The sequence below is a fragment of the Stenotrophomonas sp. YJH_SMC_37 genome, from assembly GCF_059370035.1.
Genome location: NZ_JCAFTG010000015.1, coordinates 1 through 54,596, shown reverse-complemented (window position 1 = coordinate 54,596; position 54,596 = coordinate 1). Strand labels below are relative to the sequence as shown.

Sequence of the window (54,596 nt, the reverse complement as noted above, 5' to 3'; positions counted from 1 at the left end):
AGGCCACGGCCTGGCAGCGTTTCCTGCCGGGCGGTCCACTGGCGCTGCTGCCGGTGGCCGAGCGCCGCAGCTCCATCGTCTGGACCCTGCCCGAGGATGAAGCGGCTCGCGTGCTGGCGTTGGACGAGGACAGCTTCAACCGCGAACTGACCCGCGCCTTCGCTGCACGCCTGGGCGAACTGCGTCTGGCCTCGCCGCGTGCGGCGTTCCCGCTGCGCCGCCAGCTGGCCCGTCACTATGTGGCCGGCCGCGTGCTGGCGCTGGGCGATGCCGCACATGTGGTGCACCCGCTGGCCGGGCAGGGCGTGAACCTGGGGTTGCGCGATGTCGCTGCCCTGCAGCAGTGGCTGGCGCCGTCGGCCGAGCGCCGCGGCCAGCCGCGGCTGTCGCCGCAGCGCCTGCAACGCTGGGCACGCGAACGGCGCAGCGACAACCACATCGCCGCCTACAGCTTCGATGCGATCAACCGCCTGTTTTCCAACGACGAAATGCACCTGACCCTGGCCCGCGGCCGCGCGCTGGGCTGCGTCGGCAAATGGCCGCCGCTGGTGCAGGCATTCTGGAAGCGCGCCGCCGGGGTCTGAAGCAAAAAGGGGACGGAGGGGATTAAGTCGTTTGTGCAGATACGACTTAATCCCCTCCGTCCCCTTTTTCAATCCACCAGCCAGCCGGCCAGGTCGGTGCGGTCCAGCTTGCCGCGGTGCCTGCGGTCCAGCGAATTGAATTCGTCGGCCAGCGCCGGGTTGGCCTGTGCTTCCTCGCGGCTGATGAAACCATCGCCGTTCACATCCAGCGCAGCGAAGTGGATGCGGTACTGGCCGACCACGCTGCTTGGTTCCAGCGAGCGCACGGTCACCTGTGCCTCGCCGGCCTGCTGCGGAATCTCGACGCTGCCGCTGACCCGGCCCGCATCCAGCGGTTGCCGGCGGATCGCGCCGCCGGTGGGGCCCAGCGGCTGGCTCTGCGCAGGAGTGTGCGGCAATTGCTGGGCCACCGCTGGTGCGGCGGCCAGCAGGGTGATCAACATGGCGAGCGAGTGGTATCGCATGGTTCCCTTCCTCGGTAGCGCCGGGCCCATGCCCGGCGGGCATGTTCCTCAGCGCAGCGGCGAGGCCAATACCGTGATCTCCTCACGGTCGTGATAGAGCTGCTTGGCGCGTACCACCAGCGGCTTGCCGGCCTGGTCCTGGAACAGGTCCAGGCACAGGCGGGTTTCGTCCCAGCGCTTCTTCATCGGCAGCTTCAGATTGAAGATGGCGTGCCTGCACCAGCCTTCGCGGAACCAGGTGGCCATGCGTTCGGCCACGCGGCGCGGCTGCTCGACCATGTCGCAGACCATCCAGTCCAGCGGCTGTTCGGGGTGCCAGTGGAAACCATCGGCGCGCAGGTGCTCGACCAGACCGGTGTCCAGCACGTGCTGGCGCAGCGGGCCGTTGTCGATGCTCAGCACGTGCATGTGCTGGCGGGTCAGTACCCAGGTCCAGCCGCCGGGGGCGGCGCCCAGGTCGGCCGCACGCATGCCGGGCTTGGCCAGTGCTTCGCGTTCTTCCGGCGTCAGCAGGGTCAGCAGTGCTTCGTCCAGCTTCAGTGCCGAACGCGAAGGCGCCTCGGGCAGCAGCTTCAGGCGCGGGATGCCCAGTGCCCACGGCGCGCTGTCGGCCGGGTCGGCCACGCAGACGAAGGCATGGGTGCCGTCGACGAACACCACGTGCAGGCGCGGCAGGCGGTTGTTTGGCTTATCAGTGAGCTTGCCGGCCTTGCGCAGCGCCGGGCGCAGTGCATTGCCGAAGGCTCGCGCCAGCCCGGACAGTGGCTTGCCAGCGTCCGAATCGGGGTGCTCCACCCACAGGTCGCCGAAGCGCGGCGCATCGGCCAGCACCTCCAGCATCGGGGTGATGCGATCGCTCGGGTCCAGCTGCGGCAGCTCGGCCAGCACGACCAGCTTCTGCCGCGCGAAGATCAGTTCTCGCCAGCGCAGGCGTGGCGCCAGTGCTGCAGCGTCGTCGCACATGAAAAGCACATAGCCGTCATTGCGCTGGGTGCGCGCATAGCCAGCGAAACCGGCTTCACCGGCGCGGAACTGCAGCTCGCCGGCCAGCTCGGGTTCAAAGCCCTGCCGGCACAGGCACAGCAGGCCGATGCCGGTCTCAGTAACGGGCGCCATCGCTTTCCCCATAGGTTCGCAGCACGCTGCGCGCGGCGTCGCGGTCCAAGCCCTGCACCACTTCGATGCCACGCTTGTTGAGCTCGCCGACCCAGTCGGCCGGCAGCGGGCCTTCATCGAACGGGGTCAGTTCCTCGACGTCGGCCGCACTGGCACCGATCAGCAGGCGGTCGATGCCGGCCCACACGGTAGCGCCATAGCACTGGCAGCATGGCTGCGAACTGGTGGCCAGGGTGACCGGCGACAGCACCGCGTTCAGGCGCGGGGTCTGCAGGCGCTGCTGGGCCAGCATGTAGGCCATGTTCTCGGCGTGCGCCAGCGAAGTCGCGTGCGGCATCACCCGGTTCACGCCAGCGGCGATGACCTTGTCGTCCGGGCCGAACACCACCGCACCGAACGGGCCGCCACTGGCGTGCTCGACGTTCAGCCGCGACAGCTCGATCGCCAGCGCGACCTTGGCCTCGTCGCCCGGATATCGACGATCCAGGTCGATCTGGTCGTGGATCCAGGCGGGAAGGGTCAGGTGGACTTGCGCGTACAGCATCGCGGGGGTGCCTCGTGTGGGATGGAAAAAAGTGCGGTTGCTTGGGGAACCGGCGCGCAGTGTAGCCGCACCGGCCTGTATCGGGTGTGGGCGTGGGTCAGCCTGGCGAGCCGGTGCGGACCACCACGTACTGCTTGCGGAATTCCAGCCCTGCCTGCGGCCAGCTGGCCGCGTAGGCGCGCAGCAGGGGCAGGGCGGCGGCGAAGTCGTGGCCGTTGACCCGGCAATCAGCCTCGCACAGGCCATCGGCATCGCGCGAGGCGAACAGGCGGATGGCCAGGAAAGAACGCGTCTTCAGCAGCGCATCGAATGCATCGATGCTGCGCGTGAACAGGCAGCAGGGGCAGGAGCCATGATCGTCTTCGCTGCGGGGGCCGGTGTCCATCTCATGCTCGCGGTAATGCGCCAGTGGACCGAGCACCACGGTGCGTTCGAGTTCCTGGCCGTCAGCGCCGGCCGGATAGGCCAGGCCCATCATCGGCAGGCCCTGCGCGTCTTGGGCGCCGATCGCGGTCTGCAGGGTCACCAGGTCCACCCGGGCCCAGGCCTGGAAGCCGGACAACAGCGATGCCTGCTCATCGGCACCATTTGCGTGCTGGTACTCGAACAGGCCATCGGCGAACAACTGCGGATGCTGGCTTTCAATGACGGTGGAGGTCTGCCAACCACCGTTGTCGCGCGCGTGTGCGGCCATTGCATGCGGGGTCAGGCGCAGGCCGCTGTCCAGCAGCAGCGCGTTGCCGTCGATGCGGCTGGCGACGCTGGCGTCCTGCAGGGCCTGCTGCAGCAGTGGGAGGAGGGCGGTGGACGTCGTGGTCATGTCAGGCCTGTGGATGGATCGGGTGGAGCATCCAGGCCGGGCCCGGTGCTAGCGGTCGAGCGCGTCAATTTCGGCGCGATAGCGCTGCGCGTCGGACTGCTGCTGCGGGTCGTTGCCGTGGTCGCGCAGCCAGCTTTCCAGTTCGCGGCGATAGTCCGCGCGGAACTCGGCATTGCCCGGGCTGAAGTGCAGCTTGCGCGCCGCTACCTCCACGCGCTCGCGCGCACTGGCACGGGCCTGGGCGATGCCATGCGGGGATTCGTTGGTGAGGATGACGAAGTTGCGTGGGAAGCCCGGCGTGTACTTGACCACGAACGGCTGGTCGCGCGCCGGGATGCGGATGGCGTTTTCCAGCGGCCACAACGAAGCGGTGTTGGTGTAGAACACCACGTCCACGTCGCGGCCCTCGGCGGTATGCAGCACCCCTTCGTAGCGCCAGATGTACTGTTCGTTGAGCGTGGAACTGGTTCGCTCGGCCTTGACGATCACCGCTTCACCACGCTCGCCCACCACGTTGAGGAAGGTGGCGTTGAGGAAGTGGCCGAGGAACATGTTGAGCATCGCCAGCGGGAACACCACGATGGCGTAGCCCGGAAAGCGCCGCCACCACGAGACCAGTCCGGCCAGCACCATCGCTGCAAAGAACGTCAGCAGCGGATGCTGCGAGATGAACCAGAACAGGACGGAGAGGGCGGTGATCATTGTCGATGGCGTGCGGGCGCCATGCTGGCGCCCGCGCAGGTCCTCAGGCCGACCAGGTATCGCGCAGGGTCACGCTGCGGTTGAACACCGGCTTGGCTTCGGTGTGGTCGCGGCGGTCGGCGACGAAGTAGCCGGTACGTTCGAACTGGAACGACTGCTCCGGTGCGGCGCTGGCCGCGGCCGGCTCGACATAGCCGGTGACGGTGCGGCGCGATTCCGGATTGAGGTAATCGCGGTAGGTCTTGCCTTCCGAGTCATCATCCGGGTTCGGCACCGAGAACAGGCGGTCGTACAGGCGGATCTCGGCCGGCACGCCATGCACGGCGCTGACCCAGTGGATGGTGCCCTTGACCTTGCGGTTGGCGCCTTCCATGCCCGGACGCGATTCCGGATCCAGCCAGCCGCGCAGCTCGGTGATGGTGCCATCGGCATCCTTGATCACTTCGTCGCAGCGGATGATGCCGGCGCCGCGCAGGCGCACTTCGCCACCCGGCACCAGGCGCTTCCAGCCCTTCGGCGGCACTTCGGCGAAGTCCTCGCGGTCGATCCACACCTCGCGTGCAAACGGCACTTCGCGGCTGCCGAAGCTCTCGTCCTTGGGATGGTTGCTGAAGGTCAGCAGCTCTTCGTGGCCTTCCGGCAGGTTGGTCAGCACCAGCTTGACCGGATCGACCACCGCCATGCGGCGTGGGGCGGCGCTGTCGAGGTCCTCGCGCAGTGCGCCTTCCAGCACGCTGAAGTCGATCAGCGAATTCTGCTTGCTGATGCCTACGCGCTCGGCAAACAGGCGCATTGCAGACGGGGTATAACCACGGCGGCGCAGGCCCTGCAAGGTCGGCATGCGCGGGTCGTCCCAGCCGTCCACCAGCTGTTCGGTGACCAGCGCCATCAGCTTGCGCTTGCTCATCACCGTGTAGTTGATGTTCAGGCGCGAGAACTCGATCTGGCGCGGCTTGGCAGCTTCGCGCGGCAGGCCGGCATCGACCAGCGGCTGGGTCAGCGCATCGTCATGGGCGAAATCGACGTTGTCCACGCACCAGTCGTACAGCGGGCGGTGGTCTTCGAACTCCAGCGTGCACAGCGAGTGGGTGATGCCCTCGATCGAATCACCCAGCGCGTGGGCGAAGTCGTACATCGGGTAGATCGGCCACGCGCTGCCGGTGTTCTGGTGCTCGACGTGCTTGATGCGGTACAGCGCCGGATCGCGCAGGTTGATGTTGCCGCTGGCCATGTCGATCTTCGCGCGCAGGGTGCGTGCGCCATCCGGGAATTCACCGGCGCGCATGCGGCGGAACAGGTCGAGGTTCTCCTCGACGCTGCGGTCGCGCCACGGCGACGGGCGGCCCGGCTCGGTGAGAGTGCCGCGGTAGGCGCGCACTTCCTCGGCCGACAGGTCGCAGACATAGGCCTTGCCCTGTTCGATCAGCTTCTCGGCGGCCAGGTAATAGGCCTGGAAGTAGTCCGAAGCATGGCGCAGCTCGTTCCACTCGAAGCCCAGCCAGCGCACGTCGTCCTGGATCGCGGCCACGTACTCCGGATCTTCCTTGGCCGGGTTGGTGTCGTCGAAGCGCAGGTTGCAGACGCCGCTGAATTCGCCGGCGATGCCGAAGTTCAGGCAGATCGACTTGGCATGGCCGATGTGCAGGTAGCCGTTCGGTTCCGGCGGGAAGCGGGTCTTGATCGCCTGGTGCTTTCCGCTGGCCAGGTCCTCGCGCACGATCTGGCGGATGAAATCGCGCTTTTCGTGGCTGTCGGCGGGGGTCTCGGGGCTGGCGGGGGTGTGCTCGGACATGAGTCTGGGGCGAAAAAGGGCAGAAAGACCAACAGTCTAGCGCGTACCGGGCGGGGTTGCCCGGTCCGGATCGGTAGCGCCGGGCCACGCCCGGCGAGCGTGGCGGCAACCCGCCGGGCATTGCCCGGCGCTACCGGGACGGGGCGGGCGTATGCTGGAACCTTGTCCCATGGAGCCGCCGCATGCACATCGTGTACAAGGCCGACAACCTGTTCGACGCCCACCTGGTCAAGCACGCGCTGGAAGACGCCGGCATTCCCGCTTTTGTATTTGGCGAGTCATTGCTGGGCGGCATGGGCGAGCTGCCGCTGTTTGGTGTGCTGCGGGTCGGTATACCCGATGCGGCACGCCCGCAGGCCGAGGACATCGTGGCCGCGCTGGACTTGGGCCACGCGCCGGACGCCCCCATTTCAGATGCAGACGACATAGCCGGCCTTCCGGCGTAGGAGCGCATCATGTTGGGAATTGGCCAGGGCATCCTCGGCATCGGGGCCTTCAAGCAGCGCCTGCCGCGCCCGGAAGAGGCGCTGCCGGGACGCGAGCAGCCGTTGCCGCTGCACAGCAACCAGCACTTCGTGAACAGCCATCCGCTGAAGGACCGTTTCGCCGGCCTGCAGCAGATCCGCTTCGCGCTGGGCTGTTTCTGGGGCGCCGAGCGCAAGTTCTGGACCGAACCGGGCGTGTACAGCACCTCGGTGGGCTATGCCGGCGGCATCACCCCGAACCCGACCTATGAAGAGGTCTGCTCGGGCCTGACCGGCCACACCGAAGTGGTGCAGGTGGTGTTCGACCCGGCGGTGGTGAGCCTGGAACGGCTGCTGCAGCTGTTCTGGGAAAGCCATGACCCGACGCAGGGCATGCGCCAGGGAAACGACACCGGCACCCAGTACCGTTCGGCGATCCATGCCACCGACGAGGGCCAGTACAAGGCCGCGCTGGCCAGTCGCGAGGCCTACCAGGCGCAGCTGGATGCGGCCGGCTACGGCCCGATCACCACCGAGATCGTGTACCCGGCACCGGCGTACTACTACGCCGAGGACTACCACCAGCAGTACCTGGCGAAGAATCCGAACGGCTATTGCGGCATCGGCGGCACCGGCGTGAGCTGCCCGATCGGATTGGATGTGGAGGCGCCGCGCTGACGCGCGGTGGTCCGCCTGCGGCGGGCAGAAGCCAAAGCCAAAGCCAAAGCGGCTCTGGTTTGCTGTGAGTTTGGCGGGACGGGTGCAGATGGCGGGACACGCCGTAAACCCGTCCTTGGGGGCTCGGCCACGGCATCCATGCCGTGGACGGTCCCGCCATCTGCGCCCGTCCCACCTTCGACAGTTTCCCGGTGACGGTGGGCGAGAGCATTGGTTACTGACGAACTGATGGAAAACAAAAAGGACGCGGCGTTCGCCGCGTCCTTTTTGTTTGGTTCTGCATTGCCCTTGTAGAGCCGAGCCATGCTCGGCTCCGAGCAAGCGAAGCGCGCGACCCGCTGTTGCTCTTCTTTCTTTCTTCCGTGGCGGGCGGCCGCAGGAAACTGTCGAAGGCAGGGTGGGTAGGCCGTGCAGGGGCGTGAGCCGCATGGATGCGGCGACAGAGCTTACAGGGACGTACTTGCAGCGTCCCCTGCACGGCCTACCCACCCTGCCAACCACATGACCCGCTCTTCGCGACCAAGCCCCCCGCCACGAGGGGCTCAGCCGTTGGCCGGAATCCTCACAGTGCGGCGCGGATCCGCTCGCGCAGTGCTTCCAGATCCTTGGCAAACGCCTCGATGCCGGTCGCCAGCTTCTCGGTGGCCATCGGATCGGCCGCCAGATCCGCCGCGAACTTCGCCGCGTCGATCGGCGTCACCGCCGTGCCATCGGCTGCACCGGCTACCAGCTTGCGCGGCAGCTCGCCGTGGTCGGCGTCCAGCTTCTCCAGCAGGTCCGGCGAGATCGTCAGGCGGTCGCAGCCGGCCAGTGCTTCGATCTGCGCGGTCGAACGGAACGAGGCGCCCATCACCACCGTCGGCGAACCGCGACGCTTGAATTCGGCGTACACGCCGCGCACGAACTTCACGCCCGGGTCTTCGTCGATGGTGGCCGGGGTCTGGCCGTTGGCCACGTACCAGTCGAGGATGCGGCCGACGAACGGCGAGATCAGGAACGCGCCGGCTTCGCTGCAGGCCAGCGCCTGGGTCGGGTTGAAGATCAGCGTCAGGTTGCAGTCGATGCCTTCGGCCTGCAGGATGCGCGCGGCTTCCACGCCTTCCCAGGTCGCGGCGATCTTGATCAGGATCTTCTCGCGCGGCACGCCGGCGTCGGCGTACATCTGGATGAACTGGCGGGCCTTGGCCACGGTGGCCGCGGTGTCGTGAGCCAGGTCGGCATCCACCTCGGTGGATACCCGGCCCGGCACCAGCGTGCTCAGCAGCGCGCCGACGCCGATGGTCAGGCGGTCGGCCACCGCGTGCACCACGGCTTCGCGGTCGCCACCCTGCTGGCGGCCCCAGGCCAGTTCGCGTTCGATCAGCTCGGCGTAGACCGGCAGGTCCAGCGCCTTCTTCACCAGGGTCGGGTTGGTGGTGCAGTCCACCGGCTGCAGGCGCTTGATCGCCTCGTAGTCACCGGTATCGGCGACGACCACGGACAGTTCACGCAGCTGGGACAGTTTGGACGGGGTACTCATTGCGGCTCCTGGTGCAAGGGAATCGAATCGCGCGCGGTGCGCAGCGGTAATCAGGGGCGGTCGTTATGGACCGCGGTCACGCGCAGGCGCAGCTTCCGGCCACCGGGCGCGTTCCAGTCGATGCTCTGGCCGACCGAAAGGCCGAGCAGGGCACTGCCGACCGGGGCCAGCACGGAGACCTTGCCTTCATCGACGTTGGCTTCGCGGGGGAAGACCAGGGTCAGGACGTGCTTTTCGCCCGACACTTCATCTTCGCATTCCACGCGCGAATGCATCATGACGATGCCTTCGGGAATCTGGTCCGGTGCCATCACGGTGGCCCGGTTGAGTTCTTCAGCAAGCGCGAGCGCGGCAGGCGTCTGGCTCAGCGCGGGGGATTCGAGCATGGCGTCCAGGCGGTCCATGTCGAAAGTAGAAACGGTGATCGACGGCGGCAGGCCGCTGGCGGTACTCATGGTGAAGCTCCTTGGTTGAAAGCCATGCAAAAGGCGGCACCTGCTGGCGCCGCCTGTCTGTATTGTGGGGACAAATGCGGCCGGAATCGACTCCTGCCGATTCCGGGCCGATGCTGCAGGGGTTCAGCCGTTCAGCGCCGGGCCGGGCAGGGATGCCGCATCGGACGTGGCGTTCAGCGCATCCAAGGTGAACAGCGCCTGCGGCAGGCGCTTGAACTGGTCGGCCAGCTCCATCAGGAAGTCGTTCATGGCCGAGCTGCGACGCCAGATCATGGCGATGCGGCGGCTGGGACGGCCCTCGCCGGTGAAATCGAGCAGGCGGATGTTGTTCGAGCGCGGCACCGGCGGCTGCACCGACAGACTTGGCAGCAGGGTGATGCCGACGTCGGCGGCGACCATCTGCCGCAGGGTTTCCAGGCTGGTGGCGCGGAATTCGGACTTCTCATTGGCGCCGAACAGGCGGCACACTTCCAGCGCCTGGTCGCGCAGGCAATGCCCGTCTTCCAGCAGCAGCAGCTTCTGCGTCGCCAGTTCCTGCACGTCCAGATGTTCGCGACGGGCCAACGGGTGGCGCCCGGAGACGGCCAGCAGGAACGGCTCCTCGAACAGGAACTCGGCATGCAGCTGGTCGTCCACCACCGGCAGCGCCAGCAACGCAGCATCCAGCTTGCCTTCGCGCAGGCGGTCCAGCAGCACGTCGCTCTTTTCCTCGACCAGCAGCAGTTCCAGCTCCGGGAAGCGCTCGCGGATGCGCGGGATCACATGCGGCAGCAGGTACGGGCCGAGGGTCGGGAAGATGCCCAGGCGCACCGTGCCGGCTTCCGGATCGCGGCTGCGTCGCGCCGCTTCCTTCAGCTGTTCCACTTCGGACACGATCACCCGCGCCCGTGCCGCCGCTTCCTGACCGGCCGGGGTCAGCATCACCTTGCGCGGTGCGCGTTCCACCAGCGGCAGGCCCAGCTCTTCTTCCAGCTTGCGGATCTGCGTCGACAGCGTGGGCTGGCTGACGAAGCAGGCGGCGGCAGCCCGGCCGAAATGCTTGTGGTCGGCCAGGGCTACCAGGTACTTCAGATCACGTAGGTTCATCCTTACACCCCAGGGGTAACGGACCGGCTGACGGCGTGGTTACCCGACAGGCAGACAATGTTCCCGGTGATCTGGGAACGGTGGATCAGGCCGCTTCAGCAACGGCACCGCTGCTGTTGCTCACCGACGAGCGGATCAGGTGGTCGAACGCGCTCAGTGCGGCGGTGGAACCGGCGCCCATGGCGATGATGATCTGCTTGTAGGGCACCGTCGTGCAATCGCCAGCAGCGAACACACCCGGCAGGTTGGTCTGGCCGCGGTCATCGATGACGATCTCGCCACGCGGCGAAAGCGCCACCACATCCTTCAGCCACTCGGTGTTGGGCAGCAGGCCGATCTGCACGAAGATGCCTTCCAGCTCGACGCGGTGGGCATCGCCGCCGATGCGGTCCTTGTACACCAGGCCGGTGACTTTGCTGCCGTCGCCCAGCACTTCGGTGGTCTGTGCGCTGGTCAGCACCGTCACGTTGGCCAGGCTGCGCAGCTTCTTCTGCAGCACTTCGTCGGCACGCAGGCTGGAATCGAACTCCAGAAGGGTTACATGCGACACGATGCCGGCCAGATCGATGGCCGCTTCCACGCCGGAATTGCCGCCGCCGATCACCGCCACGCGCTTGCCCTTGAACAGTGGGCCATCGCAGTGCGGGCAGTAAGCCACGCCCTTGTTGCGGTACTGGTCTTCGCCCGGCACGTTCATCTGCCGCCAGCGTGCGCCGGTGGACAGGATCACCGAACGGGACTTGAGCACCGCACCGTTCTCCAGCTGCACCTGCACCAGGCCGTCTTCGCCGGCCGGCACCAGCGCGCTGGCACGCTGCAGGTTCATGATGTCCACGTCGTACTCGCGCACGTGCTGTTCCAGCGCCGTGGCCAGCTTCGGGCCCTCGGTCTCCTTCACCGAAATGAAGTTCTCGATGGCCATGGTGTCCAGCACCTGTCCACCAAAGCGCTCGGCGGCGATGCCGGTGCGGATGCCCTTGCGCGCGGCGTAGATCGCCGCTGCCGCACCGGCCGGGCCACCGCCCACCACCAGCACGTCGAACGCGTCCTTGGCGGCAATCTTCTCGGCATCGCGCTTGCCGGCATTGGTGTCCAGCTTGGCCACGATCTGCTCCAGGGTCATGCGGCCCTGGTCGAACACTTCACCGTTGAGATACACGGTCGGCACCGACATGATCTCACGCTTCTCGACTTCGTCCTGGAACAGGGCGCCATCGATGGCCACGTGCTGGATGCGCGGGTTGAGCACTGCGGCCAGGTTCAGCGCCTGGACCACGTCCGGGCAATTCTGGCAGGACAGCGAGAAGTAGGTTTCGAACCGGTAGTCGCCTTCCAGGTTCTGCACCTGCTCGATCAGCTCGGCGGTGGCCTTGGACGGATGACCGCCCACCTGGAGCAGCGCCAGCACCAGCGAGGTGAACTCGTGGCCCATCGGCAGGCCGGCGAAGGTCAGGTGGATGTCCTGGCCCGGGGTGCCCAGGTCGAAGGACGGCACGCGGCCCTGCCCATCGCGCAGCACCTGCAGCGAGATCTTGTCCGACAGGCTCTCCAGGGTCTGCAGCAGGTCCAGCATTTCCTGCGACTTGGCGCCATCGTCGGCGTGCGCGGTGATCTGGATCGGGCGGGTCACGCGTTCCAGATAGGTCTTCAGCTGCGACTGCAGGTTGGCGTCCAACATCGGGTCATCTCCTGGCTTCAGGCAAACAGGGGGCGTGGCACCGCTATAGAAGGCAGCGGACCAGCTGGGGGTAGGGGTGAACCCAAGACAGCGACCGTGGAAGGGGCTGGCTGGCCAAGGCGGGCGAGCGTTGGCTGTCTTGGGTTCACCCCCACGCCGGCGGGGGGACCGGCACGGGGATGAAGGGCGCGCCGTGGCGTGGGGACACGGCAGGCCGGTAGGGCTTAGATCTTGCCGACCAGGTCCAGCGACGGGGTCAGGGTCTTCTCGCCTTCCTTCCACTTGGCCGGGCACACCTGGTTCGGGTTGGCGGCGGTGAACTGGGCAGCCTTCAGCTTGCGCAGGGTTTCGGAAACGTCACGGGCGATCTCGTTGGAGTGGATCTCCAGGGTCTTGATCACGCCTTCCGGATTGATGATGAAGGTGCCGCGCAGGGCCAGGCCTTCTTCCGGAATGTGCACGCCGAAGGCGTTGGTCAGCTGGTGGGTCGGGTCGCCGACCAGCGGGAACTGGGCCTTGCCGACGGCCGGCGAGGTCTCATGCCACACCTTGTGCGAGAAGTGGGTATCGGTGGTGACGATGTAAACCTCGGCACCGGCCTTCTTGAACTCGGCGTAATGGTCAGCTGCGTCTTCGATCTCGGTCGGGCAGTTGAAGGTGAAGGCGGCCGGCATGAAGATCAGGACGGACCACTGGCCCTTCAGGCTGGCGTCGGAAACCTTGATGAACTCGCCGTTGTGGTAGGCGTTGGCTTCGAACGGCTGGATCTGGGTATTGATGAGGGACATCATTTTTCCTCTTGGTGAAGGGGAGTGGGTGAATCGACAGGAGCTAGGTTACCCATTCGCTCGCGATAAGAACAATCCATTGATTGCATCCATTCGATAGATGGAGTCTATCGAAGAACCCTTAGCAGGCACTGAACCTGGCCATCGCCATCCTGCAATTGCCTGTGTGACAAGGGAAATCTCGGCAGACCGCTGCTTGGGGCCGATAGTCCGTCCTTATCCCGCCCTGCGGAACCTGAACCGATTCTGGTTTTGTAGAGCCGAGCCTGTGCTCGGCTGCTCCAGAAGCAGCCGAGCACAGGCTCGGCTCTACAATTGCAGCATGTCCTTTCAAGCCCAACCCACCCTGCGTCAGGTCGTAGCCGACGCCAGTGCTCGCTTGGGCAGCATCGACGCCCGCCACGAGGCGGAACTGCTGCTGCTGCATGTACTGGACCGCCCGCGCAGCTGGCTGTTCGCGCACGCCACCGATCCGCTGGCCGCCAATGACCAGGCCGCCTTCGAGGCGTTGCTGGCCCGCCGCGTGGCCGGTGAGCCGGTGGCCTACCTGACCGGCCGTCGCGGATTCTGGACGCTGGACCTGGAGGTCGACCCGGCCACGCTGATCCCGCGTCCGGAAACCGAGCTGCTGGTCGAGCTGGCGCTGGAGCGCCTGCCGCCAGACCAGTCGCTGCAGCTGGCTGACCTGGGCACCGGCAGTGGTGCGATTGCACTGGCACTGGCCAGCGAACGGCCGCAGGCGCAGGTGCTGGCCACCGACGCCAGCCCGGGCGCGCTGGCCGTGGCCGCGCGCAATGCCGCCCGCCATGATCTGCGCAACGTCCGCTTCGCCGAAGGCGGGCACGACTGGTATGCGCCGCTGCAGGGCGCGCGTTTTGATCTGATTGCCAGCAACCCGCCGTACATCGCCAGCGACGATCCGCATCTGGAGCAGGGTGACCTGCGCTTCGAGCCGGCCACCGCACTGGCCTCGGGTCCGGATGGCCTGGATGACATCCGCCGTATCGTCGACGGTGGCCAGGCCCACCTGCGGCCCGAGGGCTGGCTGTTGATCGAGCACGGTTGGGACCAGGGCGCGGCGATCCGTGCGCTGTTCGACGCGGCGGGATTTGTCGAGGTGCAGACCGCACAGGACCTGGAGCAGCGCGACCGCATCACCCTGGGCCGGCGTCCGGCCTAGAATGGAGGTTCTCCTGCCCCGGCAGGGCATCACCCTGGAGCTGCAAGCATGCGTACGCTGTACCCCGCCATCACCCCCTACGACGTCGGCACCCTGAAGGTCGACGACCGCCACACGCTGTACTTCGAACAGTGCGGCAACCCGGACGGCAAGCCGGTGGTGATGCTGCACGGTGGCCCGGGCGGCGGCTGCAGCGACAAGATGCGCCAGTTCCACGACCCGTCCAAGTACCGGATCATCCTGTTCGACCAGCGCGGTGCCGGCCGTTCCACCCCGCACGCCGACCTGGTGGACAACACCACCTGGGACCTTGTTGCTGATATCGAGAAGCTGCGCGAACACCTGAAGGTCGATCGCTGGCAGGTGTTCGGTGGCAGCTGGGGTTCGACCCTGGCGCTGGCCTATGCCGAAACCCATCCGCAGCGCGTGACCGAACTGGTCCTGCGCGGCATCTTCATGCTGCGTCGCTGGGAACTGGAGTGGTTCTACCAGGAAGGCGCCAACCGCCTGTTCCCGGATGCGTGGGAGCATTACCTCAAGCCGATTCCGCCGGTGGAGCGCCATGACCTGATCTCGGCCTTCCACCGCCGCCTGACCAGCGACGACGAAACCACCCGCCTGGAAGCGGCCAAGGCCTGGGCGGTGTGGGAAGGCGCGACCAGCTTCCTGCATGTCGATGATGACTTCATCAACAGCCACGAAGACCCGCATTTCGCGCTGGCGTTTGCCCGCATCGAGAACCACTACTTCGTCAACGGTGGTTTCTTCGAGGTGGAAGACCAGCTGCTGCGCGACGCGCACCGCATCGCCGACATCCCGGGCGTGATCGTGCACGGCCGCTACGACGTGGTCTGCCCGCTGGCCAACGCCTGGGACCTGACCAAGGTGTGGCCGAAGGCGAAGCTGGAAATCACCCCGGCCTCGGGCCATTCGGCGTTCGAGGCCGAGAACGTGGATGCGCTGGTGCGCGCCACCGATAGCTTCGCCTGATCGGTAGTGCCGGCCGCTGGCCGGCAATGCTTCACCATCAGCGCCGGGCATCGCCCGGCGCTACCGGCCTCATCCACGCATGGCGTGGATTTACCAGTCCCCGGCCAGCAACGCGTCGGCCAGCACCTGCAGCTTCGGCGAGTGCTGGCGCGACGGCGGGTAGATCAGCGACAGCGCACGGCTGCGGCCCTCGAACGGCTGCAGCACGCGTTGCAACCGGCCGTCGGCCAGCGCGTCGGCCACCGCGAAATCCATCACCTGCACGATGCCGATGCCGGCGATCGCCGCTTCCACCAGCGGATCGCCGCTGTCGAACACCATCCGCGTCGGTGGCGTGAAGTCGTGAAGCTGGCCGTCCTGCAGGAACTGCCAGTCCACCAGCCGGCCACTGCGCAGGTTGCGCACCGCCAGGCACGCGTGGCCCTGCAACGCCGCCACATCGTCCGGTGCGCCACAGCGGGCCAGGTAGCCGGGGCTGGCCACCGTCACCCAGCGCAGCGGCCGCAGTGGCCGCGCGACGATGCGCTGGTCGGCGATGACGCCGGTGCGCAGCGCGGCATCGAAACCTTCCTCGACCAGATCGACCAGGCGGTCGTTGAGCACGGCTTCCACCTGCAGTTGCGGGTGCTGCTGCAGCATCGGCCCCAGCAGCGGTACCAGCACCTTGCGCCCGAACATCGAGGGCGCACTGATCTTCAGGGTGCCCGAGGGCGTGCACGGACGGTCGGCCAACTGGCGTTCGGCGTCTTCGAGACCGCACAGCAGGGGCGCGACCTGATCGACGAACTGGCGACCATCCGGGGTCAGTGCCACGTTGCGGGTGTTTCGCTGCAGCAGCTTCACCCCCAGCGTGGCCTCCAGCCGACTGATCGCGCGCGACAGGCCTGACTGGCTCAGGCCCAGCTGCCCGGCGGCGACGGTGAAACTGCGTGCTTCAGCCACCTGCACCAGCATGCGCACGGCATTGAGGTCCATCGAGGTTCCATTCATGCTGAAAATCATGACAGATATGGCTGGAAAGGGGTTTATTGATAGCTCTGCATCAATGAGACTGCGCTCCCCCACAGCACCGGACCGTCGATGCCTCCCCTCAAGTACCCGCGCTGGGCGCTGGCCCTGCTGGCCACCGCCCAGCTGATCATCGCCCTGGATGCCACCATCATCTTCGTCGCCCTGCACGACATGGGTCGCGCGCTGCAGATCAACGCACAGCAGCTGCAATGGGTGGTCAGTGCCTACACCGTGGCCTTTGGCGGCAGCCTGCTGCTGGGGGGCCGTGCCGCCGACCTGATCGGCCGTCGCCGCTTCTACCGGCTGGGCATGCTGCTGTTCGCACTGGCGTCGCTGCTCGGCGCGCTGGCGCCGAACGCCACCCTGCTGATCATCGCGCGTGCGGCGCAGGGCATCGGCGCGGCACTGCTGTTCCCGGCCACGCTGGCGCTGATCAACACGTTGTATGCGGAAGGTCCGGTGCGCAACCGCGCACTTGCGATCTGGAGCATGGCCAGCGCGGTGGGCCTGGCGCTGGGCACGCTGCTCGGTGGCGTGCTGACCCAGGCGTTCGGCTGGCCGGCAGTGCTGGCAGTGATCGTGCCACTGGCCACCACCTGCGCGGTCGCTGCGGGCGCGTGGTTGCCGGCCGATGGCCCGCGTCTGCAGGGCCGTTCCTTCGATCTGGCCGGTTGCCTCACCGTCACTGCCGGCGGCAGTCTGCTGGTCACTACCCTCGTGCAAGGGCCGGAGTGGGGCTGGACTGCGCCGGCCACGCTGGGCTGCCTGCTGCTGTCGGTGCTGCTGCTGGTGGCGTTCGTGCAGATCGAACAGCGCAGCCGCGATCCGCTGATGCAGTTCGCGTTGCTGCGGCTGCCCGGACTGCGCGCGGCACTGGGCCTGACCTTCGCCTTCATGAGCAGCTATGGAGTGCAGTACTACTTCATGGCGCTGTACTTCCAGGACGGCTACGGCTGGAGCCCGCTGCAGGCCGGCCTGGCTTTCCTGCCGGCGACGGCGGTGTGCACGGTCGGCATCCAGCTGGCGGAGTGGGCGCTGAAGCGCTGGAGTGCACGCAAGGTGCTGGTGCTCGGCCAGCTGGCCGGTGCCGTTGGCATCGCCTGGGCCGCAGCAACACTCCCGCACGCCTCGAACTTCTGGCCGCTGCTGCCCGGCGTGGTAGTGCTGAGCATCGGCCAGGGCATGACCTGGACCTCGATGTGGATCGTGGCCGGGCAGGGCGTGCCGTCCGCACAGCAGGGTGTTGCATCTGGCATGGCGGCGACCGCGCAGCAGATCGGTGGTGCGCTGGGCCTGGCGGTGCTGGTGATGGTGGCCAATGCCCATGCGGGTGCAGCCGGTTCGCCGAGTGCACTGGCCGGGCTGGTGCGCGCCGAATACGGTGCCGCCTTGTTTTCACTGTTCGGCGTGGTGATCGCGCTGGGCCTGCGCCCGGCGCCGGCCGAATCGGCCGCCACCGTCTGCCCGGCCAACGAGGCATGATTGAAGGCGCTGCCGTGGGTGGATGTGCCGCGCCTGGGCAGTGCCGGCCGCTGGCCGGCAAACACATTGATCCAACTACCCTGAGGTTTCCGGCCAGCGGCCGGCACTACCGATCCGGAATGGATCCACGCGCATTCAACCCAGCGCCAGCAACTGCGGCTGCAACGCGCTGAAGATCCGCGCCAGCCGCTCTGCCCACGCCTGCTGCCCGGCGGCATCGGCAATCAGGTCCTGGCGGATCTCCAGCTCCACGTGCACCAGGCCGCGCCCTTCGCCATGCACCGGTACCGCGTAGTCGCTGGTACTGCTGACCGAATACGGTTCGTTGTCACCCACCACCAGGTCGCCTTCATCGCGCAGTGCCTGCAGCAGGGCATGCGCAAAGCGCGTGTCCTGGTGGTACAGCACGCCGGCGTGCCACGGTCGCTGCGCGCCGCTCATCACAGGGGTGAAGCTGTGCATCATCACCAGCAGGGTGGGGAGGCCGGCAACGCGCCGCGCGTCCAGTTCCGCATCGATGCGGGCGTGGTACGGTGCGTGGATCGCATCGATGCGCTGCTGCCGCTGCGCCGCCGACAGCGCGGCATTGCCGGGCACCACGGTGTGGTCGCTCACCTCCGGAATCAGCGTGGGCGAGGCCAGTGGGCGGTTGCAGTCGATCAGCAGCCGCGAATAGGTCTGTTCGATCGCCCAGGCATCCAGCCGTTCGGCCAGTGCACGAGTGGTGCCGGCAATGCCGATGTCCCAGCCGATATGGCGGTCCAGTTCGGCCTGCGGCAAGCCCAGGCCTGCGAGCGCACGCGGCACCTGCTGGCCGGCGTGGTCGGCCAGCAGCAGGTACGGCGACGCGCCCTGCGGCCGGTGGAGGGTGTAGATCGCCGGGTCGTCGGCGCCGAGCAGCGCCGGCAGCGCATGCAGGTCGGCGTCAGCCACGCGGGCGTCCGTCCAGGTGATGCTCGATCATCCACAGCCCGGCCCAGAGCTTGGCGTCCAGCTCGTAGCCTTCGCCCATCTTCTGCACCAGCCAGGCCGCTGCCTCACTGCGCGGAATCTCGTGGACGATGATGTCCTCGCTGTCGTCGCCACCCCCTTCGCCGATCCGGCGCAGGCCGGTGGCGCGCACGAAGGCGATCTTCTCGCTGCTGGCGCCGGAAGAGGTCGGGCCGATCAGCAGCACTTCGGCGTGATCGGCGGTCCAGCCGGTTTCTTCCTCGAGCTCGCGCACGGCCGAGACTTCAATCGATTCGCCGGCGTGGATGTCGCCGACCAGGCCGGCCGGCATCTCGATGGTGGGGGCCTGCAGCGGTACACGGAACTGTTCGACGAACAGCACCTTGTCCTCCGGGGTGACGGCGATGATGATCGCCGCCAGGCCGCCGGCGTGGGTGCGTTCGCTGTATTCCCAGGTACCGCGCACGACCATGCGCTGGTACTTGCCTTCATAGACGACACGCGGGGCTTCGGTATTGCGCTGGCTCATGCGGGCTCGCTGTGGGTGGGAAGAGGGTCGGCCACGCCAGCGGCATCGAACAGCCGGCGGCGGGTCATCGGGCCGAATCGAAGGGTCTGGCACAGGCCACCGAGCAGTTCCGGGTCGGCCGCCTGGCGCAGCAGGCCGGGTTGGCTGCCTTCCAGCGGCGCGTCCAGCGCGATGGTGGTCAGCTGGCGCCAGAGCCGGGCATGCTCGCGCTGCTCGCGCAGGCGCACCGCCATCTGGGCCGCGCCGCGCAGGCGCAGGAACGGCACTTCGTCCAGGCGTTCGTACAGTGCATCCATGCTGCCGAAATGGGCCAGCAGCACGGCGGCGGACTTGCTGCCCACGCCACTGATACCGGGAATGTTGTCCACCGCATCGCCGCACAGCGCCAGGTAGTCGGCAATCTGGTGCGCGTGCACGCCGTGCCGCGCCTTCACCCCGGCCACGTTCCAGCGCTGGTTGCGCGCATAGTCCCACTGCTCGTCATGGTCGGCCAGCAGCTGCGACAGGTCCTTGTCGGCGGAGATGATCACGCCGCGATGGCTGCTGCGGTGAACGTGCAGGGCGCTGCCGATCAGGTCGTCGGCCTCGTATTCGTGGTGCGCCAGCACCGCCAGGCCCAACGCCGCGCATAACGCCTTGCAGTGCACGAACTGCCGCTTGAGTGCTTCCGGTGCCGGATCACGGTTGGCCTTGTAGGCCGGGTACAGGCGGTGGCGGAAGCCGCTGTCGAGCGCTTCATCGAAGGCGATGGCGATGTGCTGCGGGCGCTCGCGCTCGAGCAGGTCCAGCAGGAAGCGGGCGAAACCGTGCACGGCATTGGTCGGCCAGCCCTGCGCGTCCTGGAACTGGTCCGGCAGCGAGTGCCAGGCGCGGAACACGTAGATGCTGGCATCGACCAGGTACAGCGAAGGCGGCGGTGCCGGCAGGCTCATGCCGGCGGCGTCCAGTCGCGCAGCAGCGCGGCCGGGTCCGGACGCTCGCGCTCGGGCACGGCGGCCTTCGGCGTACCGATATGGATGAAACCGGCGACGCTCTCGCCCTCGGCCAGGCCCAGGTAGGCGTGCACGGCGGGGTCGAAGGCCATCCAGGCGGTCAGCCACTGCGCGCCGAAGCCCAGCGCCTGTGCGGCCTGCAGCAGGGCGAAGCAGACGCAGCCGGCGGTCATCAGCTGCTCCTGTTCGGGGACCTTCGGGTCCGGGCGCGGGCTGGCCACCACCACGATCACCAGCGGGGCATGACTGAAACGCTGGCGGTCCTTCTCGAATACCGCCTCGCCGGCATGCGGGTCGCGCTGGCGGCTGCGCTCGGCCAGGAAGTTGCCCAGAGTGTGACGTGCATCGCCGGCGATCTTCAGGAAGCGGAACGGTACCCGCTTGCCGTGGTCGGGCACGCGTACGGCCGAGGCCAGCATGCGCTGCAGGGTTGCCGGGTGCGGGCCGGGCTCGCCCAATTGCCGCGAGGGCACCGAGCGGCGGGCATCCAGGGCAAGCAGGGCAGTGGGGTCGGGCATGGAGTCTGAACCGGTCATCACGGGCATTTGATTATAGTCGGGGTGGTCGAAGACGCCGTCTGGGTCGCGTCCAGCCCCTGAATGCCAAACTGTGATGAACATCATGCCACTGGCGGGAAAGGGACGGCCGCCTGCTCTCGCCTCGTGGGCCTTGCACGGCTTACGATATCCATCTTGCCGGGCCGCCGGTCATGAGGTTTGAAGTGAGGACTGTTTCACTGTCCGTGACGGGCTGGCCGGCCTACCATCGACGTACCGGTACATGGGGTGTGCCGGCCGCCGCGATGTCCATGCTGACTGTCGTACCAGAGAAGGTGGGGAGCCTTCCCGAATGATGAGCGCGCCCACACCGATGGGATCGCCGGGTCGTGACCCGGTCCAGTTGCAGCGTGCCCGGGACATGGTCCTGCCCGCGCTGTGCCAGGTTTTCGGGGCCGCACTGGCGCGTTTCGACGACGCACTGTTCGACCGCGCCGGCAATGCCGGTTCGTCGCAGCTGCTGTTCCTGGATGCGATGCGTGAACTGCGCCGCCGCCGCGAGGACATCGCCGGTGCCTTCGCCGGCCATCTGCAGCGGGCTTGGGACGCGCTCGCCAGCGGCGAGCCGCTGTCGGCCGAGGCGACCCTGTCCGGTCCTGCCGAAGATGGCCTGAGCCTGCTGGCCGAACATGTACTGGAATCGCGGCTGGCGGTGCGCAATTTCGCCACCGTGCTGCTGCGCGACTTCAAGCCGGTGCTGGCGCGGCTCGACCGGCGCCTGGGCCGCCTGATCGGCGGCGCCGAGCTGGATGCCGACCACAACCCGGTCAGCCCCGAACACCTGGGCGTGGCCATCCACGAGGCCTTTGCCGGCTGCGAGCTGGCGCCGGAAGTGCACCTGGTGCTGATCAAGCTGTGCGAGCGCGACCTGCGCGCGCCGGTGGGCCGCATCTACGAGAAGCTGGACGAGCAGCTGGCCGCCGCTGGCGTGATGTCGCAGGTGGGGGCCCCGCGGCGTCCATTGTCGGCCGCGCCCGACCCGCGCATGGCGGCGGGGGCGGATGATCTGGTCGAGCCGCGCCACGCGGCGGGCTTGGAATCCGAGTTCAGCGATGATGAGCAGGCCGCGCCGGCCTGGGCGCAGCGCTTCGCCGCGCGCTGGTCCGAGCGCCGTGGCCACATGCAGCAGCATCTCGGGGGCGACGATGCCGGCAACGGCGAGGCGTATGCCGGCCAGCAGGGCATGCTGCTGGAGGCTCTGCATGAGCTGCTGCAGCAGACCCGTCACGTTCGCGAGGATGCCACCTCGGCCGCGCAGGTCGCGGTCGGCCAGCATCGCCCGTTGAGCCAGCGCGAGATGATGTCGGTGCTGTCACTGCTGCAGGCCACGCCCAGCGCCACCCTGCGCGCGGCCATCGGCGAGGACGGCGAATCCCTGGCGCAGCGCTTGAAGAGTGAAGTACTGTCCAGCGCGACCCGGCTGGGCGTCGATCCGGGCCAGACCCGGCTGGACCCGCAGGACGAGGATGCGATCGACCTGGTGGGCATGCTGTTCGACGTGATGCTGGACGAGCGCGAACTGGAAGGCCGCTCGCGCGAGCTGATCGGCCGCCTGGTGGTGCCCTTCGTCAAGGTGGCGATGCTCGACCGTCGGATGTTCGTGCAGAAGACCCATCCGGCGCGCAAGCTGCTCAACTCGCTGGCGGAGGCCTGCGAGGGCAACACCGGCGAGAGCCAGGCCGAGCGCATGCTGATGGCCAAGGTCGAGGAGATCATCGAACGGCTGGTGGCCGAGTTCAACGAGAACCTGGCGATCTTCCTGACCCTGGAAGAGGAATTCCGCGAGTTCCTCGTGCAGCACCGCCGCCGCGTGGAAATCGCCGAGCGGCGCGCCGCCGAAACGCAGCGTGGCCAGGAAAAGCTGGAAATGGCCCGCAGCCGGGCAGGTGCCGAACTGGACCGTCGCATCGGCGATGCCTCCCTGCCGCCGGCCATCGCCGAGTTCCTGCGCCAGCCGTGGCAGCACCACCTGACCCTGGCCCTGCTGCGCGAGGGCGAGGAGGGCGCGTCGGTGGCCGAGGCACTGAGCCTGGCCGACGGCCTGCTGGAGGAAGTGGCCGAGGCGCGCCGCCAGATCGTCGGCAAGCCATGGCTGCAGGCCTGGCAGCCGGCGCTGGCCAAGGTGTTCGGCAGCGTTGGCGTGCACGGTGATGCCGCCACCGGCGCCATTGATGCCCTGCATGACACCTTGCAGGGCATTGCCGAATCGCGGCCGGAGCTGCAGCGCGCGCTGCCGGAGCTGCCGCAGGTCGCGTTGCCGGTACCGCCGGTGGCTGAATCGCCAGCGGTCGAGCTCGGCGGGCAGATCGACGCCGACGATTTCGACAACGCCGATGCCGACCGCTTCCGCCGCATGGAAATCGGCAACTGGCTGGATTTCGTCGACAAGGACGGCAAGGTCCAGGCCGGCAAGCTGTCCTGGGTCAGCCCGATTTCCTCGCGTCTGTTGTTCGTCAACCGTCGTGGCGTGCGCTTCTGCGTGGCCTCGCCGGAAGAACTGGCGGTGATGGTGCGGCTGGGCCGCCTGCGTGCCCACGTTGACGATGGCGCCTTCGACAGCGCGATGCAGGGTGTGATCGATCGGCTGGACCCGGGCAGCGCAACGCTGCACTGAGCCGTGGCCGCCTGCTAGGATCGGGAAAACTCACCGATCAGCGGGGACCTGCATGGCCGTGGCGTTGCTGGGGATCAAGGAGACCGCGCCGGGCGAACGGCGCGTGGCGCTGACGCCGGAAACCGCGCGCAAGCTCGGGGCCATGGGCATTGCCGTCTGGTATGAGGCGGGCGCGGGTTTGGCCGCTGGTTTCACCGACGCCGCCTATGACGATGCCGGTGCACGCGTCTTCGACGCGGGCCGCTGGGCCGAGATCGACATCCTGCTGTGCGTGCAGGCCCCCCCTGCGGCGGTGCTGGAACAGCTCAAGCCCGGCGCCAGCGTGGTCGGCCTGCTGGCCCCGGCCAGCGATCCGGCGCTGGCCGCGCTGGCGACCGATGGTCGCCTGCAGCTGTTCCCGCTGCAGCAGCTGCCGCGCACCACCCGTGCGCAGGCGATGGATGTACTCAGTTCGCAGGCCGGCATGGCCGGCTACAAGGCGGCGCTGATCGCTGCAGAACGTGCACCGCGTTTCTTCCCGATGCTGACCACCGCCGCCGGCACTGTGCGCCCGGCCAAGGTGCTGGTGATCGGTGCCGGCGTGGCGGGCCTGCAGGCCATTGCCACCGCGCGCCGCCTCGGTGCACAGGTGGAAGGCTTCGACGTGCGCCCGGAAACCCGCGAGCAGATCCAGTCACTGGGTGCACGCTTCCTCGATCTTGGCGTGAGTGCGGCCGGCGAGGGCGGTTATGCGCGCGCACTGAGTGATGAGGAGCGCGCCGAGCAGCAGCGCCGGCTGGCCGACCACCTGCGCAGCGTGGATGTGGTGATCTGCACCGCAGCGGTGCCGGGGCGACCGGCGCCGACGATCGTGACTGCGGCAATGGTGGAGGGCATGGCTGCTGGCAGCGTGATCGTGGATCTGGCTGCCGAGAGCGGTGGCAACTGCGCTCTGACCCAGCCGGGGCAGTGCATCGAACACCAGGGCGTGACCATTGATGGCCCACTGGGCCTGGCCAGCCGCGGCGCGACCCAGGCCAGCGAGATGTATGCGCGCAACCTGCTCAACTTCGTCGCGCTGTTCGTGCGCGAAGGGCAGCTCGGTTTCGACTGGGAAGACGAGTTGCTGGCCAAGACGCGCTGGCAGGCGTGACCTGACCTGCATGCTGTAGAGCCGAGCCCATGCTCGGCTTGCGCAGACGCGATGAAGCAGCCGGGCGTGGGCTCGGCGCTACAGAGGGATTGAATCTGGCCTTACCGGGGCTTCGCCGGCGGCGGGTTGTCGCGCACCCAGTCCTTGCGCTGTTCCGGCGTCATCTGTGACCAGCGCTCGCGCAGGGCATCGCGCTGCGCGGGGGGCAGCCCCCGCATCTGGCCGAACAGGGCACGGGCCTGCTCCCGCTGTTCCGGGCTCATGTGCTCGAAGCGGCGCAGGCCGCGGCGGGCCTTGTCGCGCTCTTCCGGACTCATCGATTGCCAGCGCTGGCCGTGCGAGAGCATGCGCTGGCGCTGGCCGGCATCGGCGCTGTTCCAGCGGTCGCGTAGCGGCGCCAGCAGGGACTCCCGCTGCGCTTCACTCAACTGTTCCCAGGCCGGCAGCGGTGCGGCCGGCGCAGGGCGTGCGGCAGGGGCGGGCGCGGCGCTCTGCGCCACCGCCGGGACGGCCGGCAGCAGCAACAGGGTCATCAGCAGGGGCAGGGTGTGCAGTCGGGGCATGATTCACTCCATCGCCAGGTCGGTATCGCCCAGCCACAGGTACAGATCGGGATTTTCGTCGTAGAGCGCGCTGTTGTCTTCCACCGCGGCAAGCACAGGTGCCGGCGCAGGGCCCGTCAGCGTGCCATGGCCGGTGAACTGCAGGCCTATCCCCAGCGCCACCACCAGCGAGCATGCACTGGCCAGCCACCAGCGCCAGCGCCCCCGGTGGGCGGCCGTGGCGCCGTGGCGAGCGTGGCGCAGCCGGGCCAACGTTGCAGGCGACAGCGCCTGCAGCGACTGCGCATGCAGGCTGCGCAGGGTGTCGTCGGAAGGCAGGGAGCGTTTCACGGGTGGATCTCCAGATAATCCTGCAGCGCCTGCCGGGCGCGTGCCAGATGGGTTTTTACCGCGCCTTCGCTGCAGCCCATGGCGCGGGCAGTGGTGGCCCCGTCCAGGTCCTGCAGCACGCGCAGGGTGAAGGCCTCGCGCTGGCGGGCGGGCAGGCGGCGCAACGCGTCCACCAGCTGCTGGTACTGCTGGCGCTGTTCATGCGCCTGTGCCGGGTCGGGGCCGGGATCGGCCCAGTCGATCCCGCCGCCTTCCGCGTCCTGGTTGTCGCGCCAGAACGGCAGGCGGAAGCGGCGCCGGCGCTGCACGTCGATCACGCGCCGGCGCAGGATGCTCCAGAACAGCGGCGCCCATTCGGCCGCCGGCTTGTCGGCGTAGTCCAGCATGCGCATCAGCGCGTCCTGCACCGCATCCATGGCGTCTTCGCGCTGGCGCAGGCCGGCCTCGGCGAAGCGGAACGCACGCGGGCCGACGCTGGCCAGGAACGCCTCCAGCGATGCCGGCGGGGCATCGGTCTCGGCGCTCGGGGGGACGGGGCTGCTCACCAGCACAGGGTACGGTTCCTCGCTCGGGGTCACCATCGACAACGCGTGAGCGCCGCTTCGGTTGACGCCGGGTGCACGCGGGGTTCAGCCCATGGTTATGATGGGACGACGAAGACAGAGCAGGAGCGTTGCCAGTGAGTGACGGGTTCGTGGCGCTGTACATCTTCATGCTGGCGGCCATCGCCGGCCACGTGATCATTTCGCGGGTGCCGGTGATCCTGCATACGCCGCTGATGTCGGGCTCCAACTTCATCCACGGCATCGTGCTGATCGGCGCGATGGTGGTGCTGGGGCATGCGCAGACGCCGCTGGAGAAAGCCCTGGGCTTCCTCGCCGTGGTGCTCGGTGCCGGCAACGCCGCCGGTGGCTACGTGGTCACCGCGCGCATGCTGGAAATGTTCAAGCCGAGCGCGCCCAAGGGGGGCCAGGACGAACCGAAGGAGCCGCAGGCTTGAACATCAGCACCGTCGAACTGCTCGATTGGCTGGTCAAGGCCAGTTACCTCGCTGCCGCCACGCTGTTCCTTCTGGGCCTTCAGCGCATGGCCTCGCCGCTGACCGCGCGCAGCGGCATCCGCTGGGCAGGGCTGGGCATGCTGCTGGCCACGGTGGCGACCTTCTTGCTCCCCGAACTGCACAACGTGCCGCTGATCCTGGTGGCGCTGCTGCTCGGCGCCGGCCTTGCCTGGTGGTCGGCCGGCAAGGTCGCCATCACCGACATGCCGCAGATGGTGGCGCTGTACAACGGCATGGGCGGTGGCTCGGCGGCGGCGATCGGTGCGGTGGAACTGCTGCGCTACGCCTTCCTGGCCCATCGCGATACCCGCCACTGGAGCGCGCAGGCGCTGGCCGACCTGGCCGGGCGCCAGCCGTCGGGCACGGTGCTGCTGCTGGCGGTGGTCGGCGCGGCGATCGGTGCCGTGTCGCTGTCCGGTTCGGTGATTGCCTGGGCCAAGCTGGATGGGCGCCTGGACAAGCGCGTGACCTGGCCCGGCCAGCAGGTGATGAACCTGCTGGTGGCGCTGGCCGTGGTGGTGCTGGCGATCATCGCCGCCAGCACGCTCAGCACCTGGGCGATCGTCGCCTTCTTCGTACTGGCGCTGGCGCTGGGCGTGCTGATGACGCTGCCTATCGGTGGCGCCGACATGCCGGTGGTGATCTCGCTGTACAACGCGTTCACCGGCCTGGCGGTGTCGTTCGAAGGCTACGTGCTGGGCAACGAGGCATTGATCATCGCGGGCATGATGGTCGGCGCCGCCGGCATCCTGCTGACCCGGCTGATGGCCAAGGCGATGAACCGGCCGATCCGCAATGTGTTGTTCTCCAACTTCGGTGGTGGCGCCGGCGGGGAAGCGCAGGCGATCAGCGGTGCGCAGAAGCCGATTGAAGCGTCGGATGTCGCGGCGATGATGGCCTACGCAGAACGCGTGGTGATCGTGCCTGGTTACGGCATGGCCGTGGCGCAGGCCCAGCACAAGATCTGGGAGCTGGCGCAGCGGCTGGGCCAGCGCGGGGTGAAGGTGAAGTTCGCCATCCATCCGGTGGCCGGGCGAATGCCCGGGCACATGAACGTGCTGCTGGCCGAGGCAGGCGTGCCCTACGACCTGATCGCCGACATGGACGACATCAACCCGGAGTTCGCCAACACCGACGTGGTGCTGGTGATTGGTGCCAACGACGTGGTCAATCCGGTGGCACGCACCGACCCGGCCAGCCCGATCTACGGCATGCCGGTGCTGGACGTGGTCAATGCGCGCAACGTGGTGGTGATCAAGCGCGGCAAGGGCACCGGTTTTGCGGGCATCGAGAATGCGCTGTTCTACGCCGACAACGCCCGCATGCTGTACGGCGATGGTGCCGAAGCGGCAGCCTCGCTGGTCAGCGAGTTGAAGGCGCTCGACGGCGGGCATTGAGGCCGTACCGGTAGCGCCGGGCCATGCCCGGCGGCGTTTCGTGCGGACCGCTGCGCTCGCCGGGCATGGCCCGGCGCTACCCTCATCCACGCCTGACGTGGATCTGCGTGCTCAGCGCGCCAGCCAGGCGCCCACGGCCACGCCCAGCGCCAGCCACAGCCATTCCACCGCGCCATTGGCGAGGGCGATCAGGGTCCAGGCCAGGTGCGGGCCCATCCGCAGGGTCGCGTCCCACAGGTCCAGCCCGATCGAGCCGCCCATCCAGGCGCTGGCGATGGTCCAGTTGGCGACGGCGGTCACCAGCAGGGTGCCCAGCACGACCAGTGCAATGCGCAGCCGGCCCGGGCCCAGCGTACCCATGCGCAGCATGAACACCAGTTCCAGGGCGGTCACGACCGCCATCCAGCCGACCTGCCGGCCGGTCATCAGCGCCAGCACCATCCAGGCGAGGGGAGCAACAAGCAGGCCCAGCAACAGCATGATGGGCCAGAGCCAGGTCACGGTCCTGGCACGCGCGGCATTGGAGGACATCGAAGCTCCCTGAAGATCACCCACAGGATACTGTGGTTTGCCGCAGTGCACCGGCGGCGGCAGGGCGGCTGGGCTAGAATGCCGTCTTGCGTGGCCCCGGCCACGGCCCCATATCGGTCCCCATGTATTCCCGTAGCAGCGAACCTGTCCACTTCGAACGCGATTGCGAGGCCGTGATGGTCCCGCAGGGCGACACCGTGACCCTGCCCGCCGGCAGCTATGGGTACATCACCCAGGCGCTGGGCGGCAGTTATTCGGTGTTCGTCGAGGGCAACCTGTTCCGCATCGCCGGCAAGGACGGCGACGCCATCGGCAAGGAAGCGCCGGCACCGCTGGAACTGCCGGCCGACGCCACCGATGAACAGGTGGAACAGCTGGTATGGCAGCAGCTGCGCACCTGCTTCGACCCCGAAATTCCGGTGAACATCGTCGAACTGGGCCTGGTCTACGAGGTCGAGATCAAGCACCTGGACGAAGGCAAGCGCGAGATCGATGTGAAGATGACCCTGACCGCACCGGGTTGCGGCATGGGCGAGATCCTGGTCGACGACGTGCGCAGCAAACTCGAAATGATCCCGACGGTGGCCGAGGCCGACGTCGACCTGGTGTTCGACCCGCCGTGGAACCAGCACATGATGTCCGAGGCGGCCCGGCTCGAGACCGGCATGCTTTGACCCACGGCCCGCAGTGACGCGGGCCCGGCAATACCCGCAACCAGAACAGGAAATCTCCGGTGTCCCAGTCCATTCCCAGCTTCGCCGTCACCCGTTCGGACCACCCGCGCAGCGCTGAAGAGCGCGCCAAGATCCTGGAGAAGCCGGGCTTCGGCCTGCACTTCACCGATCACATGGTGGAAGTGCGCTGGGACAAGGACACCGGCTGGCACAACGCCAGCGTGCGTGCCTACGGCCCGCTGCAGCTGGACCCGGCCGCGGCCGTGCTGCACTACGGCCAGGAGATCTTCGAAGGCATCAAGGCCTACCGCCATGCTGACGGCTCGATCTGGACCTTCCGCCCGGATGCCAACGGCCGTCGCCTGCAGCGTTCGGCGCAGCGCCTGGCGCTGCCGGAACTGCCGGTGGAGATCTTTGTCGAATCGCTGAAGCAGCTGATCGCCGTCGACAGCGACTGGGTGCCGTCGGCCGACGAGTCGAGCCTGTACTTCCGCCCGTTCATGATCGGCGATGAAGCCTTCCTCGGCGTGCGCGGTGCGCACAAGGCCGGCTACTACGTCATCGCCAGCCCGGCCGGCCCGTACTTCGCCAAGGGTGTTGCCCCGGTCTCGATCTGGCTGTCCACCGAATACGCGCGTGCGGCCAAGGGCGGCACCGGTGCTGCCAAGTGCGGTGGCAACTACGCCGCCTCGCTGCTGCCGCAGCAGAAGGCGCAGGCGCAGGGTTGCTCGCAGGTGCTGTTCCTCGACCCGGTCGAGGGCAAGTACCTGGAAGAACTGGGCGGCATGAACGTGTTCCTGGTCTACAAGGACGGCACGCTGGTCACTCCGGAACTGTCCGGCAGCATCCTCGAGGGTATTACCCGCGAGAGCATCCTGCAGCTGGCCCGCGACCGCGGCATGAAGGTCGAAGAACGCAAGGTCAGCATCGACGAGTGGAAGGACGGCGTCGCCTCCGGTGCGATCAGCGAAGTGTTTGCCTGTGGCACCGCCGCGGTGGTCACCCCGATCGGCCAGCTGAAGGGCGAGGGCTTCTCGGTGGGCGACATCAACGCCCCGGCCGGCGAAGTGACCATGTCGCTGCGCAAGGAACTGACCGACATCCAGTACGGCCGCCTGCCGGACCGCCACAGCTGGCTGGTCAAGCTGGGCTGATCGCCCACATCGAATCGTAGAGCCGGGCCCGCGCCCGGCTGCGCTTCTGGAAAGCCCGTCCCCGCGACGGGCTTTCTGCATTTCAGGCCAAGGGGTCAGATCCCTTTCCGCGTGAAAAGGCATCTGACCCCGGATCGGCGGACGCCGATGTCGGCAAAGTCATTCCGGGACATGTGATGGCCCAGTCAGGTCTGTGCAGGACGCGAGAAAGTTCCTTCACCTTCACAAACCCTTGACCCGAAAAGTCTCAGAACGAACATTTCATCTAGCTGAAAAGACGCTGAAAATCTTGTGGTGTCCGGTTTCGGCCATTAGCGTCATCTGCACGGCGGATCGTTAGGGGGATCCGCTGGCTCGCCGGACTTCGAACCTCGCCAATGCAAGCCAGCCCAGGGTTCGGGCCGGTGCTTCTGCCGATTCCGGCATTCACACCACAAGAAAGGGAAATACGATGTCCCAGGTAACGCAACCGCGTGTGCGTCGAGTGTGGGTGGTCCTTGGTGCGACCGTTCTGTCATCGCTGCTGCTGGCCACGCCTGCGCTGGCCGGCGATGTCCAGCTCAGCGGCCTGCAGTCCGCGCCGACCCACCAGCGTTTCATCGTGAAGTACCGCGACGGCAGCGCGCCGGTGGCCAACACCACCGCACTGGCCTCTTCACTGAAGAATGCCGCCGCCGGCCTGGCCAGCAGCCAGGGCCGCGCACTGGGCCTGCAGCAGGTCCGCAAGCTGGCCGTCGGCCCGACCCTGGTCAGGACCGATCGCCCGCTCGACCAGGCTGAATCCGAGCTGCTGATGCGCAAGCTGGCCGCCGATCCGAACGTGGAGTACGTCGAAGTCGACCAGATCATGCGCGCGACGCTGACCCCGAACGACACCCGCTTCAGCGAACAGTGGGGCTTCGGTACCTCCAATGCGTCGATCAACGTGCAGCCGGCCTGGGACAAGTCGACCGGCACCGGCGTGGTCGTGGCGGTGATCGACACCGGCATCACCAACCACCCCGATCTCAACGGCAACATCCTGCCCGGCTACGACTTCATCAGCGACGCCGCGATGGCGCGCGATGGTGGCGGTCGCGACAACAACCCGAACGATGAAGGCGACTGGTACGGCGCCAACGAGTGCGGCTCGGGCATCCCGGCCTCCAACTCCAGCTGGCACGGTACCCACGTCGCCGGCACCGTGGCGGCAGTGACCAACAACAGCACCGGCGTGGCCGGTACCGCGTTCAACGCCAAGGTTGTGCCGGTGCGCGTGCTCGGCAAGTGCGGCGGTTACACCTCCGACATCGCCGACGCGATCGTATGGGCTTCCGGCGGCACCGTCAGTGGCGTGCCGGCCAATGCCAACCCGGCTGAAGTCATCAACCTCTCGCTGGGTGGTGGCGGCAGTTGCTCCACCACCTACCAGAATGCGATCAATGGCGCTGTCGGCCGTGGCACCACCGTGGTGGTCGCCGCCGGCAACAGCAACACCAACGTGTCCTCGTCGGTGCCGGCCAACTGCCCGAACGTGATTGCCGTGGCGGCCACAACCTCGGCCGGTGCGCGTGCCAGCTTCTCCAACTACGGCACCGGCATCGACATCTCGGCACCGGGCCAGAGCATCCTGTCAACGCTCAACACCGGCACCACCACGCCGGGCAGCGCCAGCTACGCGTCGTACAACGGCACCTCGATGGCGGCGCCGCATGTGGCCGGCGTGGTTGCGCTGATGCAATCGGTCGCGCCAAGCCCGCTTAGCCCGGCGCAGGTCGAGAGCATCATCAAGAGCACCGCACGCCCGCTGCCGGGGTCATGCTCGGGTGGCTGCGGTGCCGGCATCATCGACGCCAACGCTGCGGTGTCCGCGGCCATCAACGGGGGCGGCACTCCGAATCCGGGCGGCAACGTCCTGCAGAACAATGTGCCGGTCACCGGCCTGTCGGCCAGCAGTGGTTCATCGCTCAGCTACACCGTCAATGTCCCGGCCGGCAGCAGCCAGCTGCGCGTGGCGATCAGCGGCGGCACCGGTGACGCCGACCTCTACATCCGCCAGGGCAGCGCGCCGACCGACACGGTGTACACCTGCCGTCCGTACCTGAGCGGCAACAGCGAGACCTGCACGGTGAACAATCCGGCCGCCGGTACCTGGTATGTGCGGGTGAAGGCGTACAGCACTTTCTCGGGCGTGACCCTCAACGCCCAGTACTGAGCCCAAGTCCCTCTCCATGGGCACGCCCCGGCCCAGGCCGGGGCGTTCTTGCATGGGGCCGGCGGTGGTACGTGCCGCCGCGCCATGGTGGGTGCCGACCTTGGTCGGCACGCTGTTCCTCAGACCGATTCGAAGCGGTTCGCGGCCACGTTCTTGCGCACGTGCTGCGGGTCGAAGATCCGCCCGTTCATCGCGATGTACACGCCGCTCGGCAGCGACTGCACCGCACCGATCGCACAGCCGATGTTGAACTCCGCATCCGAGCCGCGGAAGCGTGCCGGGCTCAGTGCACCGGTCATCACGATGGTCTTGTCCGGGATCGTCGCCAGCACCTTGCCGGTCTGCACCATCGAGTCGGTGCCGTGGGTCACCAGCACGTGCCGGGTCGGCTGCGCGGCGATGGTGGCGCGGATCAGCTCGCGGTCCTCATCGTTGATGTGCAGCGAATCCTTGCGCAGGATCGGAATCACGTTGAAGCGGAACGTCACGCCCAGCTCGCGCAGGATCATGCCGATCTGCGGATCGCCGATCTGGTAGTCCGACTTGTCGTCGAAGTAGATCTTGTCGATCGTGCCACCGGTGGTGACGACCAGGAGCTCTTCCATCATGTGCATGCGCGAAACCAGGACAGGTGCAGCGGCGCGGGGCCGGGAGCACAGATGATACGGCCCGGCGGGCGCAGCGTCAGCGTCGCTTGCCGAAGCGGGCGCGCAGCCCTGGCAGGCTGGCGCTGAAGATCACCAGCAGGGCCAGTGTGATTTCGATCAGCGCCAGCCAGCGCGTCTGCGGGTGGCTCCAGGCGCTCATCACGCCGTGGCTGAACCAGCCCAGGGCCAGCACCGAGGCCCAGAAACCTGTCCTGCGCCAGCCCAGGCGCAGCGCAATGGCCAGCGCGAGCGGTGGCGCGGTAAACACCAGCTGGGTGGCCAGCCAGTGCTTGTCATTGATGAACCAGCCGGCGAACAGCGCAGCCAGCCCCATCAGGGCCAGCAGCAGGACCGTGCGCTGCCCGGTGCTCATCGGGCCAACCGCTGCGCGATGTCGGCCACCCGGCGGCCAAGCGCGCGCGCAAGCACGGCTTCATCGTCGGTCGGCTGCGGGTCGTCGGCGGCACCGGCCACGTGGCTGGCGCCATACGGCGTGCCGCCACTGGTGGTGTGGCTCAGCGCCGGCTCGGTGAACGGGATGCCGACGATCACGCAGCCATGGTGCAGCAGTGGTACCTGCATCGACAGCAGGGTCGATTCCTGGCCGCCATGCATCGAAGCAGTCGAGGTGAACACCCCGGCCGGCTTGCCCGACAGGGTGCCGTTGACCCATTCGGCGCCGAGCCCGTCGAGGAAATGCTTCACCGGCGCGGCCATGTTGCCGAAGCGGGTCGGGCTGCCGAGCAGCAGGCCCTGGCATTCGGCCAGGTCCTGCATGCTCACGTAGGGGGCGCCATCGTCGGGCACCGGCGGCTGCGCGGTCTGGGTCACTGCGGCCACCGGCGGCACCGTGCGCAGGCGCGCGCTCATGCCAGGCACTTCGCCGACGCCCCGCGCGATCTGGCGCGCCAGCCGTGCCACCGAACCGCCCCGGCTGTAGTACAGCACCAGAATCTCGCCCATCGTGCCCGCTTCTCCTCGTCGTATGGCCACCAGTATGGCTATCCTGCCAGCATTCCGCATCGGGTACCCTTTCGCCGATGGAACCTTTGGATACGCTCAACCTGTGGATGGAGCGCGCGCGGGATCGCGCACGGGCCATTAGTTTCGGCCGCTTCCTGTGGCATCGCTTCCTCGACGACCGCCTGTTCCAGGCAGCGGCGGCGCTGGCCTATACCACGGTGTTCGCGCTGGTGCCGCTGGCCATCGTGGTGTTCGGCGTGCTCTCGGCCTTCCCCGTTTTCGACCGCTGGAGCGACCAGCTCAGCGACTACGTCTTCTCCAACTTCGTGCCCAACGCCGCGCGCGCGGCCGAGGGGTACCTGCGGCAGTTCTCGGCCAGCGCCGGCCAGCTCACCGCCGCCGGCTTCATCGCGCTGGTGGTATCGCTGCTGATCACCCTCAACAGCGTGGAAGAGACCTTCAACCAGATCTGGCGGGTTGGCTCCACCCGGCCCAAGCTGACCCGCTTCCTGGTCTACTGGACCGTGCTGACCCTGGGCGCGATGCTCGCCGCTGCGTCGCTGGCGGTGTCGGCGCGGGTGTTCGCGTTGCCGTTGTTCGGTACCCAGGAGGGCCGTTGGCTGGCCGAACTGGCCCTGCGGCTGGCGCCGATCCTGATCGAGTTCGTCTGCATCACGCTGATGTTCCGGGTGGTGCCGCACCACACCGTGAAGTGGCGGCACGCGATACCCGGCGCGATTCTGGCGGCGGTGATCCTGGAGCTGGTGAAGTGGGGCATCGGGGCCTATCTGGGCAGCTTCCAGTCCTACCAGAAGCTGTATGGCACGGTGGCCTTCGTGCCGATCCTGCTGCTGTGGATCTACCTGTGCTGGGTGGCGGTGCTGCTGGGCGCATCATTGTCTTCGTCGATGGCGGCCTTCCGCTACCAGCCGGTGGAACTGCGCCTGCCGCAGGGGTATGAGTTCTATGGACTGCTTCGCCTGCTCGGCCGCTTCCAGCATGCACGGGCGAAGGGCAAGGGCCTGGCCGATGACGAGATCCTGCGGCTGGAGCCGATGCTGACCGATTCACTGCTGCAGGACCTGATCTGCAATCTGCAGGACATCGACCTGCTGCGCCGCGATGAGCGCGGCGAGTGGCTGCTGTCGCGCGATCTGGACCAGGTCAGCCTGGCCGATCTTTACGAATGCACCCAGCTGCGCATCCCGGTGGCCGAGCAGCACCTGCCGTATCGTGATGACAGCCTGGGACGTGCCGCATTGGCGGCGCTGGACGATCTGCGACTGCCCTTGCGTGAACGCCTGAAGCGCAAGGTCAGCGATATCTACACCGATTCCGGAGACATGCCATGACCCGCAAGACCCCGTTGCTGCTGCCGCTGGCACTGTTGCTGGCGCTGTCGGCCTGCAAGCCGGCCCAGGAGCCCACCCCCGCCAGCAGCCAGCCACCGGCACAGGCACCGACCCCGGCCACCCCCGCAGCGGTGGAGGAGACCCCGGCCGAACGTACCACCGCCGAGTTCCCGACGCTGAAGATGAAGGCGGTGGACGGCAGCGACTACGACCTGGCCGCGCACCGCGGCAAGTGGGTGGTGGTGAACTTCTGGGCGACCTGGTGTGCCCCGTGCCGCAAGGAGATGCCCGAGCTGTCGGCGCTGCATGCGATGCGCAGCAACATCGAAGTGGTCGGCCTGGCCTATGAAGACATCGAGGTGCCGGAGATGCAGTCGTTCCTGACCAAGCATCCGGTGACCTATCCGATCGTGATCGTGGACCCGTTCGATCCGCCGGCGGACTTCGCCACGCCACGCGGCTTGCCGTTGACGCACCTGCTGGATCCGCAGGGCAAGCTGGCGCACACGTTCCTTGGCCCGGTGACGGCCGCCGACATCGAAAAGCAGATCGCTGCTGCCAAGTAGGTTGGGTATCGGCAGGGCTGCGCCCTGCACCCGCCGAAACTTTCAAGCAACGGCAACAGCAACTGCCAAAGTGCGATTTCCGTGTTGTGGCGGGGCGGTGTCGGAGTGCGGGGACGCCGCAAGTACGTCCATGTAGGCTTGGCAGCCGCATCCATGCGGCTGACACCCCGCACTCCGACACCGCCCCGCCTCTGACAGATTTCTGCGATCTGGTAGATCCACGCCATGCGTGGATGAATCTCTTTCAGATCTCGAATCAATTCGAGGTCAGATCCGTTTTCCTGCGGAAAACGGATCTGACCCCAGGCGCTATTCCGACAGATCGTAGAGATCTGTCGAAGGCGGGGTGGGTCCGCTTGCGGGGGCGTGAGCCGCATGGATGCGGCGACCGAGCCTACATGGACGTATTTACGGCGTCCCCCGCAAGCGGACCCACCCTGCCTACCCACAGGAAACCCGCTTCTGCTTCGGCTGTTGCTGTTGCCTTGGTTCGTAGCAGGTGCAGGGCCGCAGGCCCTCCCGACCCACCCTAATCCTCGACCGGGAAGTTCTCGATCGGCTTCAGCACATCGTAGTGCTCGCGATGCAGCTTGCCCTTCAGCTTCGGCAGCTCGGGCAACGGTGCATCCACCCGCGTATCGGGCAACCGGTCCAGCAGGTTGCGTACCAGCGTCAGCCGGCCCAGCCGCTGGTCGTTGAAATCCACCAGCGTCCACGGCGCCGCCTCGCGATGCGTCGCGCGCAGCATCGCCTCGCGGGCTTCGGTATAGGCGCTGTACTTGCTGCGCGATTTCAGGTCCACCGGGGACAGCTTCCAGCCCTTCAGCGGATCGAGGTGGCGCTCGGCGAAGCGCTTCTCCTGCTGCTCCTGGTCCACGCACAGCCAGTACTTGAACAGCAGGATGCCGTCATCCACCAGCAGCTGTTCGAACACCGGCGCCTGGCGCAGGAACTGCTGGTACTCGGTCTCGCTGCAGTAGCCCATGACCCGTTCGACGCCTGCGCGGTTGTACCAGCTGCGGTCCATCAGCACGATCTCGCCGGCGGCGGGCAAGTGCGAGGCGTAGCGCTGGAAGTACCACTGCGTGGCTTCGCGGTCGGTGGGCTTGGGCAGTGCCACCACGCGGCACTGGCGCGGGTTGAGGTGCTGGCTGATGGCCTGGATCGCGCCGCCCTTGCCCGCCGTGTCGCGCCCTTCAAACAGCACCAGCAGGCGTTGCCCGCTGTGCTGCACCCAGCGCGCCATGGCGGTCAGTTCCAGCTGCAAAGGCAGCAGCAGTTCGTCGTAGTCCTTGCGCTTGAGCTTGGCCATCGTCACACCCGCGGGGAGGAAGCCCGAGCGTAGCGCAGGGGCTGCCCAGGCGATGTCGACGCTACCTGGTCGCGCTTACCCTGCTGCGCCCGTCCAGCCGTTCTCACGTGCCAGTTGCTGCACCAACGCTGACAGATCGCGGGCAAACCCGCCCATGTCGAACAGCCCGCTGCGCTCGCGCGCCTGTGCCAGTTCAGCGCGCAACGCGGCCAGCGCCGCCGGGTCATTGCCCAGCGCGCTGGCGGTGGTGATGAACGCCGCATCGTCGGCGACATTCATCCGGGCCAGCCCCAGATGGTGGTTGAGGCTGCCGGCCACGCGCGCGGCGAACGTGTCGCCGGGGCAGGTCAGCACCGGGCAGCCGGCCCACAGCGCGTCGGACGCGGTGGTGTGGGCGTTGTACGGATGCGTGTCGAGGAACAGGTCGGCCAGCTGATAGCGGGCCAGATACTGCGGATGCGGCAGTTTGGCCATGAACACCAGCCGCGTTGGGTCCAGGCCAGCGGCCTGTGCGGCGCTGCGCAGGCGGGCGTCGGCATGGCCGGGGCCGGACAGCAGCCACAGCACGCTGCCGGGCACCGCCTGCAGCACTGCGAAGGCGCGGCCCATGCTGCGCGGGTTGAGCTTGTAGCTGTTGTTGAAGCAGCAGAACACGACGCCGTTTCCGGGCAACCCGCACTCGGCGCGGGACGGTGCCGGCTCCAGCATGCGGGTGTTGTCCGAGGGCTGGAAGGCACGCGGCAGGCGCAGCACCCGTTCGCTGTAGTGCGGCTCCAGTGAAACTGGCAAAACGAAGCTGTCGCCGATCACGGCATCCATCCACGGCGCCCCGGACGTGCCGGGGTAAGCCAGCCAGTTCAACTGCAGCGGGGCAGGGCGCATCGCCAGTACCTCCGGCGTGCCGCCGCCGCCCCATCCGCGCAGGTCGAACAGCAGGTCGATGCCCTGTGCGCGGATGCGTGCGGCGGTATCGGCATGTCGCAGGCCAGCCACATCATGCAGCTGTGCCGCTGCCTGCAGCCGCTGGCGGATGCGGCTGCCGTCATCACGATTCAACGCGAACAGATGCAGTTGCACTGCCGGGTCATGACGCAACTGCTCGAACAGGGCCACGGTCAGCAGCCCGGTGGGATGGGCGCCAAAGCCATTGGACAGGAAGCCGACCCGCAAGGGGCCGCGCCCGCGCACCTTCGTGGCGGGAAGGGGACGCACTCCCGAAGCAATCACCGCGGCGCGCGCGCGCGCGCAGGCCAGCTGTTCGGCTGCGGCGGCATCCTCGCTGAGGAACGCGAACGGTTCGACCACACCTTGGCCGCTGGCCAGTGCGCCACGCACTTGTGTGGCCAGTGCGTCCACGTCCTGCCAGTCGCACAGGCGACGCTGCCAGGCCAGGCGCTGGGCGGCGATATAGGGTTCGCCCGGCATCAGCGCATGCGCGCGGCGATAGGCCGTCGCCGCCCCTTCGGCATCATCGGCATCTTCCAGCGCATGGCCCAGCCACAACGCGATGCCCGGGTGCTGCGGGGCCAGTGCCGAAGCCTGGCCCAGCAGCTTCGCTGCATCGCCATGTGCGCCGGCCATCCAGGCCACGCGGCCCAGCCGCGCCAGCGCTTCGGGGTGGTTGGGGCGCAGTTGCAGTGCGCGTCGTGCGGCCTGCTCGCCGGCAGCGATGTCGCCGGCTTCCAGTTCCAGGTCGGCCAGCATCACCCAGGCCACGAAGTCGCCGGGCTGGCGCGCGATCGCCTGCTGCAGGTGCTGTCGCTGCTGCCAGGCCGTCATCGTGATCAGTCCGCCGACAACTGCGCCAGGGCGTCGACCTGGTGTTCGTGGCTGAGTCGCTGCAGCAGCGGGTCGAGGTCGCCGGCCAGGATGTTGGGCAGGTCGTACAGGGTCAGGCCTTCCACGCGGTGGTCGGTGATCCGGCCCTGCGGGAAGTTGTAGGTGCGGATGCGCTGGCTGCGGTCGCCGCTGCCGACCTGCAGGCGCCGCGATTCGGCCTGCGCCGCGTCCTGGCGCTGGCGTTCGGCATCGAGCAGCTGCGCCTTCAGGCGCTTCATCGCCTTGTCGCGATTGGCGTGCTGGCTGCGTTCGGTCTGGCATTCCACCACTACGCCGGTCGGCAGGTGGGTGATGCGGATCGCCGACTCGGTCTTGTTGACGTGCTGGCCACCGGCGCCGGACGAGCGGAACGTATCCACCTTCAGGTCGGCGGGGTTGATGACGATGTCATCGACTTCGTCGGCCTCCGGAATGATTGCCACGGTGGCCGCCGAGGTGTGGATGCGGCCCTGCGATTCGGTGGCCGGCACGCGCTGCACGCGGTGCGTGCCCGATTCGAACTTCAGCCGCGAGAACGCTCCCCGGCCGACCACGCGTGCCACCACCTCCTTGTAGCCGCCGTGCTCGCCCGGGCTGTCCGATTCGATCTCGACCTTCCAGCCCTGGCGCTCGGCATAGCGGGCGTACATGCGGAACAGGTCGCCAGCGAAGATCGCGGCTTCGTCGCCGCCAGTGCCGGCGCGCACTTCCAGGAACAGGTTGCCTTCGTCGCGCGGGTCGCGTGGCACCAGCAGCAATGCGAGCTCCTGCTCCAGCGCCTGCAGGCGCGCCTGCGCGGCGGCGATCTCCTCGTCGGCCAGCTCGCGCAGATCGGGATCGGCGCGCATGCCTTCGGCGGCGGCCAGGTCGGCCTTGGCACGGGCTTCATCGGCCAGTGCAGTGGCAACCGGTTCAAGTTGGGCGAATTCGCGCGAAAGGTCGCGGAAACGGGTGTTGTCGGCGACCACATCGGGTTCGGCGAGCAGGCGTTCCAGTTCTTCGCGGCGCTCGGCCAGCGCTTCCAGCTTACGGCGCAGGGTCGGCGTCATCGGGTCTCACGGGTGGGTGGCGGTAACCCGGCGTGGCCGGGAACAGGCGCTCGGCGGCGCGGGTCAGGTCGGCATCGCCACTCAGCGCGGCGGCGCGCAGTGCGGCGGTCGGCGGGTGCAGCAGGCGGTTGGTCAGGCCGTGGGCCAGCAGTTCCAGCACTTCGTCGGCGGGCTTGCCGTTGGCCAGCTGCTGGCGCGCGCGCTCCAGCAGCTCGGCACGGGTGGCTTCGCCGAACGCGCGCAGCTGCCGCAGTGGTGCCTGGTGGGCGCTGGCCTGCTGGGTCTCGATGAAGCGCGATACCTGCAGGTCGATGATCGCCTCGGCCTCGGCAGCGGCCTCGCGGCGGCCACGACGGTTGTCTTCCACCGCGCGTTCCAGGTCATCGACGGTGTAGAGGAAGGCGTCGTTGAGCGTGCCGACCTCGGCTTCGATGTCGCGCGGCACGGCCAGGTCGAACAGCAGCATCGGCTTGTGCCGGCGCGCGCGCAGGGCCTTGGCCACCATCTCGCGATGGATCACCGGCTCGCGCGCGGCGGTGGCCGAGAACACCACGTCGGCCTCGCCCAGGTGGCGGTCCAGTTCGGTCAGCGGCAGGGCCACGCCGCCATGGCGGCTGGCCAGTTCCTGCGCGTGGGCCAGGGTGCGGTTGGCGATCAGCAGCCGCCGCACCTTGCCTTCACTCAGGTGCCGTGCAGCCAGTTCGATGGTCTCGCCGGCACCGACCAGCAGCACGGTGGAATCGTCCAGCCGGGCGAACGCGTTCTGTGCCAGGCGCACGGCCGCCGAGGCCACCGACACCGGGTTGGTGCCGATCTGGGTATCGGTCCGCGCACGCTTGGCCACCGAGAAGGTCTGCTGGAACAGGCGGTCCAGGCGCTGGCCGAGCAGGCCATGGTCGCGCGCGGTCGACCAGGCGTCCTTCACCTGGCCGAGGATCTGCGGTTCGCCCAGCACCATCGAGTCCAGCCCGGTGGCGACCCGGAACAGGTGGCGCACAGCCTCGGCATCGGCATGCTGGTACAGATAGCCCTGCAGGTCGCCGGCCTGGCTGCGCAGCCACTGGTCCAGCGCCTGTGCCGACTCGGCCACGGCGTACAGTTCGGTGCGGTTGCAGGTGGACAGCAGCACCGCCTCGGCAATCTGCGGGGTATCGCGCAGCGAACCGAGCGCGCGCGGCAACGCCTCACCGGCGAAGGCCGCGCGCTCGCGCAGTTCCACCGGTGCGGTCTGGTGATTCAGTCCGAGCACCCACAGGGTCATTGTTCAGTTGCTTGCGATAAGCTGCTGGCCATTGGACGACATTTTAAGGCCCCGATGCCGACGATGCCCGCATTGATTCGCATCCCCAGTGTTCTGCTGCTGTCCCTGGCCTGCAGCCAGGCCCTGGCGGCGGTGCCGGCCAAGGCCCCTGTAAGGGCCCCGGCCACTGAGGAACTGGCGCTGGAACCGGTGATGGCCGGTGAGTTCGCGCTGCAGGCCGGCAAGCTGGCCGAGGCGGCGCGCTGGTACCTGCAGGCGGCCCAGCAGACCGACGGCGACGCCGGCCTGGCCGAGCGCGCGACCCGCATTTCCATGCTCGCCAACGATGACGCCAGCGCCGCCAAGGGCCTGGCCCTGTGGCAGCAGCGCGCGCCAAGCTCGTTGACCCTGCGCAGCGCCGCCGGTGCGCTGGCCATGCGCCAGGGCGATGTGAAGGCCGCCCGCACTGAACTTCAGGCGCTGCTGGCCGACCCCGACGAGCGCGGCTGGAAGTTCGCCCTGGCCGCGCTGATCGGCGGTGGGCGCGACCCGGCGGTGCCGGCGCAGGTGCTCGGCGAGCTGGTCGATGCCAATGCAATTCCGCCGAAGATCGAGGCCTGGCAGGAGTTTGGCCGACTCGCGCTGCGCATGGAAAAGCCCGAGCTGGCGCGGCGGATGATCGATGAGGTGGTCAAGCGCTTCCCGGAAGAGCCACGTGTGGCACTGCTGCGCGCCAGCCAGTTGCAACAAGCGGGCGAGACCGACAAGGCGCTGTCGCTGCTGCACGATGTGGAGCCGAAGACGCGCCAGGACCCGGAACTGCGCAATGCGGTGGCCATCGCCTACGACAGCCTGGGGCAGCCTGCTGCGGCCGAGCGCGTGCTGGCGTTCGGCCCGCAGGACGTGCAGACCTGGGGCATGCGCGCCTCGCTGCTGGCCAAGCAGGGCGACAAGGCAGCGCTGTCCAATCTCTACAACGAACTGTCGCGGCAGGCGGCCAAGCCGGACCCGGCGCAGCGCCTGCTGCTGGGCAAGATCGCCGAGTACCTGAAGCGCTATCCGGAGGCGGTGCAGTGGTACCACAGCGTGCCCGGCGGCGATGAGCTGAGCGAAGCGCGCTTGCGCGCGGCCAATGCCCAGGCCCTGGCCGGGCGCCTGCCGCAGGCCCTGGATGAAGTGCACGCGATCCAGTCCGATGCGGTGGTCGATGACGATGTGCGTCGCGACGCCTATCTGCTGGAGGCTGAACTGCGCCAGCGCGGCGATGACAGTGCCGGCGAACTGGATGCATTGGCCCGCGGCCTGGCCGCCTACCCCGATGACAACGGCCTGCTGTACGCCCGTGCACTCGCCTGGGAGCGCCGCGACGATATCCCGCGCGCCGAGGCCGACCTGCGCAAGATCCTGGTGACCGACCCGGAAAACGTGCCGGCCCTGAATGCCTTGGGCTACACCCTGGCCGACCGTACCGGCCGCCTGCAGGAAGCGCTGGAGCTGATCGACCGCGCCCGCGTGGCCGAACCGGACAACGCCGCCATCGTCGACAGCTATGGCTGGGTGCTGTATCGCCTGGGTCGCAAGGAAGAAGCACTGGTGCAGCTGCGCCGGGCCTGGACCCTGGCCAAGGACCCGGAGATCGCTTCCCACGTTGGCGAAGTGCTCTGGGTGCTGGGCAAGCATGACGAGGCCCGCCACTTCTTCGAAGAAGCGGCCAAGCTCGATCCTGAAAACCGCGCGCTGCTGCGCGCCCGCGAGAAATTCAATCCATGAGTGTTTCCCTGATCCGGCCGCTGCTGTTGGCGGCCGTGACCCTGGCGGTGACCGCCTGTACCAGCGTGGGCACGCAGAAGACCCCGGCGCCGGCGGTGGTCGAGGTTGTTTCAGCCGAAGCGGCGCAGGCCGAGGCGGCGCGCGTGGCCGCGCTGCAGGCACAGCCGGACTGGGCTTTCCAGGGCCGGGTCGCGGTCAGCAAGGGCAAGGACGGCGGCAGCGGACGCATCGACTGGAAGCAGGAAGGACGCCGCTATGTGGTCGAGCTGAGCGCGCCGGTGACCCGGCAGAGCTGGAAGCTGGCCGGCGATACCCATTCCGAAGCCGGCCGCCTGGAAGGACTGGCCGGCGGGCCGCGTGACGGCGAGGACGCCCAGCAGCTGCTGCTGGAAGCGACCGGCTGGGACATACCGGTCAACCAGCTGCCGCAGTGGATCCGTGGCCTGGTGGCCGGCGATGCTGCCGGTCCGGAGAAGGTCGAGCGCGACGCTGACGGCCGGCCGCGTCGCATGCAGCAGATGGGCTGGCAGGTGCAGTATCTGGACTGGTACCCGGCCGAGGCCGGACGCCCGGCGCTGCCGCGCCGGATCGAGGCCAGCAATGGCGACGCCAAGGTGCGCCTGCTGGTGGACCAGTGGGGGCAGGGCGCCCCATGAGTGCCGGGCACGATGACGCGGGCTGGTCCTGGTGGCCGGCCCCGGCCAAGCTGAACCTGTTCCTGCACATCACCGGCCGCCGCGCCGACGGCTACCACGAGCTGCAGACCGTGTTCCGCCTGCTGGACTGGGGCGATCGCATTGGCCTGCGCCTGCGTGAAGACGGCCAGGTGCGCCGTGAGGGCGAGGGCCTGGCCGGCGTGGCCGAGGCTGATGACCTGGCGGTGCGTGCCGCGCGCCTGCTCCAGGAAGCGGCAAAGGTCGAGCAAGGTGCAGACATCATCGTCGAAAAGCACGTTCCCGCCGGGGGTGGGTTTGGCGGGGGGTCGTCCGACGCGGCCACGGCGCTGGTGGTGCTGAACCGGCTGTGGCGGGCGGGTCTGGATGAAGAGGCTTTGGCGGCGCTGGGCCTGCGCCTGGGCGCAGATGTGCCGGTATTCGTGCGCGGGCGCAACGCCTGGGCCGAAGGCGTGGGCGAGCGCCTGCAGCCGATCACTCTGGCCCCGGCCTGGTACGTGCTGGTCGAACCGGGCGTTCATGTTCCTACGCCAGCACTGTTTGCAGACCCGGATTTGACGCGCGACAGCCCAGTGGCGAAAATAGAGGACTTCGCTTCCGGGACCTTGGTCGGGAATGCGTTCGAACCGGTGCTGCGCCGCCGTGAGCCTGCCGTCGAGGCAGCGTTCGCCGCGTTGAGCGACATCGGCACGGCGCGGCTGACCGGTTCGGGAAGTGGTTGTTTCGTCGAGTTCGCATCGCAGTCTGCCGCAGAGCAGGGACGGTCGAAGTTGCCGAAGGAGTTGCGGGCAAGGGTGGCAGCGGGCGTAGCGCGTTCGCCACTGCTGGATGCACTCGAGCAACACTGATTTATCACTGCAGGGGCGTCGCCAAGAGGCCCAAGGCACCAGGTTTTGATCCTGGCATTCGTAGGTTCGAATCCTACCGCCCCTGCCAATAGCGGCTGTGTCCGCGCCTTCCAGCGCATCGCCCGCGCGGGACGTGGAAACAACCGCGGTGTTGTCAGCAGCAAGGGTCCATCGGGGTCCTTGCCGACTCCGGATCCCCGCCACTCGTCCCCGCCCGAGACAATCATGATGCAAGAGTCCCCGAACCTGCTGGTCTTTTCCGGCAACGCCAACAAACGTCTGGCGCAGAACATCTGCAAGGAACTGGGGGTTCGCCCGGGCAAGGCGCTGGTCTCGCACTTCTCCGATGGCGAAGTGCAGGTGGAGATCGAAGAGAACGTCCGCAAGCAGGACGTGTTCGTGATCCAGCCGACCTGCGCGCCGAGCGCGGAAAACCTGATGGAGTTGCTGGTGCTGATCGACGCGCTCAAGCGCGCATCGGTGGCCAGTGTCACCGCCGTGGTGCCGTATTTCGGCTACTCGCGCCAGGATCGCCGCATGCGCTCCTCGCGCGTGCCGATCACCGCCAAGCTGGCGGCCAAGATGTTCAGCACCGCGGGCGCTGATCGCGTGCTGACCGTCGACCTGCACGCCGACCAGATCCAGGGCTTCTTCGATATTCCGGTGGACAACGTGTACGCGTCCCCGCTGCTGCTGGCCGACATCTGGCGCGCCTACGGCACCGAGAACCTGATCGTTGTGTCGCCGGACGTGGGCGGCGTGGTCCGTGCCCGTGCGGTGGCCAAGCGCCTGGATGACGCCGACCTGGCGATCATCGACAAGCGCCGCCCGCGCGCCAACGTCTCCACCGTGATGAACATCATCGGTGACGTCGAAGGCAAGACCTGCGTGATGGTCGATGACATCGTCGACACCGCCGGCACCCTGTGCGCCGCTGCTGCTGCCCTGAAGGCGCGCGGTGCGCTCAAGGTCGCCGCCTACTGCACCCACGCGGTGCTGTCGGGCCCGGCGGTGGACAACATCACCAATTCCCAGCTCGACGAGCTGGTGGTGACCGACACCATCCCGCTGAAGGACGCGGCGCGGGTGTGCAGCAAGATCCGCCAGCTGAGCGTGGCGGAAATGCTGGCTGAAACGATGCGCCGCATCGCCTTCGGTGAGTCGGTCAGCTCGCTGTACGTCGACTGAGTTTTCGCCCCTGCCGGCAACGGCGGGGGCATACCCCGGGTGCTTCTGGTCGCGGAAGCATCTTCAACCGCCACGCCGCAGGGCGCGGCAACAACCTGAGTAGTCGAAAATGTCGAAGACCCATGAAATCAAGGTCACCAAGCGTGAACTGCAGCGTAAGGGTGCGAGCCGCCGCCTGCGTCACGCCGGTGTGATCCCGGCCATCGTGTACGGCGGCAACGCCGAGCCGGTCGCCATCAGCCTGGACCACAACGAAATCTGGCTGGCCCAGCAGAACGAGTGGTTCTATGCCTCGATCCTGGACCTGAACCTGGATGGCCAGGTGCAGAAGGTCCTGCTGCGTGACATGCAGCGCCACCCGTACAAGCAGCTGATCATGCACCTGGACTTCCAGCGCGTGAACGAGAACGAAGCCCTGACCGCTTCGGTCCCGCTGCACTTCGTCAACGAAGACACCTCGCCGGCCGGCAAGGCTGCCGACGTCGTGGTCACCCACGAACTGAAGGAAGTGACCATCACCTGCCTGCCGAAGGACCTGCCGGAGTCGATCGAAGTCGACCTGGGCGAGCTGAAGGCCGGTGACGTGGTGTACCTGTCCGACATCAAGCTGCCGAAGGGCGTGGAAATCCCGGCCCTGGCGCTGGGCAAGGACCACGACGACGCCATCGTCACCGCCAAGGCCGGCAAGGCCGACGCGGCCGACGAAGAAGCGGCTGCCGCCGAGTAATACCGCTACGGTGCCTGCCTGCGGGCAGGCACCGTACTGGAAGGAACCATGGCAGGACTGCGACTGATCGTCGGTCTGGGCAACCCCGGATCGGAACACGCCCGGACCCGGCACAATGCCGGGTTTCATTTCGTTGAGGCCCTGGCGGAGAAAGCCGGTGCGCGATGGAATGTGGACAGCAAGCTGTTCGGTGAGACCGCCAAGGTCGAGATCGCCGGGCAGACGGTGTGGCTACTCAAGCCCGCCACCTTCATGAACCTCAGCGGCAAGTCGGTCACCGCCGCGCAGCGGTTCTGGAAGATCGAGCCGGAGGAAACCCTGCTGGCCCACGACGAACTGGACCTGCCGCCCGGCGCGGCACGGCTGAAGTTCGACGGTGGCCACGGCGGTCAGAACGGTCTGCGCGACACCATCCGCCTGCTCGGCCATGGCAAGTTCCATCGCCTGCGCGTGGGCATTGGCCACCCCGGCCACAAGGACCGCGTGGTGGGTTGGGTGCTCGGCCGCCCGTCGAAGGACGATGACGTGCTGATCGCGCGCGCCATCGACGATGCGATCGACGTGCTGCCGCTGGCGGTGCAGGGCGATTTCAACGAAGCGATGAAGCGCCTGCACACCCCGAAATAACCGGTAGGTACCGACCGTTGGCCGGTACGGAGTCAACCAGACCGGTAGGTACCGACCGTTGGTCGGTACGGAGTCAACCAGACCGGTAGGTACCGACCGTTGGTCGGTACGGAGTCAACCAGGCCGGTAGGTACCGACCGTTGGTCGGTACGGAGTCAACCAGGCCGGTAGGTACCGACCGTTGGTCGGTACGGAGTCAACCAGATCGGTAGGTACCGACCGTTGGTCGGTACGGAGAATGATTGGAAAAGCAGCGCCCATGTCGCTGTTTCCCCAATCACTTTCACCCCAGAGAGCTGTCACCCATGGGTATCAAATGCGGCATCGTCGGCCTGCCCAACGTCGGCAAGTCGACCCTGTTCAATGCGCTGACCAAGGCGGGCATCGCCGCGGCGAACTTCCCGTTCTGCACCATCGAGCCGAACGTCGGCATCGTGCCGGTGCCGGACCCGCGCCTGAACGAGCTGGCGGGCATCATCAACCCGCAGAAGGTCATCCCGACCGCGGTCGAGTTCGTCGACATCGCCGGCCTGGTCGCCGGTGCCGCCAGCGGTGAAGGCCTGGGCAACAAGTTCCTGGCGCACATCCGCGAAGTCGATGCCATCACCCACGTGGTGCGCTGCTTCGAGCACGGTGACATCGTGCACGTCGCCGGCAAGGTCGACCCGATCTCGGACATCGAAACCATCGATACCGAGCTGGCGCTGGCCGACCTGGACAGCGTCGAGAAGGCGCTGAACCGTGCCGAGCGTGCAGCCAAGGGCGGCGACAAGGACGCAGCGGCGCGCAAGCCGGTGCTGGCCAAGCTGCAGGCGGCACTGTCCGACGGCAAGGCTGGTCGTTCGGTCGGCCTGGATGATGAAGAAAAGGCGCTGGTACGCGACCTGTTCCTGCTGACCCTGAAGCCGGTGATGTACATCGCCAACGTGCTGGAAGACGGTTTCGAGAACAACCCGCACCTGGAAGCTGTGCGCGCGCATGCCGCCGCAGAAGGCGCGCAGGTGGTGCCGGTGTCGGCCGCGATCGAGGAAGAGCTGTCCCAGCTCGACGACGAAGACCGCGATACCTTCCTGGCCGACCTGGGCCTGAGCGAGCCGGGCCTGAACCGCGTGATCAACGCGGCCTACAGCCTGCTGGGCCTGCAGACCTACTTCACCGCAGGCGTGAAGGAAGTCCGCGCGTGGACGGTGCGCAAGGGTGCCACCGCCCCGCAGGCTGCCGCGGTCATCCACACAGACTTCGAGAAGGGCTTCATCCGCGCCGAAACCATCGCGTATGACGACTTCATCAAGTACAAGGGCGAAGCCGGCGCCAAGGAAGCCGGTCGCCTGCGCCTGGAAGGCAAGGAATACCGCGTGCAGGAAGGCGACATCCTGCACTTCCGCTTCAACGTCTGATCCAGCGGCATCGGATCAACCCCGGACGCCCCGCCTCGTGCGGGGCGTTCGCGTTTCTGAATATGGATAAAAAATCACCACGCTTCGAAACGCCTGCGCTGCAATGCTCGCACCCACTTGTCCACACCAAGTTCCCATCGCTTTCCACGCGTGGTGTGGAAAACAACGGGAGGCGTGGATAAAAAATAACCACGCCCGGAAATGCCTGCATCGCAACGCTCGAACCCACTTGTCCACATCAAGTTCCCATCACTCTCCACGCATTGTGTGGAAAACCCCGGTGGCCCTCTGATAGCCGCCCACCTTGGTGGGCGCGCGGCGAGACAGTGCCCGCCAAGGTGGGCATCTACCAGAGCGCAAATGACAAGGCCCGCCAATGGCGGGCCTTGTCGTCCACGTCCTGCAAGGCGGCGCGCCTTACAGCGCGGTGCCGCCAAACTTGTGGGTGTACTGCAGGTTGATGGTGCGGCCGACGCTGTCGAACCAGGACACGTCGTAGTACGGGTACGCGGTATACGTGGTGTCCTTCGGCGGCATCTTGTTGAACACATTGACCACCGACAGCGACAGGCGCGAGTGGTCGTCGAAGCGGTACTGCACCGAGGCGTTGTAGCGGTAGGTCGCCTTCACGTACGGGCTGTCGCCGCTGTCCCAGTCGAACGACTGGTCGTAGCTGTCCGAAGTTGGCAGCTTGCCCAGGCGCGAGCCATAGACCGTCGCCGACCACGCGTCCTTCTCCCAGGTCACGCTCAGGCTGGTCTTGGTACGCGGGATGTCGAATCCGCTGTTGACCGCGAACTGGTCCAGGGTCGGGTCACCGGGGTAGCGCTGGAAATCGTGCTTCTTCACCCAGGTGTGGGTGCCGTTGAGGATGAAATCGCCGATGCCGGTCTGCATGCGGTAGCGCAGGCCGACGTCGATACCGGAGGTCGATTCGCGGGCGACGTTGATCGGAGCGACGCGCACGCCGTATAGGCGGCCATCACCGGTGCGGGTGATGCGGTCGAGCGCGTCCACGCAGGTCGGCGAGTTGATGTCGGCAGTACCCAGGCGGCAGTTGGCTTCGTTGGCCAGGAGCGTGCGAACGTCCATGTCCTGCACCTGCTTGCGCATGTCGATGTCAAACCAGTCCACGGACAGGTCCAGGCCGATCGCCGGCGACCAGACGAAGCCTGCACTCCACGAGGTGCTGGTTTCCGGGTCGAGCTGGCGGTTGCCGGTGCGGCTGCGGATCAGGTTGCGCTCGTAGTCGGAACAGTCGCTAGCGCCATCGGCGCGGCAGCTGTACAGGTCTTCGGCGGTGGTCTCGTCGTTGCCCGGTCCGGCGAACACGTAGTGCAGGTCCGGCGCGCGGAACGCGGTGCCATACGAACCGCGTACCAGCAGCGTGTCGATCGGGCGCCATTCCAGACCGCCGCTCCAGGTCGCCTTGCCGATGGTGTGGCCGGAATAGCGGTACTGGTCGTAGCGGCCGGCCACGCTCAGGTTGACCGTCTCGTGCAGCGGCATGCGCAGCTCGGCGGCGGTCGCCCAGCGGTTGCGCGAGCCCTGGCCGTCCGAATCCTTCCAGCTGTAGTAGTAGTACTGGGTGGCCAGCGGATCGGGATTCAGCGCATAGGCCTGCTGGCCCACTTCCACGGTCGCGGCGAACCCGGCATCACCGCCCGGCAGGCCGAACAGCGCGGAATTGGTCAGCGTGAATGCAGCCGTCTCGGTGCGCGACTTCGGCGAATAGGTAGTGCGTGCGGCAATCGAATCGTACTCGGCGCGGGTCAGCGGCCGGTACAGCCGCGACGGGTCCGCGTTGTAGATCGGGAAACCGTCGTCGTCCACGCCCAGCTGCGGGCCCAGGAACAGGTCATTGGCCTTGGCGGCGATGATCTGCGCCCAGCTGATCCGCGACTGGTATTGCGAATGGCTCAGCGCCGCTTCGTAGTCCCAGTTGCCGGCCAGATTGCCCTTGAAGCCGGTGGTCACGCTGAAGGTCTTCTGCGTGCTGCGGACCATCGCATTGCGCAGGCCCCCCATTTCCTCGGGTGAGAACTGGCGCTGCCAGAACTCGATCTCGCCGGTGGCCTGGTTGTTGAAGTAGCCCGACTCATCGCCATTGGCGTCCATGCGGCCCCACTTGGTGACGTCGCGCATCAGCGACATCGTGTGGTAGCCCAGCTGCACATCGGCGAACCATTGCTGGCCGTTGTCGAAGTCGTAGCTCAGCGAGGCGTAGCCATTGGCGCCGCGGCGCTTGCTGAGGATGGTGCCGTAGCCGATCGAGCTGTCGCTGCCGCAGTAGTAACCGTAGCGCGGGCGGTAGGCGCGATAGGTGCTGCCCTGGTTCTGCCCGGCCAGCGCTTCGCAGGTGGCCGCGCCCGGATCCAGGTAGTCGTCGTTGTAGTCCGTACGCAGGTAAGCGCGGCGGGCGATGCGCGAGCCCTCGGTGGGGCCGTCCTGGGTCGAATCCTGGATGTCGCGCTCATAGGCCCACAGCGGGGTCTGCGACTGCAGCTCGACGCTGTACACGGCGTTGAAGTTGCCGCGGCTGAAGCCGCTGGCCAGGCTCATGTCGAACGACTCGCCACCGCCTTCGCTGGTGGTGCCCATGCGCATGTCGATCGTGGTGCCGTCGGCCTTCTTCTTCAGGATGAAGTTGACCACGCCGGCGATCGCGTCCGAGCCGTAGATGGCCGAGGCACTGCCGGTCAGCACTTCGATGCGCTCGATCATTCCCAGCGGGATGTTGGAGACGTCGGTGAAGTTGCTGCGGCCCTTGAACGGCATCGGGAAGTCGGCGATGCGGCGGCCATTGACCAGCACCAGCGTGTGGTTCGGGCCGAGGCCGCGCAGGTCCACCTGCTGGGCGCCGGGCGAGAAGTCGGCGCCGCTGGAAGACTGCTGGCTCTGCGTCTCACCGCCGTTCTGGGTCATTGCACGCAGCACGTCCGGCACGCTGGTGAAGCCGCTGGAGCGGATCTGTTCGGCGTTGATCACCGTGATCGGGGCGGGGCCTTCCACCTGGGCGCGCGGAATGCGCGAGCCGGTGACCTGCACCGCGTCCAGTTGTTGCACCGAAGAGGAAGCCGGTGCCTGGGCCGCCGCGGAAGCAGCCACGCCCATCAACGCCAGCTGGATCGACCACGCCATCGCCTGTCTACGCATGAGGAATTCTCGGAAATGAAGCCGGCCCGCAGAGGAGGGGCCCTGTCCCCCATTCAGATTTCCGGAACGGGCGCGCGCATTTAACGCCTTTTTCATGTCCTTGACTACTGGGTCCCTATCTGGCAAAGAGTGGAAACGCTTGCAAGTCGATTTTGTTCAGGGAGATCAAGATGCGACGCCTCCATCGGACCGTGCGTGCCCCCTTCGCCTGGCTGGCGCTGCTGGTCTTGGCCGTGCCGTTGGTCGCCCTTGCGCAGGACCTGCAGGGCCCGGGCTTCGCCTACTACGAAGCCGGCGATCTCGACGCGCCCCGGCCCGGTCCGCGCGCACCGGCCATGATGCTGATGGGCGGTGGCGAATGGGTGCCGGAGGCCTTCCACTGGTGGCTGAAGCAGGCTGGCAATGGCCGCGTGCTGATCCTGCGCGCTTCTGGCAGTGATGAGCTGCAGGACCGCCTGTACCGCGAGATCGGCGGTACCACCGCAGTGCAGACGCTGGTCTTCGACAGCCGCCGCGGCGCCGACGATCCGGCCGTGCTGCGCGTGGTTGCCGCCGCCGATGCCATCTTCATTGCCGGTGGTGACCAGTCGCGCTACATCCGCTTCTGGAAGGGCACTGCGCTCAACCGCGCGCTGAACGCCCATGTGCGCGCCGGCAAGCCGATTGCCGGTACCAGCGCTGGGCTCGCCATCCTCGGTGGCTATGCATACGGCGCGATGGACGGCGGCAGCATCACCTCCGCCGGTGCGCTGGCCGACCCGATGGGCAGTGCGGTGACCATGGACAGTGGCTTCCTGCAGATGCCCTACCTGCAGCGCGTGGTCACCGACACCCACTTCGACAAGCGCGACCGGCTCGGTCGCCTGATCGTGTTCGTGGCGCGCGCCGCCCAGGACAGTGGCGACCCCGGCATCGTCGGCATCGGCATCGACGAAGACACTGCCCTGTGCGTGGAGCCCGATGGCCAGGCACAGGTCTACAGTGCTGACGGCGAGGGCAAGGTCTGGGTGGTCAGCCCCGGCCGCGATGCCGACCGCCTGGTCGAAGGTGAGCCGCTGCGCTTCCACGCGGTGCCGGTAACGGTGGTCGCCAGCGGCAGCCGCATGCGCCTGGATGACTTCCAGGCCGAGGCCGACTACCAGGCCGTGGCCGACGTCAGCGATGGCGAGATCGAAATCATCCGCCAGTGACCCGGCGATCCTGTGGCCACGCATGGGATGCTGTAGAGCCGAGCCCGCGCTCGGCTGCTCTTCAATCGAGGCATCAGCCGAGCATGGGCTCGGCTCTACGATGATGCCTCCCTTGCCCACCTGCTGGAGACGTATCCGATGAAACTGCGCCTGGCGCTGTCTATGCTGCTGTCCCTGCCCATGCTTGCCCAGGCCGCACCGGCCGCTTCACCGCTGCTGGTCATCCACGGCGGCGCCGGCGTCGAGCGCAAGGACCTGTCGCCGGCCGAGGAAAAGGCCGCACGTGACGCGCTGCGGGCAGCACTGCTGAAGGGTCATGCGGAACTGGTGGCCGGTCGCCCTGCGCTCGCAGCGGTCACTGCGGCGATCACCGTGCTGGAGGACGATCCCACCTTCAACGCCGGCAAGGGCGCAGTGTTCACCCACGACGGCCGCAACGAGCTGGATGCGGCGGTCATGGATGGCGCGAACCAGGCGGCGGGCGCGGTGGCGGGCGTGCAGCGGGTGCGCAACCCGATCCTGCTGGCGCAGACCGTGATGCAGAAATCCCGCCACGTGATGATGGTCGGGCAGGGCGCCGAAGCCTTCGCCGCCGAGCAGGGCATTCCTCTGGTCGATCCCTCCTACTTCCGTACAGAGAAGCGTTGGCAACAGCTGCAGCGCGCCCTCAAGGAAGAGGCCAGTGGCCAGGCACATGCCGACCTGGAGACTGCAAAGCACTTCGGTACCGTTGGTGCGGTCGCATTGGACGCGCAGGGGCATCTGGCCGCCGGCACCTCCACCGGGGGCATGACCAACAAGCGCTACGGCCGGGTCGGTGACTCGCCGATCATCGGTGCCGGCACCTGGGCCGACGCACGCTGCGCGGTGTCCGGCACCGGGTGGGGCGAGTACTACATCCGCACTGCGGCCGCGCACGAGATCTGTGCGCGCATGCGCTACCAGGGGCAGAGCCCGGAGCAGGCCGGCAAGGGCGTGATCAACGAGACGATTCCGCAGATGGGCGGCGACGGCGGTGCGATCGTGCTCGGCGCAGACGGAAAAATGGCCACGCCGTTCAACACCCAGGGCATGTATCGGGGCTGGATCGGCGGCGACGGCGTCCCTCATGTCGCAATTTTCGCCAACGAGACCCTGCCGGTTCCTGGGCAATAACCTTGCGTATCAATGGGTTTGCGACAGCGTGTGAAAAAAATGGAAAAAAGCGTTGACAGCCCCCCGTCCCATCAGCAGAATAAGCGGCTCACCACCACACACCGCAACGCTTCGGCGGCAACGGGTTGGGGTGGTAAGGAGGGATACCCAAGCGGCCAACGGGGGCAGACTGTAAATCTGCTGGCTTACGCCTTCGGTGGTTCGAATCCACCTCCCTCCACCAGTTTCACGTTGTGACATTCCCGGCGCGGGAGTAGTTCAATGGTAGAACCTCAGCCTTCCAAGCTGATGGTGCGGGTTCGATTCCCGTCTCCCGCTCCATTGAATGAACTTTGAATATTATCGAGTTCATGTCATAATGCAAAACTCGGCTCACGTAGCTCAGTCGGTAGAGCACTTCCTTGGTAAGGAAGAGGTCGAAGGTTCGATTCCTTTCGTGAGCACCATCTCAAGCATCACCTCTCAGACGAATTCGAGATAAGCAGCCATGGCCAAGGGTAAGTTCGAGCGCACCAAGCCGCACGTCAATGTCGGCACCATCGGTCACGTCGACCACGGCAAGACCACGCTGACCGCCGCACTGACCAAGATCGGTGCCGAGCGCTTCGGTGGCGAGTTCAAGGACTACTCCTCGATCGACGCCGCTCCGGAAGAAAAGGCACGTGGTATCACGATCTCGACCGCGCACGTCGAATACGAATCCCCGATCCGTCACTACGCCCACGTTGACTGCCCGGGCCACGCTGACTACGTCAAGAACATGATCACCGGTGCCGCCCAGATGGACGGCGCGATCCTGGTGTGCTCGGCCGCTGACGGCCCGATGCCGCAGACCCGCGAGCACATCCTGCTGTCGCGTCAGGTCGGCGTGCCGTACATCGTCGTG

53 protein-coding genes and 4 tRNA genes (1 of these 57 running past the window's edge) are annotated in these 54,596 nt (G+C 67.3%); 29 read left to right on the top strand and 28 right to left on the bottom strand.

Annotated elements, in window-relative coordinates; all coding sequences use genetic code 11:
* Window positions 1-584, top strand: the 3' portion of a protein-coding gene (locus AC5P8J_RS17935) for a UbiH/UbiF family hydroxylase (protein WP_495217017.1). 598 nt of this gene lie to the left of the window's left edge; 584 of the gene's 1,182 nt are visible here — the last part of the coding sequence; its start codon lies beyond the left edge, outside the window; its stop codon occupies window positions 582-584.
* A gap of 68 nt (window positions 585-652) precedes the next feature.
* On the opposite strand, the gene AC5P8J_RS17930 is transcribed toward AC5P8J_RS17935, so the two are convergent.
* From AC5P8J_RS17930 to AC5P8J_RS17905, 6 genes are all read right to left on the bottom strand, one after another.
* Window positions 653-1,048, bottom strand: a complete 396-nt coding sequence (locus tag AC5P8J_RS17930) for an EF-hand domain-containing protein (protein WP_134732195.1) — start codon at window positions 1,046-1,048, stop codon at window positions 653-655.
* Between the two features lie 48 nt (window positions 1,049-1,096).
* Window positions 1,097-2,164 (bottom strand): 23S rRNA (cytidine(2498)-2'-O)-methyltransferase RlmM, encoded by a 1,068-nt coding sequence (gene rlmM / locus AC5P8J_RS17925; RefSeq protein WP_019661128.1) that lies wholly within the window; start codon window positions 2,162-2,164, stop codon window positions 1,097-1,099.
* Entirely contained in the window at window positions 2,148-2,708 is a 561-nt protein-coding gene (locus AC5P8J_RS17920; RefSeq protein WP_019661129.1) for a nucleoside deaminase, read from the bottom strand. The genes rlmM and AC5P8J_RS17920 overlap by 17 nt, the downstream gene beginning before the upstream one ends.
* 97 nt (window positions 2,709-2,805) lie before the next feature.
* Window positions 2,806-3,528, bottom strand: a complete 723-nt coding sequence (locus AC5P8J_RS17915) for a DUF6348 family protein (protein WP_495217016.1) — start codon at window positions 3,526-3,528, stop codon at window positions 2,806-2,808.
* Between the two features lie 48 nt (window positions 3,529-3,576).
* Entirely contained in the window at window positions 3,577-4,230 is a 654-nt protein-coding gene (locus AC5P8J_RS17910; protein ID WP_134735912.1) for a hypothetical protein, read from the bottom strand.
* A 43-nt stretch (window positions 4,231-4,273) separates the two neighbouring features.
* Window positions 4,274-6,022, bottom strand: coding sequence for a glutamine--tRNA ligase/YqeY domain fusion protein (locus AC5P8J_RS17905; RefSeq protein WP_111102383.1), 1,749 nt, complete (start codon window positions 6,020-6,022; stop codon window positions 4,274-4,276).
* 182 nt (window positions 6,023-6,204) lie between these two features.
* Here AC5P8J_RS17905 and AC5P8J_RS17900 point away from each other — a divergent pair, with 182 nt between their 5' ends.
* Together AC5P8J_RS17900 and msrA are read left to right on the top strand one after the other, a co-directional pair.
* Window positions 6,205-6,468 carry a putative signal transducing protein gene (locus tag AC5P8J_RS17900; RefSeq protein ID WP_010481810.1) on the top strand — a complete coding sequence of 88 codons (264 nt, stop codon included), beginning with the start codon at window positions 6,205-6,207 and terminating at the stop codon, window positions 6,466-6,468.
* A 30-nt stretch (window positions 6,469-6,498) separates the two neighbouring features.
* Complete coding sequence (gene msrA / locus AC5P8J_RS17895; protein ID WP_031270096.1) at window positions 6,499-7,164, top strand: peptide-methionine (S)-S-oxide reductase MsrA; 666 nt, start codon at window positions 6,499-6,501, stop codon at window positions 7,162-7,164.
* A gap of 562 nt (window positions 7,165-7,726) precedes the next feature.
* Here msrA and AC5P8J_RS17890 read toward each other — a convergent pair.
* From AC5P8J_RS17890 to ahpC, 5 genes are all read right to left on the bottom strand, one after another.
* Window positions 7,727-8,683: a transaldolase gene (locus tag AC5P8J_RS17890; RefSeq protein WP_019661133.1), complete on the bottom strand. Its 957-nt coding sequence runs from the start codon at window positions 8,681-8,683 to the stop codon at window positions 7,727-7,729.
* A 50-nt stretch (window positions 8,684-8,733) separates the two neighbouring features.
* Entirely contained in the window at window positions 8,734-9,138 is a 405-nt protein-coding gene (rnk, locus tag AC5P8J_RS17885; protein WP_134732194.1) for a nucleoside diphosphate kinase regulator, read from the bottom strand.
* 123 nt (window positions 9,139-9,261) lie between these two features.
* Window positions 9,262-10,224 carry a LysR substrate-binding domain-containing protein gene (locus tag AC5P8J_RS17880; protein ID WP_021203199.1) on the bottom strand — a complete coding sequence of 321 codons (963 nt, stop codon included), beginning with the start codon at window positions 10,222-10,224 and terminating at the stop codon, window positions 9,262-9,264.
* An 85-nt stretch (window positions 10,225-10,309) separates the two neighbouring features.
* Window positions 10,310-11,902, bottom strand: a complete 1,593-nt coding sequence (ahpF, locus tag AC5P8J_RS17875) for an alkyl hydroperoxide reductase subunit F (protein ID WP_111102381.1) — start codon at window positions 11,900-11,902, stop codon at window positions 10,310-10,312.
* A 224-nt stretch (window positions 11,903-12,126) separates the two neighbouring features.
* Window positions 12,127-12,690 carry an alkyl hydroperoxide reductase subunit C gene (gene ahpC / locus AC5P8J_RS17870; protein WP_005408159.1) on the bottom strand — a complete coding sequence of 188 codons (564 nt, stop codon included), beginning with the start codon at window positions 12,688-12,690 and terminating at the stop codon, window positions 12,127-12,129.
* A 322-nt stretch (window positions 12,691-13,012) separates the two neighbouring features.
* Between ahpC and prmC the strand changes: the two genes are divergently transcribed.
* Both prmC and pip read left to right on the top strand, forming a co-directional pair.
* Window positions 13,013-13,870 carry a peptide chain release factor N(5)-glutamine methyltransferase gene (gene prmC / locus AC5P8J_RS17865; RefSeq protein ID WP_021203201.1) on the top strand — a complete coding sequence of 286 codons (858 nt, stop codon included), beginning with the start codon at window positions 13,013-13,015 and terminating at the stop codon, window positions 13,868-13,870.
* 48 nt (window positions 13,871-13,918) lie between these two features.
* A complete protein-coding gene (gene pip, locus AC5P8J_RS17860; RefSeq protein ID WP_021203202.1) occupies window positions 13,919-14,860 on the top strand; it encodes a prolyl aminopeptidase in 942 nt (313 codons plus the stop codon).
* Window positions 14,861-14,950: 90 nt separating this feature from the next.
* On the opposite strand, the gene AC5P8J_RS17855 is transcribed toward pip, so the two are convergent.
* Window positions 14,951-15,835, bottom strand: a complete 885-nt coding sequence (locus tag AC5P8J_RS17855; protein ID WP_111099045.1) for a LysR family transcriptional regulator — start codon at window positions 15,833-15,835, stop codon at window positions 14,951-14,953.
* Between the two features lie 105 nt (window positions 15,836-15,940).
* Between AC5P8J_RS17855 and AC5P8J_RS17850 the strand changes: the two genes are divergently transcribed.
* Window positions 15,941-17,353 (top strand): MFS transporter, encoded by a 1,413-nt coding sequence (locus AC5P8J_RS17850; RefSeq protein WP_019661140.1) that lies wholly within the window; start codon window positions 15,941-15,943, stop codon window positions 17,351-17,353.
* Between the two features lie 135 nt (window positions 17,354-17,488).
* On the opposite strand, the gene AC5P8J_RS17845 is transcribed toward AC5P8J_RS17850, so the two are convergent.
* Genes AC5P8J_RS17845 through AC5P8J_RS17830 form a run of 4 tightly spaced genes read right to left on the bottom strand, consistent with a single transcriptional unit; the run spans window position 17,489 to window position 20,343 of the window.
* Entirely contained in the window at window positions 17,489-18,286 is a 798-nt protein-coding gene (locus AC5P8J_RS17845) for an N-formylglutamate amidohydrolase (protein WP_134732192.1), read from the bottom strand.
* On the bottom strand, window positions 18,279-18,833 hold the full coding sequence (locus AC5P8J_RS17840) for an NUDIX hydrolase (protein WP_019661142.1): 555 nt from the start codon (window positions 18,831-18,833) through the stop codon (window positions 18,279-18,281). Before AC5P8J_RS17840 ends, AC5P8J_RS17845 begins: the two co-directional genes overlap by 8 nt.
* On the bottom strand, window positions 18,830-19,765 hold the full coding sequence (locus AC5P8J_RS17835) for a 5'-3' exonuclease (RefSeq protein WP_019661143.1): 936 nt from the start codon (window positions 19,763-19,765) through the stop codon (window positions 18,830-18,832). Before AC5P8J_RS17835 ends, AC5P8J_RS17840 begins: the two co-directional genes overlap by 4 nt.
* Window positions 19,762-20,343 carry a nitroreductase family protein gene (locus AC5P8J_RS17830; protein WP_134735889.1) on the bottom strand — a complete coding sequence of 194 codons (582 nt, stop codon included), beginning with the start codon at window positions 20,341-20,343 and terminating at the stop codon, window positions 19,762-19,764. The genes AC5P8J_RS17835 and AC5P8J_RS17830 overlap by 4 nt, the downstream gene beginning before the upstream one ends.
* A gap of 331 nt (window positions 20,344-20,674) precedes the next feature.
* Between AC5P8J_RS17830 and pacR the strand changes: the two genes are divergently transcribed.
* Window positions 20,675-22,996, top strand: coding sequence for a PacR family protein (gene pacR / locus AC5P8J_RS17825; RefSeq protein ID WP_021203205.1), 2,322 nt, complete (start codon window positions 20,675-20,677; stop codon window positions 22,994-22,996).
* 52 nt (window positions 22,997-23,048) lie between these two features.
* On the top strand, window positions 23,049-24,128 hold the full coding sequence (locus AC5P8J_RS17820) for an NAD(P) transhydrogenase subunit alpha (protein WP_019661146.1): 1,080 nt from the start codon (window positions 23,049-23,051) through the stop codon (window positions 24,126-24,128).
* A gap of 101 nt (window positions 24,129-24,229) precedes the next feature.
* Here the strand turns inward: AC5P8J_RS17820 and AC5P8J_RS17815 are convergent, their stop codons facing one another.
* From AC5P8J_RS17815 to AC5P8J_RS17805, 3 genes are read right to left on the bottom strand one after another with little or no spacing between them, the layout of a single operon-like run.
* On the bottom strand, window positions 24,230-24,691 hold the full coding sequence (locus AC5P8J_RS17815) for a DUF3106 domain-containing protein (protein ID WP_019661147.1): 462 nt from the start codon (window positions 24,689-24,691) through the stop codon (window positions 24,230-24,232).
* 3 nt (window positions 24,692-24,694) lie between these two features.
* Window positions 24,695-25,021, bottom strand: coding sequence for a hypothetical protein (locus tag AC5P8J_RS17810; RefSeq protein ID WP_019661148.1), 327 nt, complete (start codon window positions 25,019-25,021; stop codon window positions 24,695-24,697).
* A complete protein-coding gene (locus AC5P8J_RS17805; RefSeq protein WP_019661149.1) occupies window positions 25,018-25,602 on the bottom strand; it encodes an RNA polymerase sigma factor in 585 nt (194 codons plus the stop codon). The genes AC5P8J_RS17810 and AC5P8J_RS17805 overlap by 4 nt, the downstream gene beginning before the upstream one ends.
* Window positions 25,603-25,700: 98 nt before the next feature.
* Between AC5P8J_RS17805 and AC5P8J_RS17800 the strand changes: the two genes are divergently transcribed.
* Entirely contained in the window at window positions 25,701-26,021 is a 321-nt protein-coding gene (locus AC5P8J_RS17800; RefSeq protein ID WP_019661150.1) for an NAD(P) transhydrogenase subunit alpha part 2, read from the top strand.
* The gene (locus AC5P8J_RS17795) at window positions 26,018-27,478 is read left to right on the top strand and encodes an NAD(P)(+) transhydrogenase (Re/Si-specific) subunit beta (protein WP_227845102.1); all 1,461 of its coding nucleotides are present in this window, start codon (window positions 26,018-26,020) and stop codon (window positions 27,476-27,478) included. The genes AC5P8J_RS17800 and AC5P8J_RS17795 overlap by 4 nt, the downstream gene beginning before the upstream one ends.
* Before the next feature lie 111 nt (window positions 27,479-27,589).
* On the opposite strand, the gene AC5P8J_RS17790 is transcribed toward AC5P8J_RS17795, so the two are convergent.
* Window positions 27,590-28,009 carry a hypothetical protein gene (locus AC5P8J_RS17790; protein ID WP_019661152.1) on the bottom strand — a complete coding sequence of 140 codons (420 nt, stop codon included), beginning with the start codon at window positions 28,007-28,009 and terminating at the stop codon, window positions 27,590-27,592.
* Window positions 28,010-28,131: 122 nt separating this feature from the next.
* On the opposite strand from AC5P8J_RS17790, the gene sufT reads away from it, so the two are divergent.
* The 3 genes from sufT (at window position 28,132) to AC5P8J_RS17775 (ending at window position 32,031) form a co-directional block, all read left to right on the top strand.
* Window positions 28,132-28,683, top strand: a complete 552-nt coding sequence (gene sufT, locus AC5P8J_RS17785) for a putative Fe-S cluster assembly protein SufT (RefSeq protein ID WP_005415385.1) — start codon at window positions 28,132-28,134, stop codon at window positions 28,681-28,683.
* A gap of 59 nt (window positions 28,684-28,742) precedes the next feature.
* A complete protein-coding gene (locus AC5P8J_RS17780) occupies window positions 28,743-29,837 on the top strand; it encodes a branched-chain amino acid aminotransferase (RefSeq protein WP_495217015.1) in 1,095 nt (364 codons plus the stop codon).
* 451 nt (window positions 29,838-30,288) lie between these two features.
* Entirely contained in the window at window positions 30,289-32,031 is a 1,743-nt protein-coding gene (locus AC5P8J_RS17775; RefSeq protein WP_227854368.1) for a S8 family peptidase, read from the top strand.
* A 119-nt stretch (window positions 32,032-32,150) separates the two neighbouring features.
* Here AC5P8J_RS17775 and AC5P8J_RS17770 read toward each other — a convergent pair whose 3' ends face one another.
* From AC5P8J_RS17770 to wrbA, 3 genes are all read right to left on the bottom strand, one after another.
* The gene (locus AC5P8J_RS17770; protein ID WP_010481766.1) at window positions 32,151-32,636 is read right to left on the bottom strand and encodes an asparaginase domain-containing protein; all 486 of its coding nucleotides are present in this window, start codon (window positions 32,634-32,636) and stop codon (window positions 32,151-32,153) included.
* Window positions 32,637-32,715: 79 nt separating this feature from the next.
* The gene (locus AC5P8J_RS17765) at window positions 32,716-33,051 is read right to left on the bottom strand and encodes a DUF2069 domain-containing protein (protein WP_019661155.1); all 336 of its coding nucleotides are present in this window, start codon (window positions 33,049-33,051) and stop codon (window positions 32,716-32,718) included.
* The gene (gene wrbA, locus AC5P8J_RS17760; RefSeq protein ID WP_227854367.1) at window positions 33,048-33,641 is read right to left on the bottom strand and encodes an NAD(P)H:quinone oxidoreductase; all 594 of its coding nucleotides are present in this window, start codon (window positions 33,639-33,641) and stop codon (window positions 33,048-33,050) included. Before wrbA ends, AC5P8J_RS17765 begins: the two co-directional genes overlap by 4 nt.
* A gap of 77 nt (window positions 33,642-33,718) precedes the next feature.
* Here wrbA and AC5P8J_RS17755 point away from each other — a divergent pair, with 77 nt between their 5' ends.
* Window positions 33,719-34,993 carry a YihY family inner membrane protein gene (locus AC5P8J_RS17755; protein WP_019661157.1) on the top strand — a complete coding sequence of 425 codons (1,275 nt, stop codon included), beginning with the start codon at window positions 33,719-33,721 and terminating at the stop codon, window positions 34,991-34,993.
* Entirely contained in the window at window positions 34,990-35,559 is a 570-nt protein-coding gene (locus AC5P8J_RS17750; RefSeq protein ID WP_099591109.1) for a TlpA family protein disulfide reductase, read from the top strand. Before AC5P8J_RS17755 ends, AC5P8J_RS17750 begins: the two co-directional genes overlap by 4 nt.
* Window positions 35,560-36,088: 529 nt before the next feature.
* Here AC5P8J_RS17750 and ppk2 read toward each other — a convergent pair.
* The 4 genes from ppk2 to hemA all read right to left on the bottom strand — a co-directional run bounded on the left by ppk2 (window position 36,089) and on the right by hemA (window position 40,999).
* Window positions 36,089-36,871: a polyphosphate kinase 2 gene (gene ppk2 / locus AC5P8J_RS17745; protein ID WP_111099048.1), complete on the bottom strand. Its 783-nt coding sequence runs from the start codon at window positions 36,869-36,871 to the stop codon at window positions 36,089-36,091.
* A gap of 75 nt (window positions 36,872-36,946) precedes the next feature.
* Complete coding sequence (locus AC5P8J_RS17740; RefSeq protein WP_207050131.1) at window positions 36,947-38,650, bottom strand: O-linked N-acetylglucosamine transferase, SPINDLY family protein; 1,704 nt, start codon at window positions 38,648-38,650, stop codon at window positions 36,947-36,949.
* 5 nt (window positions 38,651-38,655) lie between these two features.
* Entirely contained in the window at window positions 38,656-39,738 is a 1,083-nt protein-coding gene (gene prfA / locus AC5P8J_RS17735) for a peptide chain release factor 1 (RefSeq protein ID WP_019661162.1), read from the bottom strand.
* The gene (gene hemA, locus AC5P8J_RS17730; protein ID WP_021202249.1) at window positions 39,716-40,999 is read right to left on the bottom strand and encodes a glutamyl-tRNA reductase; all 1,284 of its coding nucleotides are present in this window, start codon (window positions 40,997-40,999) and stop codon (window positions 39,716-39,718) included. Before hemA ends, prfA begins: the two co-directional genes overlap by 23 nt.
* A 63-nt stretch (window positions 41,000-41,062) precedes the next feature.
* Between hemA and AC5P8J_RS17725 the strand changes: the two genes are divergently transcribed.
* The 8 genes from AC5P8J_RS17725 to ychF all read left to right on the top strand — a co-directional run bounded on the left by AC5P8J_RS17725 (window position 41,063) and on the right by ychF (window position 48,209).
* Window positions 41,063-42,748, top strand: a complete 1,686-nt coding sequence (locus AC5P8J_RS17725; protein WP_026347150.1) for a tetratricopeptide repeat protein — start codon at window positions 41,063-41,065, stop codon at window positions 42,746-42,748.
* Complete coding sequence (gene lolB / locus AC5P8J_RS17720) at window positions 42,745-43,404, top strand: lipoprotein insertase outer membrane protein LolB (protein WP_019661165.1); 660 nt, start codon at window positions 42,745-42,747, stop codon at window positions 43,402-43,404. Before AC5P8J_RS17725 ends, lolB begins: the two co-directional genes overlap by 4 nt.
* Window positions 43,401-44,270 carry a 4-(cytidine 5'-diphospho)-2-C-methyl-D-erythritol kinase gene (gene ispE, locus AC5P8J_RS17715; protein ID WP_021202247.1) on the top strand — a complete coding sequence of 290 codons (870 nt, stop codon included), beginning with the start codon at window positions 43,401-43,403 and terminating at the stop codon, window positions 44,268-44,270. Before lolB ends, ispE begins: the two co-directional genes overlap by 4 nt.
* Before the next feature lie 11 nt (window positions 44,271-44,281).
* A tRNA-Gln gene (locus tag AC5P8J_RS17710) sits at window positions 44,282-44,358 on the top strand.
* Window positions 44,359-44,498: 140 nt separating this feature from the next.
* A complete protein-coding gene (locus AC5P8J_RS17705) occupies window positions 44,499-45,458 on the top strand; it encodes a ribose-phosphate diphosphokinase (RefSeq protein WP_005415400.1) in 960 nt (319 codons plus the stop codon).
* Between the two features lie 109 nt (window positions 45,459-45,567).
* Complete coding sequence (locus tag AC5P8J_RS17700; protein WP_005415401.1) at window positions 45,568-46,185, top strand: 50S ribosomal protein L25/general stress protein Ctc; 618 nt, start codon at window positions 45,568-45,570, stop codon at window positions 46,183-46,185.
* 48 nt (window positions 46,186-46,233) lie between these two features.
* Window positions 46,234-46,812 carry an aminoacyl-tRNA hydrolase gene (gene pth, locus AC5P8J_RS17695; protein ID WP_019661167.1) on the top strand — a complete coding sequence of 193 codons (579 nt, stop codon included), beginning with the start codon at window positions 46,234-46,236 and terminating at the stop codon, window positions 46,810-46,812.
* Window positions 46,813-47,117: 305 nt separating this feature from the next.
* Complete coding sequence (gene ychF / locus AC5P8J_RS17690) at window positions 47,118-48,209, top strand: redox-regulated ATPase YchF (protein ID WP_057502606.1); 1,092 nt, start codon at window positions 47,118-47,120, stop codon at window positions 48,207-48,209.
* A 417-nt stretch (window positions 48,210-48,626) separates the two neighbouring features.
* On the opposite strand, the gene AC5P8J_RS17685 is transcribed toward ychF, so the two are convergent.
* Complete coding sequence (locus AC5P8J_RS17685; RefSeq protein ID WP_111099054.1) at window positions 48,627-51,365, bottom strand: TonB-dependent receptor plug domain-containing protein; 2,739 nt, start codon at window positions 51,363-51,365, stop codon at window positions 48,627-48,629.
* A 170-nt stretch (window positions 51,366-51,535) separates the two neighbouring features.
* Here AC5P8J_RS17685 and AC5P8J_RS17680 point away from each other — a divergent pair, with 170 nt between their 5' ends.
* From AC5P8J_RS17680 to AC5P8J_RS17655, 6 genes are all read left to right on the top strand, one after another.
* Window positions 51,536-52,555, top strand: coding sequence for a cyanophycinase (locus AC5P8J_RS17680; RefSeq protein WP_111105037.1), 1,020 nt, complete (start codon window positions 51,536-51,538; stop codon window positions 52,553-52,555).
* A 138-nt stretch (window positions 52,556-52,693) separates the two neighbouring features.
* Window positions 52,694-53,710, top strand: a complete 1,017-nt coding sequence (locus tag AC5P8J_RS17675; RefSeq protein ID WP_021204466.1) for an isoaspartyl peptidase/L-asparaginase family protein — start codon at window positions 52,694-52,696, stop codon at window positions 53,708-53,710.
* Between the two features lie 137 nt (window positions 53,711-53,847).
* Window positions 53,848-53,933: transfer RNA gene (locus AC5P8J_RS17670), tRNA-Tyr, on the top strand.
* A 24-nt stretch (window positions 53,934-53,957) separates the two neighbouring features.
* Window positions 53,958-54,031, top strand: a tRNA-Gly gene (locus AC5P8J_RS17665).
* 49 nt (window positions 54,032-54,080) lie between these two features.
* Window positions 54,081-54,156: transfer RNA gene (locus tag AC5P8J_RS17660), tRNA-Thr, on the top strand.
* A gap of 41 nt (window positions 54,157-54,197) precedes the next feature.
* Window positions 54,198-54,596 (top strand): GTP-binding protein (locus AC5P8J_RS17655; RefSeq protein ID WP_142235468.1); only part of this gene is annotated, 399 nt, incomplete at its 3' end.

Bases quoted from the DNA above. Each gene is read 5' to 3' on its own strand.
- pip (WP_021203202.1), top strand. From the start codon at position 13,919: ATGCGTACGCTGTACCCCGCCATCACCCCCTACGACGTCGGCACCCTG.
- AC5P8J_RS17835 (WP_019661143.1), bottom strand. From the start codon at position 19,765: ATGAGCCTGCCGGCACCGCCGCCTTCGCTGTACCTGGTCGATGCCAGC.
- AC5P8J_RS17680 (WP_111105037.1), top strand. From the start codon at position 51,536: ATGCGACGCCTCCATCGGACCGTGCGTGCCCCCTTCGCCTGGCTGGCG.
- AC5P8J_RS17705 (WP_005415400.1), top strand. From the start codon at position 44,499: ATGCAAGAGTCCCCGAACCTGCTGGTCTTTTCCGGCAACGCCAACAAA.
- rlmM (WP_019661128.1), bottom strand. From the start codon at position 2,164: ATGGCGCCCGTTACTGAGACCGGCATCGGCCTGCTGTGCCTGTGCCGG.
- pth (WP_019661167.1), top strand. From the start codon at position 46,234: ATGGCAGGACTGCGACTGATCGTCGGTCTGGGCAACCCCGGATCGGAA.
- ahpF (WP_111102381.1), bottom strand. From the start codon at position 11,902: ATGTTGGACGCCAACCTGCAGTCGCAGCTGAAGACCTATCTGGAACGC.
- AC5P8J_RS17855 (WP_111099045.1), bottom strand. From the start codon at position 15,835: ATGGACCTCAATGCCGTGCGCATGCTGGTGCAGGTGGCTGAAGCACGC.
- AC5P8J_RS17900 (WP_010481810.1), top strand. From the start codon at position 6,205: ATGCACATCGTGTACAAGGCCGACAACCTGTTCGACGCCCACCTGGTC.
- hemA (WP_021202249.1), bottom strand. From the start codon at position 40,999: ATGACCCTGTGGGTGCTCGGACTGAATCACCAGACCGCACCGGTGGAA.
- AC5P8J_RS17790 (WP_019661152.1), bottom strand. From the start codon at position 28,009: ATGTCCTCCAATGCCGCGCGTGCCAGGACCGTGACCTGGCTCTGGCCC.
- AC5P8J_RS17685 (WP_111099054.1), bottom strand. From the start codon at position 51,365: ATGCGTAGACAGGCGATGGCGTGGTCGATCCAGCTGGCGTTGATGGGC.
- rnk (WP_134732194.1), bottom strand. From the start codon at position 9,138: ATGAGTACCGCCAGCGGCCTGCCGCCGTCGATCACCGTTTCTACTTTC.
- AC5P8J_RS17725 (WP_026347150.1), top strand. From the start codon at position 41,063: ATGCCCGCATTGATTCGCATCCCCAGTGTTCTGCTGCTGTCCCTGGCC.
- AC5P8J_RS17675 (WP_021204466.1), top strand. From the start codon at position 52,694: ATGAAACTGCGCCTGGCGCTGTCTATGCTGCTGTCCCTGCCCATGCTT.
- AC5P8J_RS17880 (WP_021203199.1), bottom strand. From the start codon at position 10,224: ATGAACCTACGTGATCTGAAGTACCTGGTAGCCCTGGCCGACCACAAG.
- prmC (WP_021203201.1), top strand. From the start codon at position 13,013: ATGTCCTTTCAAGCCCAACCCACCCTGCGTCAGGTCGTAGCCGACGCC.
- ppk2 (WP_111099048.1), bottom strand. From the start codon at position 36,871: ATGGCCAAGCTCAAGCGCAAGGACTACGACGAACTGCTGCTGCCTTTG.
- ahpC (WP_005408159.1), bottom strand. From the start codon at position 12,690: ATGTCCCTCATCAATACCCAGATCCAGCCGTTCGAAGCCAACGCCTAC.
- prfA (WP_019661162.1), bottom strand. From the start codon at position 39,738: ATGACGCCGACCCTGCGCCGTAAGCTGGAAGCGCTGGCCGAGCGCCGC.
- ychF (WP_057502606.1), top strand. From the start codon at position 47,118: ATGGGTATCAAATGCGGCATCGTCGGCCTGCCCAACGTCGGCAAGTCG.
- AC5P8J_RS17840 (WP_019661142.1), bottom strand. From the start codon at position 18,833: ATGAGCCAGCGCAATACCGAAGCCCCGCGTGTCGTCTATGAAGGCAAG.
- AC5P8J_RS17915 (WP_495217016.1), bottom strand. From the start codon at position 3,528: ATGACCACGACGTCCACCGCCCTCCTCCCACTGCTGCAGCAGGCCCTG.
- AC5P8J_RS17750 (WP_099591109.1), top strand. From the start codon at position 34,990: ATGACCCGCAAGACCCCGTTGCTGCTGCCGCTGGCACTGTTGCTGGCG.
- AC5P8J_RS17775 (WP_227854368.1), top strand. From the start codon at position 30,289: ATGTCCCAGGTAACGCAACCGCGTGTGCGTCGAGTGTGGGTGGTCCTT.
- AC5P8J_RS17910 (WP_134735912.1), bottom strand. From the start codon at position 4,230: ATGATCACCGCCCTCTCCGTCCTGTTCTGGTTCATCTCGCAGCATCCG.
- AC5P8J_RS17805 (WP_019661149.1), bottom strand. From the start codon at position 25,602: ATGGTGACCCCGAGCGAGGAACCGTACCCTGTGCTGGTGAGCAGCCCC.
- pacR (WP_021203205.1), top strand. From the start codon at position 20,675: ATGATGAGCGCGCCCACACCGATGGGATCGCCGGGTCGTGACCCGGTC.
- lolB (WP_019661165.1), top strand. From the start codon at position 42,745: ATGAGTGTTTCCCTGATCCGGCCGCTGCTGTTGGCGGCCGTGACCCTG.
- AC5P8J_RS17755 (WP_019661157.1), top strand. From the start codon at position 33,719: ATGGAACCTTTGGATACGCTCAACCTGTGGATGGAGCGCGCGCGGGAT.
- AC5P8J_RS17830 (WP_134735889.1), bottom strand. From the start codon at position 20,343: ATGCCCGACCCCACTGCCCTGCTTGCCCTGGATGCCCGCCGCTCGGTG.
- AC5P8J_RS17890 (WP_019661133.1), bottom strand. From the start codon at position 8,683: ATGAGTACCCCGTCCAAACTGTCCCAGCTGCGTGAACTGTCCGTGGTC.
- AC5P8J_RS17770 (WP_010481766.1), bottom strand. From the start codon at position 32,636: ATGGAAGAGCTCCTGGTCGTCACCACCGGTGGCACGATCGACAAGATC.
- AC5P8J_RS17740 (WP_207050131.1), bottom strand. From the start codon at position 38,650: ATGACGGCCTGGCAGCAGCGACAGCACCTGCAGCAGGCGATCGCGCGC.
- wrbA (WP_227854367.1), bottom strand. From the start codon at position 33,641: ATGGGCGAGATTCTGGTGCTGTACTACAGCCGGGGCGGTTCGGTGGCA.
- AC5P8J_RS17765 (WP_019661155.1), bottom strand. From the start codon at position 33,051: ATGAGCACCGGGCAGCGCACGGTCCTGCTGCTGGCCCTGATGGGGCTG.
- AC5P8J_RS17905 (WP_111102383.1), bottom strand. From the start codon at position 6,022: ATGTCCGAGCACACCCCCGCCAGCCCCGAGACCCCCGCCGACAGCCAC.
- AC5P8J_RS17820 (WP_019661146.1), top strand. From the start codon at position 23,049: ATGGCCGTGGCGTTGCTGGGGATCAAGGAGACCGCGCCGGGCGAACGG.
- ispE (WP_021202247.1), top strand. From the start codon at position 43,401: ATGAGTGCCGGGCACGATGACGCGGGCTGGTCCTGGTGGCCGGCCCCG.
- AC5P8J_RS17920 (WP_019661129.1), bottom strand. From the start codon at position 2,708: ATGCTGTACGCGCAAGTCCACCTGACCCTTCCCGCCTGGATCCACGAC.
- AC5P8J_RS17850 (WP_019661140.1), top strand. From the start codon at position 15,941: ATGCCTCCCCTCAAGTACCCGCGCTGGGCGCTGGCCCTGCTGGCCACC.
- AC5P8J_RS17700 (WP_005415401.1), top strand. From the start codon at position 45,568: ATGTCGAAGACCCATGAAATCAAGGTCACCAAGCGTGAACTGCAGCGT.
- AC5P8J_RS17815 (WP_019661147.1), bottom strand. From the start codon at position 24,691: ATGCCCCGACTGCACACCCTGCCCCTGCTGATGACCCTGTTGCTGCTG.
- AC5P8J_RS17930 (WP_134732195.1), bottom strand. From the start codon at position 1,048: ATGCGATACCACTCGCTCGCCATGTTGATCACCCTGCTGGCCGCCGCA.
- sufT (WP_005415385.1), top strand. From the start codon at position 28,132: ATGTATTCCCGTAGCAGCGAACCTGTCCACTTCGAACGCGATTGCGAG.